Raw genomic sequence first — 57,671 nt, forward strand, 5'->3', positions numbered from 1 at the left:
TCTCGTTCTGCGTATCCAAGTGCGCGCAGAGCTTCCAGCGCCTCATCAAGCTCAGCTGATGAACCTTTCTTCTCATCAAAACGTTCTGTGTCTGAGAATAAATCAACAAATGCATCTGGCACGACATCAGCTAGTTTTCCTTTTAAATCTAAAATCATTTGGCGCGCTGTTTTCTTTCCGACGCCCGGGAACTTCACTAAAAACTTCTCGTCTTCATGTTCAATCGCTTGAACGACCTGTCCTGTTTGACCAGAAGCTAAAATTGCAAGAGCACCTTTTGGTCCAATACCAGACACACCTAACAACTTTGTAAATAATAAACGCTCTTCACGGGTTTTAAACCCGTAAAGTGCCATAATATCTTCTCTCACATAATGATATGTATAGACACGGATTTCTTGCTTACTTCTTTGAAATACATACGGATTTGGTGTGAAAATTTGATAACCAATTCCATTATGGTCAATTACGACATATTCCGGCCCTACATACTCCACGTAACCTGTAACATATTCAAACAAAATACGATCTCTCCCTCTTAAATCATGTATTCCATTTTAACATATTTAATGATAGAAAAGCGAGACTGCCCCAACAAATGTTCTCCGTTTAAAACTTCTGTTATTTTCCATTGACAGAAAGTATAAAGCACCTTAATATACAGAAGTCGATAATGATTATCAATACTAATTAAAGGGGTTACATCAGGATGAAACAGAAGCTATTTATCTTATTTACTATTATGCTAGTTGTTCTTTCTATCGTTGGCTGCTCTTCTCAAAAAGAAGAATCAAAAGCGAAAGAACAACCGAAAACAAAAGTTGTAAAACATGCTAAAGGGGAAGCTACAATTCCAGTAAATCCAAAGAGAATTGTTGACTTATCTGGATCAACAGAAGAGTTATTACTTCTTGGACACAAACCTGTTGGTACAGCAAACACATATAAAGATAAAATCCAAAATCACTTAACAGAAAAATTAGATGGTGTAAAAGCAGTAGGTTGGTACTGGGCACCTAAAGTTGATTTAGAAGCTGTTACTGCTTTAAAACCAGACTTAATTATTTTAAATAATCGTCAATTGAAGATTTATGATCAGTTAGAAAAGGTTGCACCGACAGTTGTTTTAGAAACAAACTTAGAAGACTGGCGCGGTAAGTTTAAAGAAGTAGGTAAACTATTTGACGAAGAGAAGAAAGCAGACAAATGGATTGCAGACTACGATAAAAAGGCAGACTCTTTATCTAAAAAGATAAAAGAGAAAACAAAAGATGAGAACTTTATGTTCGTCGCAGTTACACCACAAAACTTCCGTGTATACGGTAGCTTCGGATACGGTGACATCATCTTTAACGACTTAAAACTCCCTGCAACAAAAGGGACAGATTTAAAACAAACGATGGCGCAGGTATCACTAGAAGGTCTTGTTGCATTCCAGCCGGATCAAATGTTTATTGTAAACTTCGGCGGCGAAGCTGATAAAGTGTACGAAGACTACAAAAATAGTGCCGTTTGGAAAGACAATAAAGCGGTAAAAAATAATCACGTATATGAAGTGTCAAATGAAGTCTTCAATACGAAAGCATTCAATCCAATCGGAAAAGACATGCTAATTGATGAAATCGCAAAACAAATTTTGGAAAAGAATAAGTAATAAAAAAGCAGCTCACCATGAGCTGCTTTTTTTCTTATTTTGCACTGCGTATTGTTTCATTTTTTCAATTGTCTTCACGAATCCTTCTTTTGACTTAATACGGATACCACGCTTCAACTTCGCCCGTTCATAACTCTCTAGCTTTTTCATATCAATTTGAAAGAAGGAATGAATCGCATTATCACTTTTCGGTACACCTTTAAAAATTTGTAATATCCCTTCCTCTGACACGCCAAAATAACCGCTTGTCTTTAATAACGGAGAAATATCATCAACTTTCTTTTGTAATACGATTTGTACATCATCACGATCAACAAGCTGCCATTCTTTATATTGCTGTAAAAACTTTTCTAAGTCCGCCACTTTTTCTGTAAATATTTCCTCGCTTACTTCTCCATCAACATACATTCGCTCTAATAAAATTGTAACTTCCGGCTCTTTTTCTGTTACTTCTGGTACTGGTCCTTCCGCCTTCACATTCGTTTCATAAACGAAACAAAACATCATAACGAAAGCTTGCATCGCAATCAGTATCCATTTCATTTCCGTTCACCTCTTTTAGGCAAGATCAAACTTTCATTAGTAGCTTTTCCGGAAATGGGGGTTTTATCCATATAAATGACCATATTACATTTCTCTCGAAAATAAAAAAATGCAGATAAAGTTTTATACTTATCTGCATTAGCATTTGTTTTTATATAAAATGAAAGACGCCTGCAAAGCAGGCGTCTTGATGCGTTTACGGCGAGAGACCAGGCGACCACATTCGCGTGTTTAGCACTTAAGCATATCTCTCGTCTTACGTAAATTAGCTCATCGCTTTGCTAATATAACATTAATAAAGTATAAGTGCAACATGTTTATAAAAATAATTCATTTCCTCTTTCATCCAAATGAATCGTATGTAAATTATAAATTGATAAATGCAATATATATGTTACAATGAATATAACAGCGAAATCATAATAAACAGGAGATGGATATTGTGAAAAAAATAAAGGATGAACGCCTCATTCTGCAAACGTTAAAAAACGTACGTATTGCCTTTCTTTTTCAATCACTTGGTATAATTGGAATTTTAGGCTATATCGGATTCACTGAAGGAATGGATCAAATTACGAAATCTCCATTTTGGCTATTATTTATTCTTACGAGTATCGTACTTAGTTATTTACAGTTAAGTGTTTCAATTGATGTAGAAGAAAGTGAAAAGGAAATAAAATTAACTCCTTATTACAAAATTGTTTTACGTTCTCTTATTGTAGGAATCGTTATGGCTATTATTTATATTATTTTCAGTCCAGAAAGACCCCTGTTTGAAGCTATTTTAACAGGTGGTATTCTCTTCATATGCTTTTTAGGTTCTTATTCCGTTAGTTATTTCATTAAAAAACGTCGTTTACAAGATGACGATGAATAAAGAGGAAGGGCTCGCCCTTCCTCTTTTGTTTTGCTATCGCATAGTGCCAGTTAAACCGTAACGGATGTCTCGGAACATATTTGTTATGTCACGGTTGAAATCGTTTGTAACTGTACCGTTACGCAGTCGTGTGCTCATTGCATCGACACGAGTAAACATGTCATTTCTTACAGAGACATACACATTTCTGTTTCCTACTTCATTTACAACAGCTTGACGAACTTCATTTGCAAGTGCCGTTTCATTCGATACTGGATTACGCGGTTTTACCGCAATCGCCACATCGTTTCCATATACAACGGTAGACACACGGTCTACGTTATTCATACGTTTCACACGATTTGTAATTTTTTCTGCTGTTTTACCATCATTGTTAATGTATGAATTGTTCATTGTAATATTACGAGTTGGATGCGGATTCGCAATTTGCCCGTTGTAATTTACATCACGGTAATAATTGTTATATCCTGTACCGTTACGACCATTTCTATATGTTACATAATCTGTATAACGATCATTACGCGTTACATTATCACGATACTGGTGTGTATCATTATAAGATGTACGGTCGTAATTGTAGTTACGTCCATCCATTGCATTGTTATCTTTCGGTGTACCACATGCAGCTAATGCACTGGTAACTAACAAAGAAGCAGCAATCACTTTTACTTTCGTATTCAATACAAAAACCCCCTCTGTTAGAATGAGCTTCTCTTCTGAAAAGCTCCCTCTTATGATGAGTAACAGAGAAGGTTTTTACACTGTTAATATTTCACTGGGGATTTTCTAACATTTGATGTAAATCTTCCGTTTCCAGAACGACTCTACATACAAAAAAGGCGGGAATACTCCCACCTTTTTTAAACTTCCTCTTCGTCCTCTTCTTCTGAAACTGGATCTCCAAATACATTTGCTGGATCTGGTTGGTAATACATCGTTCCTGGCTGCGGTGCATATGCCGATTGAGTTGGTTGATAATATAAAGGATTCGCATATTGCGGACCGCCTGGTTGTGGACTATATAGTCTACTTTCTCCTCCGCATCCACAATCTTCCTCACCTTGTACGAGCGGCGGCATATTATTATCCATTGGCATCATATTTGGATTTGGCATAGATGTATATTGCGGTCCAAGCGGCGCTCCTTGCTGATACGGCATTTGATATGGATTTTGTTGTTGATAATACGGATTTGGCGGCATCATAGGTTGTTGGTATGGCATTTGATATGGCAGCATATTCGGTGGTTGATTATTATCCATGATTGGCATTATATTCGGTGGTTGATTGTTATCCATGATTGGCATTATATTCGGTGGTTGATTGTTATCCATGATTGGCATCATATTTGGCATTTGATTATTATCCATGATTGGCATTATATTCGGTGGTTGATTGTTATCCATGATTGGCATCATATTTGGCATTTGATTATTATCCATGATTGGCATCATATTTGGCATTTGATTATTATCCATGATTGGCATGATATTCGGTGGTTGATTGTTATCCATGATTGGCATCATATTTGGCATTTGATTATTATCCATGATTGGCATGATATTCGGTGGTTGATTGTTATCCATGATTGGCATCATATTTGGCATTTGGTTATTATCCATTATCGGCATGATGTTTGGTATTGGGTTATTATCCATGATTGGCATGATGTTTGGTGGTTGATTGTTATCCATGATTGGCATGATGTTCGGTGGTTGGTTGTTATCCATGATTGGCATGATGTTTGGTGGTTGATTGTTATCCATGATTGGCATGATGTTTGGTGGTTGATTGTTATCCATGATTGGCATGATATTTGGTACTTGAATATTTGGCGGTATAACTTGCGGAATCACTACATTTTCTTTCGATACATTTGGTGACACAATATTTCCTACATTTTCTTTCTTTACTTGTGGTGACACAATATTTCCTACGTTTTCTTTCTTCACTTGCGGTGACACGATATTTCCTACGTTTTGTTTCTTTACTTGTGGTGGTGATACTATATTTCCTACATTTTCTTTCTTCACTTGCGGTGACACGATATTCCCTACATTTTCTTTCTTCACTTGCGGTGACACTATGTTTCCTACATTTTCTTTCTTTACTTGCGGTGATACAATGTTATTTTTTTTCGTTTGCGGAGAAATGACGTTATTAGGTTTCATCTTATTAATTTGAGGAGCAATTAACTCGCTTCCTTTTTTAATTACATCTGAAATTTTATATTCTTTTTTCGCTTTTATTGGTGGTTGCGGCGGCTGTGGTAAAACATTTACTGAGAACTTCGTATTTTCTTTCTCTGCTGGTTTTTGTTTTTCTATAACAGGCGGTTTTTGAATAACAGACGGTTTTTCAACTGGTTTTTCTATTTGAATTGGCTTTTCTTTTTGCACTTCTTTTTGTGGCTTTACCTGTACTTCTTTTTGCGGCTTCACTTGCATTTCCTTCTGTGGTTTTACCTGTACTTCTTTTTGCGGTTTTACTTGCACTTCTTTTTGTGTTTGTTGCATAGCAGGCTGTTGTGTAATTGGTGCTGATTGATACGTAACTTCTTCTTCATCTTCTATTCCAAGCGGAGTTGGCGTTGCTGCAAATTCTTTTTGTTGCACTTCTTTTACATATTGTTTTGGAGGTGCTGAACCTGCTCCAGCCTGCTGTTTTACATGAACACTGTTTGATGGCACTTTAATTTTCATACCTGGCATAATTAAATCTGGATTACTAAGTTGTGTATTTGTTTTTTTCAACGTATCAAAATCCACTCCGTACTTTTTCGCAATTTTCCAAAGGGTATCCCCTTTTTGCACGATATGAATTTTCAAATTTTCCCCCTCCTGTATAACTTATCTATAAGTAACAAACCTCATGAAGTAACACCTTCTAAATAACGTGAACTTCTTTTCACTTTTAACACTTCTTCTATTTCCAATTTAGTTCGAAGTGGAATAAGCATCAAAAAAATCGCAATGATTTCTTCAAAACAATGTATGCCCATTTTGTTCTCGTTATGATTATATGTATGAAAAAAGCAACGGGAATCCCGCTGCTTTACACACGCTCTAACATACGATTTAATGCAAGAACCGCTTCTTCGGTCACTTGTTTATCAACGCTAATAACGTTAATTTCTTCTCCTCTTTCTACCGTTTCAAGCGCCCATAATAAGTGCGGCAGATCAATTCGGTTCATCGTTAAACACGGACACATAAATGGATTAAGTGAAACAATTTCTTTATCTGGATGTTGCTGAATAATTCGGTTCACTAAATTCATCTCTGTACCAATTGCCCATTTACTTCCAGGTAATGCCGCTTCAATCATATCAATAATATATTTCGTTGATCCTGCGTAATCCGAAGCAGCTACAACTTCATAGCAACATTCCGGATGTACGATAATATTCATATCTGGATGATTTTTCCGTACGTTCTCAACGTTTTTCACTGTAAAGTTTTGATGAACAGAACAATGTCCTTTCCATAAAATCACTTGAATTTCTTCTATATCTCCATCGTACTCTAATGAATCTGTATGCGGGTCCCATACTGCCATTTTATCTAACGGGATACCTAAATCGTACGCTGTATTTCTTCCTAAATGTTGGTCCGGTAAAAAGACAAGGCGCTCTTTTTGTGTAAATGCCCAAGATACCATTTGTTTTGCATTAGAGGAAGTTACTGTCGCTCCGCCATTACGACCGCAAAACGCTTTAATTGCAGCTGTAGAGTTAACATACGTTAACGGAATCATCGTATCTCCAAATAATTTTTTGAGCTCTTTCCACGCTCTTTCTGTTTGTTCGATATCTGCCATATCTGCCATCGAACACCCTGCACGCATATCTGGCAACATAACGATTTGATCATCTGTCGTTAACATATCTGCTGTTTCTGCCATAAAGTGTACACCGCAAAATACAATATATTTTGCTTCTTTATTACTCGCTGCAACTTGTGCAAGCTGAAGTGAATCTCCTGCCGCATCAGAAAATTGTACCACTTCATCTTTTTGGTAATGATGTCCTGGAATAAATAGTGTTTTCCCCATTTTTTCTTTAATTTCACGAACGCGCTTTTCCATATCTTCTATTGTCATCGTGTAATAATGCTCTGGTAACATCGTTTCAATCGGTTGAACTTTTTCTAAAATACTCATATCCCTTTCTCCCCCTCTAAGCCACTTTCCTTACACCTCTATGTTGAAACTAATATCAAGTGCTTTCACTGAATGTGTTAACGCTCCAAGTGAAATATAATCTACCCCTGTTTTTCCGTATTTCGATAAATCTTCAATTGTAATGCCTCCTGATGCTTCCGTAACGATGGCACTTGGTACAAGTTTTGAAAACTCTCGAATCTCATCTGGTGTACGGTTATCAAACATAATAATATCCGCACCAGCAGCTACAGCTTCTCTCACTTGCTCCTCTGTTTCTGTTTCCACTTCCACTTTCACCATATGCCCTAATTTTTCTTTCACCGATGTAACAGCTTTCGTAATAGAACCAGCAAAAGCAATATGATTGTCTTTAATCATGACACCGTCATATAAACCGAAACGGTGATTAAATCCGCCTCCGCACACGACTGCATACTTATCAAACATACGTAGACCCGGCATTGTTTTTCGCGTATCGCAAATACGTGTATGGCTGCTATTTAAAGCAAGAACGACTTTATGTGTCATCGTAGCTATCCCGCTCATACGCTGGATAACGTTTAATATAACGCGCTCTGCCGTTAATAACGAAGCAATTGGTCCTTGCGCAGTTGCTATTATTTCGCCCTTTTCTACAAGATCTCCATCTTTTTTATGGAGCTCTACTTCAATTCTTTCATCAATTAATTTAAATCCTTCTTCAATTACTAAACGCCCCACAAAGACACCTGTATCCTTCGCAAGAAACGTTCCTTTTGAAAGTAAATTGTCTGGAAAAATAAGCTGAGATGTTACATCTCTTTCTCCTATATCTTCTAGAAAAAATCGATTTAATGCTTCTTTCACTTTTATCGTGTTCATAAAGCCCCTCTTCCCTTCATCACACAAGTTGTAGTTTTCTTTTCATTCGAACGATCTCTTTTTTCACGCTATTTCTATCTGGATAATCACTTCGGTAATGACCACCAATACTCTCTTCTCTTTGCAAAGCTGATACGACTATAAGCTCACAGACTGTTACCATATTAATAAGCGTTATCTCTTCATTTGTAAGAGCATCATGTTGTAATATCATATTTCGAACACCGTACTTACTAAGCCATCTCTTTGCATAAGATAAACTTTGCTCTGTTCGCACAATCCCAACATATTTCATCATGCATTCTTGTATTTCTTCTTTCGCCGGCAAATGATTCAGAACGATAAATTTCTTTTCCTTCTCAGCGAAGTTGTTCAATCCGTCTTTTGCCGCTTTCGTTAAAATATGTTTTCCTATTCTTTTTCCAAACACAAGACCTTCTAATAATGAATTACTGGCTAACCTATTTGCTCCATGAACACCGTTACAAGCTACTTCACCGACCGCATATAAATTTGGAATGGACGTCTCCCCATCACAATTCGTTTTCACGCCGCCCATATGAAAATGAGCACCGGGTACGACCGGAATACGTTTTATATTTATATCGACACCATTCTTTTTACACAATGATGATACAGTCGGAAAACGTTCTTCAAAATTTTGGATAGACTCGATGTTCAAATACACTTTTTCACCCGCCAAAAACTGTTCATGAATCGCTCTTGCCACTACATCACGGGGAGCGAGATCGTGATCATGGTGTATATCCATCATAAAACGCTGCCCTTTTCCATTTATAAGGACAGCTCCTTCACCACGGACAGCTTCAGAGACGAGGCCGCAGCATCGCCCGTTCGCGTATAACATTGTTGGATGAAATTGTACAAACTCTAAATCTACGAGCTCCCCGCCTGCGCGGTATACCATCGCAAGTCCATCACCCGTAATTGTCTTATCGTTAGAAGTAAAAGCGTATAAACCGCCACTTCCACCTGTTGCTAACACTGTATAATCTGCAACGTAACGCTTCAGTTTCCCTTCACTATTTCGTGTCAAAACTCCAACACATTTATCATTTTCTATAATAAAATCGAGCACCATTTCCTGTTCCACTACCGTAACGTGCGGAGCTACTTCTTGAATGAAATGCTCTAATAAATTCTTTCCTGTTGCATCGCCACCTGCATGTAAAATGCGACGCTTTCGATGTGCACCTTCTTTTCCAAGATGAGGACCCGTTTCATCTCCATCAAATTTCATTCCATTTTCAATGAGATTATTTATTTCTTTCGGTCCTTCCTTGACTAAATAACGAACCACTTCTTCATTGTTATAATGACACCCTGCTACTAACGTATCTTCAAAATGATCATTTGGATTGTCATATGTAGCAACCGCTGCGGCAATTCCGCCTTGCGCTAAATATGTATTATTATTACGGTTCGTTTCCTTTGTGATAATAATCACATTCTTTTCGTGACAAATCTCTTTCGCAACACGAAGTGCCGCAACGCCACTTCCAATAATTAAGACATCTGCACTTGGCATAATTGTTGCCTCCTACTTTACACTTTTCAACTGTCTTGACACCTATATTTACATAGTTTTAAAATAATGACAAGAGTTTTTTTATAATTCTTATTTTCACTACCATTTAAAAAATAATAGAAATGTAACTCTTACTAGAGAGAGGACCTTACATGATGATATATCTTGACTATGCAGCTACTACACCTATGAGCGTGGAAGCATTACAAACATATATAAAAGCAGCATCGCAATACTTCGGAAATGAGCAAAGTTTACATGATATTGGAGGAACAGCTTCTTCTTTATTACAAGTTTGCAGAAAAACATTTGCTGATATGATTGGAGGAAAAGAACAAGGGGTATTCTTCACGAGCGGCGGCTCGGAATCTAACTATCTTGCGATTCAATCTCTTCTAAATGCCCGAAATAAGAAGCATATTATTACGACACCTATGGAACATGCATCCATTCGAAGTTATTTTCAATCCTTACAATTAGAAGGGTATACAATTACTGAAATTCCTGTTGATAAAGATGGGCGAATTCATTTAGATGATTTAGAAACAGCAATTACAGAGAATACTGTTCTAGCAAGTATACAGCATGGAAACTCTGAAATCGGAACCGTCCAAAACATCCTAGAAATCGGGGCACTTTTAAAAAAATATAACGTTTTATTTCATTCCGATTGTGTGCAAACATTTGGTAAGCTTCCTATCAATGTTTTTGAGATGGGGATTGATAGTCTTTCTGTTTCAGCACATAAAATTTACGGACCAAAAGGTGTTGGCGCTTGCTATATAAATCCGCAAGTTCGCTGGGCACAAATATTTCCAGGAACTTCTCACGAAAAGGGGTTTCGCCCAGGTACAGTGAACGTTCCTGGCATCGCATCTTTTTTAACAGCTGCTGAGAATATATTAAAAAGTCAGCAGGAAGAAAACTTACGTTTTAAAGAGTTACGATCCTACTTTTTAGAACGATTACAAGCACTTCCTCTAGAAATTCAAGTAGAAGGACATTCTACTTCTTGTTTACCACATATTATTGGGGTTACAATAAAAGGAATAGAAGGTCAATATACAATGCTAGAATGTAATCGCCACGGTATTGCCATTTCTACCGGAAGTGCTTGCCAAGTCGGTAAACAAGAACCTTCGAAAACAATGCTTGCAATTGGAAAAACGTATGAAGAGGCAAAACAATATGTCCGCTTCTCTTTCGGACAACAAACAACGAAAGATCAAATTGATACTACTATTCATGCACTACACACAATTGGAAATCAATTTTATAGAGGTGTTAAATCATAATGAAACAAAATGACCAAAAAAAGATTTTAGGTGAAGAAAGAAGACAACTTATCCTTCAGTGGCTTCTCGCTGCAAATGAACCGTTATCTGGGAATGAACTATCGAAAAAAACAAATGTAAGTCGACAAGTTATCGTGCAAGATATTTCCTTGCTTAAAGCACGAAACGAACCAATTATTGCAACTGCTCAAGGATATTTATATTTAAAACCACAAGAGAAACAACAAGCTTTTGAACGCGTAATTGTATGCCAACATAAACCAGCGGAAGTACGTCAAGAACTTACAATGCTTGTTGATCACGGCGTTACGATTAAAGATGTAAAAGTTGAGCACCCTGTATACGGTGACTTAACAGCATCCATCATGGTAAGTAATCGCTTTGATGTAGAGCAATATTTACAAAAAATCGAAAACACAAATGCTTCCTATCTTTCGCAACTAACAGATGGTATTCACTTACATACAATTGAGGCAGATTCAAAAGAAAAGTTAGACGCTGCTTGTGAGGCACTAGATAAAGCAGGATTTCTCGTTTACTAATTCATGTAAAGCACAGAGTTTTTTATCATTCTCTGTGCTTTTTTAATGCTATAATATTGTAATCAATTGTAAAGGGGATCAAAAATGGGAATTGAACTCGTTCACTTTAGCATTGGCAAACCGAAACAAATGAAATATAGCGAAGATAAAGAAATGATTACTGGTATATGTAAAGAACTTGCAGAAGAAGCTTTTCTCTCAAAAGATGGATTTCGTGGTGATGACGTAGCGGATTTAAAACACCACGGGGGACCTGACCGCGCAGTTTGTGTGTACCCACACGAGCATTACGCACTATGGGAAGAAGAATTTCAAACAACGCTTCCAGCTTCCACATTTGGCGAAAACATTACCGTAACAAATATGTTAGAGCGTGATGTTTGCATTGGAGATACATATCAACTAGGTGAAGCAATCATTCAGGTCACACAAGCAAGAGTACCTTGTAGCACGATTTCAAAACGCCTTGGTATTCCTGGCATACTGCCGCGCATTGTAGCAACTGGATTTACTGGTTACCTATGCCGCGTTCTTCAAGAAGATACTGTACGTAAAGATTCTAAAATTACATTACTAGAACGTCAACCGAGCAATGTATCTGTTTTGTTCTCTAACGAAATTTATTTTCATAATAGAAAAGATAAAGATGGCATTGAAAAGATTCTTGCTGTTCCAGCACTAGCTGATATTTGGCGTGGTCAGTTAGAAGATCGTCTTGCGAAGTTAAAATAAAGAATCCCACCATCTATAGGTGGGATTTTATTTATCTATCACACGGTATAACCTAGCTCCCCCTTACAACCAATAAGAAGAATAGCTCCCCAGCACAGTAACAGAAAAACCGAGTGCTTCAAGTTCCATCGTTACACCTGGCAATAATACATCATCGTATGCTTTATCGACATCGATTAAGAAAAAGTAATTTCCAAGACCTGTTTTCATCGGACGCGATTCGATTTTTGATAAATTTAATTTTCTCCATGCGAAAGCTGATAACACTTGATATAGTGCCCCTGCATAATCAGCAGGTAACGTTATCATAAGCGTCGTTTTCTCTCCGCGGTTTTCTCCGTTATTTGGGAGTATTGCTTTCTTTCTCTTATGGAGCACGAGGAAGCGTGTATGATTATTTTTATGTGTATGAATACTACGTCTTACAATCGTTAATCCGTATTTTTCTGCAGCTGCTTCATTTGCAATGGCAGCGATTTTTTCTTCAGGATGTTCTTTCACATATTGCGCAGCGGCACTGGTTGATGTCATATCTCGGACGGTTACCCCTTTTAATTCTTCATTTAAAAATTTATGACACTGCGCAATAGCATGCGGATGAGAATGCACCGCATATACTTCTTCCCACACTTCTGCATACTGCGGATGTACAAGTAGATGTTGCTGAATTGGTACTGTAATTTCTCCTACAATAGAAAGTGGTTGCTCATGTACAAGATAATCAACTGTTATATTCACTGAACCTTCTATGGCGTTTTCTAGTGGTACCACTGCATAATCTACATTTCCATTTGCAGCTGCATCAATGCAGTCTGGAATCGTTCGATACGGTACATGCTCTGCTTCCGGAAAAAAACGACTCACCGCCATATTTGTAAATGTTGCTTCTGGTCCTAAATATCCTACTCGAATCATCGTCTTTTCCCCTCTTTTTCGTTTTCTTACTGTTATACCATACTTTTTTATATTCTTCTATGTAAATTTGGAATATTAAAAAAAGACTAGCATTCGCTAGTCTAAATGTTTCCTATATTCTCTTTGAGCGAAAAAGAAATAAACGATGCATGCAGCGATATAATACAGAATAAACAAGCCTACTTTTCTTAATGAACCATCCATAAAGATCGTATTATGAAACGTATATAACGCAACTGCACTATGCATACTCCCAACTAGAATTGGCGCAAAAAATAGCATACACAATTGCCAGCGAGAAACCTTCCAAACTTCTTCCTTCGTCATTCCCAGTTTAGAGAGTGCACCGTACTGCTTTCTATCCGATGAAATATTATGAAACCATTTAAAATATACGATGCTACATGAAGTAAGAAAGAATAATATACTAATGAATGAGCCTACAAATAGAGTAATATCGCCGCCTTCTTTCATATTTACATATAACTCCATATTACTTCGAAACGCATTATTATTATCTTGTTTCATATGTTTCCGTAAATCTTCATTTAATTTCTTCGTCTTTTCGATATTTGGTAATGTGTAGCCTCTATATATCATCTTTTCAGAATCAGGAACCTGATTTGCTATACTGTCAAAGTTTTCATCATTCATGACGAAGAACAGACCATTAATGTGCGAAGGGTGATAGTTAAATTGTACCCCTTCCTTCTGACCATTAAATACGAATGAATATGTTTGATTCATTACTTGCAATTGAATCTCTTTTTGATTATATACATTCGAATTATTGTATTTATTATAATAAACAAGTGTCACTGTACCTTTTTTAGGACGATATGTTTTCTGTTTTTGTTTCCTCGCTTCTTGGTTATATTCACTTTCTTTTATAAGCGGTGCTATTGTTGTTTCTCCTTTATTAGACTGAAAGGATGCATAAACTCCAACAAAACTCATAGATTGAAAGTCATCATACCCATATTGATGCAATAATTGTTCAATCGTGCCTTCCGCAAAGACTTCATGAGAAGAAGTACCTTTTTCTATGTAAGAAAATGAGTGCACGCCCCCGCCCCGCCACATATCTTGCATACTAGAAAAATATAAAAACACCGTACCCGTTGCCGTAACTACAAACGTCGTTGCCATAGACATCAGAAAGAAAAAGCGACCATTTTCTTTCATTCGATGTGACAATTGATTCACTATAAATAAATACGGATATGTATACATAATCTTTTTATTTCGTTTTATCATTTCTAATATTTGAGCAGTGCCATGTGTAAAAGAAAAATACGTTCCGAAAAAGACAAGTATAGAAACAGGAAAAAAGTATAACGCTATCGTTGGTATCGTCGCTTGTAACGCTAACGCATATCCTATCCCTAAACAAATAAAGCCGAATATACAAAGCCACATTGATGTTTTCTTCTCTTTTTTATCTGTTCGAAATTCTTTCAATAACCGAATGATTTTTATATTCCATATTCGTAAAGCACTTATAAAAGATAAGACAACAAATACGACCATATACGCAATAAACGTTCCTCCAATTGCTCTCACGTCAAATATAACGGGGAGTTCTTTCGGAAGCCCCAGTAACATACTAAACACCATGAAAAAGAGCTTTAAAAAGATCATACCAAGCCCAATACCGAAAATATTAGCAAATACCCCGATCAATATTTGCTCGGTCATAATCACTCCTATTACGTTAGATTTCGTTGCTCCCATTAACATATATAATCCTAATTCTTTCTTACGTGCCTCTATGAAAATAGAAGTGGAGTACAAAATAAATATGACGAAAAAAGAGATGATTATAACATTACATACGATAAGTCCCCAGCGTACATTTTGATACCACATCGTCTCCTGCATATACGGATGTACAATGACAGACATGTATGCAAAAGACGCAAATATCGCAAAACAACTACTTAAGAAAAACACTTTATAATTACGCCAATTTCCTTTTATATTTTGCAGCGCTAGTTGCCGAATGTTCATCTATCGTCCCCCTATAACTTACTACATAGGCAAAAAGCTAGAGGTTTCTCTAGCTTTGCACGTGTTTCAAATATCCCCTTTGCGCGATCATAAAGTAAATCGCAGAAGCTACAATGTATGCCCCAATTACAATCGCACCTGATTTCCATAAATCGATATAAAGCATTTTTCCTAACGTATGAAGAGCAAATCCACTATGAATTGCACCGATTAAAATTGGGATAAAGAAGATAACACCCATTTGTCGAATTGCAATTTTACGAACTTCTTTATCTGTCATACCAATTCTCTTTAATGATTTAAATTGAATACGATCTTGTTCTTTATCGTTAAACCATTTAAAGTATGTCATACTACAAGCGAAGAAGAAGAACAGTACCGCTACAAAGAAACCGATAAACATCGTAATTGCTCCTGATTCCCTTATATTTTTATAAGTGAGCACCGAGTTATTTAATTCCGCTTGCTTATCTGGTGCAATTTCCTTTTTCAAATCTAACACAAGGTCTTCTGTACTTTTCCAGTCTTCTATATAATAACCGTAATATTTCGTCTTTTCTTCATCTGGTACGAGTTTTGCGTATTTCTCAAAATCTTGATCATTCACAATGAGATATTCACTATCATTAAAAACAGAAAATGAAGTTGGCTTATTCAGTTGAACAGACTGCGTTTGTCCGTTAATTTTAAATTCATACGGTTTCGCAAGATCTATCTTCATCATATCGTTCACCATATCCATGATGACCATCGTTGCACTACCTGGTGCATTATGAACTTCTCTAACTTGCTCTCTCTTTTGTTTACGTACTTCAGCGTTATATTCTTTTTCTGAAACAATCGCCATTGGCACTTCATGTTCACTGTTAAACATCGTGATTTTTTGAGTTCCAGGAAGTTTTACGTACGTTACTTCTCGCGCATTTTCAAACCCGTGTTTTTTTATTAATTCTTTTGTTTTTCCTTCTTTGATGACATTATGCGTATGAATGCCTTTTTCCTCATACGAAATAGCATGCGGAGTACTAGTTACTGCCTTATAACTCATATCCTCAAAAAATACGTACAGTGTACCAACTGCTGAAGATACAACGGCCGTAATGATAGAAATTACAAATAGAAAACGAGCATTATCTTTCATTTTATAAATAAGATTGCTAAGTACGAACATATTTGGATATGTATAAAAAGATTTTTTTCGTTTTTGTAACGCCTTTAATACGACTGTACTACCTTGTGTAAACAGCAAATAAGTTCCGCCTATCGTCAGCCCTACAATCGGTAAAAACAGAATGATAAAATTCATAAATGTCACTTGGAAGCTAAGTACATATGCAACAATAATACATCCTATCCCCGCTACACATAACCATGTAAATGCAAAAGGTTCTACTTTTTGTTTTCTTGCTTCTCTTAATAAATCAATAATTTGCAAGCGTCCTACTGTCCAAACGCTAAACAATGATAGGATTAAAAATAGAATAAAGTATACACCCGCTGTAATCAAAACTGCTTTACTATTCCATACGAGTGGAAGTGTTTTATCTATTTTCAATATAACGCTTAATGCTTGGAAAAATAATTTTGAACAAAGCATGCCAAGCCCAATACCTACTACAATGGCAATGCTACCTAACATAAGCTGTTCTAATATAATCATTCGGCCAAGTTGAGATTTCGTTCCGCCTATTAATGTTAGTAGACCAAATTCTTTTTTCCTTGCTCGTAAAAATGTTGAATTTGCATATAAAATAAAGAGTGCTGAGAAGATGACTACGATATAGTTCATCGATTCTAGCCCTTTTGAGATCATATCCCTCATACTAATATTACCGCTTACGACATCTGGATGATAAATGAAGGAAGCATACATGAAAAATACGACAATCGATAAACAGCTACTAATAAGGAAAGCTTTATAATTACGCCAATTTCCTTTTACGTTATTAAGCGCGAGCTGGCGAAAGTTCATGATATTCTCCTCCTAGCATCGCAAGTACGTCCAGAATTTCTTGGAAAAAGGCTTGTTTCGTTCTTCCTTTATGTATTTCTGAGAAAATTTCTCCGTCGCGAATGAAAAGAATACGTTCGCAATAACTCGCCGCTACCGGATCATGCGTTACCATTGCAATCGTCACTTTCTTTTGTTCATGCAAATCTTGCAACGCACTCATTAATGATTTTGCTGACTTCGAATCTAAGTTTCCAGTTGGCTCATCCGCTAAAATTAACGTCGGTTCATGAATAATTGCTCTCGCTGCTGCTGCACGTTGTTGCTGTCCGCCTGATACTTCATATACTTTTTTATTTAAGATTTCTTCGATATTTAAAAACTTTGCAATCTCAAGCACTTTTGCATCGATTTCATTTACAGATTTCTTCGCCATTACAAGTGGTAAAATGATATTTTCTTTAATCGATAACGTATCAAGTAAGTTAAAATCTTGGAAAATGAACCCTAAATGTGTACGGCGAAACTCCGCTAATTTTGCAGCACGCATTTGATTAATTTCTTCGCCATTTACAAGCACATGACCTGAAGTTTGCTTATCGATTGTTGCTAATAAATTTAAAAGCGTTGTTTTCCCGCTTCCTGAAGGACCCATAATCCCTACAAATTCGCCTTCTTCTATTTTAAAATTTATATCGTTTAAAGCAGTCGTCGCTACTGAACCTTTTGATTGGTACACCTTCGTTAATCCTTTTACTTCAAGAACACTCATTTCTAATCCCCCTCTGTGTTTTCTTCTTACATTTACTATAAGAAAAATAAGAAAAAGAAACGAGTGATTTCCCTTACAAAACGTTTTGTTATCTTACAGTTTTGTCATTTTTCTCATTAATGTATGATATTCTTCATCTTTTGCAAATTGGAACGTGAATGTTGTCCCTTCCCCTTCAGCCGATTGCACATACATTCCATGATGTAAGTTATCGCAAATTTCCTTCGCAATGTATAAACCCATTCCAGTCGCTTCTCTCGTTTTACGGCCATTTATTCCCGTAAAGAATGGATCAAATATACGCTTTACATCTTGCTCTGGAATACCGATTCCATTGTCCTTAATATGTAATAACACCTTTTGGTCTTTCTCTTCAATTTGAAATTGAATTTCCTTTTTCTCTGCTTCTGAAATTTTCGTATACTTAATTGCATTTACAACAATTTGACCTATAGCAATACTGAGCCATTTTCTGTCAGATGCAACCATACAAGTATCTTCCTCAAACATTACTTTCGGGAATACAGACGATTGAATAAAGGATTTTCGATTTTCATTAATAATACCTCGAACAATATCTATCACATTTACTACTTCTACTTTATAATCTTTCGCAAACTGCTCTAACCTTGCCATATGTAACGCTAAATCTAAACCATTTAATATATGATTATTTTCTTCACGAATACTTTCAACTGTTGCTCTTGCTTCACGATGTTCTTTACCAAACTTCTGTAATAGTAATTCAATAACAGATACTGGTGTTTTCATTTGATGAATCCATTGATTCATAAATATCATTTGCTGCTGTTCTTTCGCATGTTGTTTATGAACTTCATTCATATATTGCTGTCTTAATAACGTAAATGATTCAACGACCATCTCTTGCTCTGACGTATAAGAAGTATCAATAAGTAAAGAGTCGTGTAAGGTATTTCCGCTGGCAACATATTTTTCGATTCTTTTTAAAAATATACTTCGTTTTCGATAATCGTAAATGAGGTATACCGTAAATACAACTGTCCCTAATAAAAGTCCATATAACCACGTACTCCAATCAATGGATCGCTTTTCTAAAAGACTTTGCAGCTGCAAAACGAGCCCAAATAAACAAAGGCTAACGATATAGGAAAGAATTAAAGAAAAGCGGTCCATGAGGTAATTTTTAACCTTCATGCCCTTCTCCCCACTCTGTAAGAAGCGCATAACCATATCCACGTTTCGTTACAATCGCATTTTTAATGCCTAGCTCCTCTAGTTTCTTCCTTACACGTTTTACATTTACAGTTAATGTATTATCATCAACAAAGGCTACTTCATCCCACAGGGCTTCTAACAATTCTTCGCGCGTTACATATTGATTTGCTTGTTTCATTAAACACTCTAATAAGTAAAATTCATTTTTGGTCAGCTCCGTTTGTTGCCCCTGCCACTCAACGATGTGTTGTGATGGGAATAACAACAGTCCATTTACACCTAAACAATCACTCTCAGCAACAGAGGCATACTCACCATACCCACGGCGAAGTGCACTTTTCACCTTTGCCATTACAATATCTAAATGGAATGGCTTCGTAATGTAATCATCACCTCCATTTTCAATTGCCATTACTTGATCCATTTCCCCTGTTCTTGCAGAAACAAAAATAATTGGTGCATTCGATACACTGCGGATTTGACGACACCAATAAAAACCATCAAAATACGGTAAATTAATATCAAGTAACACGAGATGTGGATTTACCTTTACGAACTCATCTTTTATATGTCGTAAATCACTTGCTCTAAATGACTGATAGCCATACCTTTCTAAATGCTCTTCTAATATCCCCGCGATTTTTTCATCGTCTTCTACAATTAATATTTTATACATGTTCGTTTTCTCCCCATAAAAAATTCTTCCAAAACCACTCCTTGTTCTATTATAAATTGAAAATTTAATTAGTGGGTATTTTTTCCTATATGAATCAGACATTTGCAATAAAAAAAGACTGCCATATTTCGGCAGTCTTAATCGATAAATTCAAATTGATATTCAAGAATTTTTACAATATCTCCGTCTACTGCACCACGTGCACGAAGGGCTTCATCAATACCCATTCCACGCATTTGACGAGCAAATCGGCGTACAGATTCATCACGTGAGAAGTCTGTCATTTTGAATGTTTTCTCAATATCATAACCAGAAATAACAAATGTGCCATCACTTTCGCGTGTAATTTCAAAATTAGATTCAGATTCAAATTTGTACATTACACTTGCTTCAGATTCTTCCACATCATCATACATTGGGAATTCTGGTGTTGTTTCTAATAAGTTCGCTACTTCAAATAGTAAGTCACGAACACCTTGTTTCGTTACAGCTGAGACTGGGAAGATTTTTACTTCGTCTCCCAATTTTTCTTTAAATGCTTGTAAGTTTTCTTCTGCACCTGGCATATCCATTTTGTTTGCAACAACAACTTGCGGACGCTCAGTTAAACGCATATTGTATTCTTTTAGTTCACTATTGATTGTTACATAATCTTCATATGGCTCACGACCTTCTAAACCAGACATATCGATAACGTGCACGATTACACGTGTACGCTCAATATGACGTAAGAATTGGTGTCCAAGTCCGACGCCGGCATGTGCGCCTTCAATTAGTCCAGGAAGGTCAGCCATAACGAAGCTGCGGTTATCACCAGTTTCAACAACACCAAGATTTGGAACGATTGTTGTAAAGTGATACTCTGCAATTTTCGGACGCGCTGATGATACAACAGATAATAATGTAGATTTACCTACACTTGGGAATCCAACAAGTCCAACATCTGCTAGCACTTTAAGTTCTAGCGTGACATCACGTTCTTGACCTGGTTCCCCGTTCTCAGCGATTTCTGGCGCTGGGTTCGTCGGTGTTGCGAAACGTGAGTTACCACGGCCACCGCGGCCACCTTTTGCGATTACAGCTGTTTGTTCATGCGTTACTAAATCGGCAAGAATTTCACCTGTTTTTTCATCTTTTACTATTGTCCCCGGTGGAACCTTTACGATTAAATCTTCAGATTTACGACCGTGCTGTCCTTTACTCATTCCGTGCTGACCACGATCAGCTTTGAAATGACGTTGGTAGCGGAAATCCATTAATGTACGTAAGCCTTCCTCAACAACAAAAACAACATCTGCACCTTTACCACCGTCGCCACCTGCTGGGCCACCTTTAGGTACATACTTCTCACGACGATACGCAACCATTCCGTTACCACCGTCGCCGCCTTTTACATATATCTTGACCTGATCTACAAACATTATTTCACCACACTTTTTTCAATTGGTTGTAATATAACTGAGACTTCTTCGTCTCGTACTGTATAAGAAATGGAATACCATTTATTGTTTTGGTTCGCAAGCCAATTCTGTAGTTCTTCTACACTCGTTAGCTTACCACGAAAATCAAAAAAGAAACGAGCATTCTCCGCGTCACATTCAATTGTGATACAAACATAATTTTCAACATATACGTCTAAACTATGCTGAAGTATTGAGAAAAATTGATTCGTCCATATACATACAGTCTCATCTAAGTGAGATAAGTTATGTAACTTCCCTAATACTTCGTACTCCAATAAGCACGGCTGCTGTTTCCAATTATATGTTAAAATCCACTCTGAAAATAAAGGCATTGATAGCCCTATCAGATTGGATTCTTGTCTCGCTTCTTGGACAAAACGATCGATGAGACTATGAATCTCTTCCACTTTTCCAAGGGAAAGGTTTCCTTTCACCATCTGCATACGATTGAGCCAATCATGTCTTGAATGACGCAATGCATCTATAATTGTCCATTTTTCATTCATTTAGATACCCCTTAATATAGAAAAACTCTAACCTGCACTCAGGTTAGAGTTTTCCGTGAGTTCTTATGCTTCTTGAGCAACAGGATATACGCTCACTTGTTTGCGGTCACGGCCAAGACGCTCAAAGCGTACTACGCCGTCAACTTTCGCGTATAAAGTGTCATCGCCACCACGACCAACGTTAACACCTGGATAAATTTTTGTACCGCGTTGACGGTAAAGAATTGAACCACCTGAAACCGTTTGACCATCTGCGCGTTTAGCACCAAGACGTTTTGACTGAGAGTCACGACCGTTCTTTGTACTACCTACACCTTTCTTAGATGCGAAAAATTGAAGATCTAATCTTAACATACGTTACACCTCCTGCACTTTTTCTATTAAACGGATATACTTTCCGTAATCAAGTTCGATCGTCTTAAGCGAAACAACCAATCCTTCTAAAAGTATCTGTGCTTTTTCTGCTGTATGAACGTCTAAATCATTAGGCAATTCATACGTTAAGAATCCGCCATCACTTCCGAGTTCAATAGTTGCCTGCACATTACAAAGTTCTTCCACTGCATTTATAGAACCAAACACAACCGCTGTAGTTCCAGCACAGACAAGATCTTGTCCATGTGGCGCATAATTGGCATGTCCAGTCATTTTAAATGATTGGATACTTCCTAATTTCGTGCGACTTATCGTAATTTTAATCATGTTAACCTGAATTAAGCGTTGATAGCTTCAACAACTAGCTTAGTGTAAGGTTGACGATGACCTTGTTTCTTACGATTGTTCTTTTTCGCTTTGTATTTGAAAACGATGATTTTCTTAGCGCGACCTTGTTTTTCAACTTTCGCAGTAACTGTTGCACCTTCTACAACTGGGCTACCAACTTTAACGTTTTCGCCACCAACGAAAAGAACTTTGTCAAAAGTAACAGTTTCACCAGCTTCAACATCTAATTTTTCAATGTAGATTGCTTGACCAGCTTCAACTTTAATTTGTTTTCCACCTGTTTCGATAATTGCGTACATACTTGCACCTCCTCTTAATTACTAAGACTCGCCAAAAACGAGGTAGACATAAATGTCTTTAGGGAACCTGTCTTGTGCGGTTGTAGCATATAGCCGTTTAGGTGCTATAAACTATAACATAAAGATGTTATCATGAATCATAGACGGTTGTCAATAAATGTTCTAATAACTATTTTTTCCGTTCTACAATTTCTTTTTTACTTCCAAAACGGACAATTGCATACTTTTCGATCATATCATCTTTGAAATAAATTTCAAATGGAATATTTTTTTGTAATTCTTTTTGCAAAAATTGTTTTTGTAATTCTTTAGGTGCAGCGATTAATACTGCCTCATCCTCTATATCGCCATATGTAATTAGCTCTCTCTCTAACTCATACGCAATTGTCTCATATGACATCACATACCCCGTCGCTTTGCAAGGTACACATTCTTCTAGTAATACGTCGCGTAAAGAATGTTTTTTACGTTTACGTGTCATCTCTAAAATCCCTAACTCTGTGAATCCGAGTACCCTTGTATATGTGCGATCATTTTGTATAGCAGCCATGAGACATTCTCTTACCTTTTCTTTATCTTCTCTTCTTTTCATATTAATAAAATCAATTAATATCATACCGCCAATATCGCGCAGTCTTAATTGTCGTGCAATCTCTTCAGCTGCCGCCTCATTTGTACGAAGGACTGTGTCTTGTAAATTCTGTTTTCCAGTAAACTTGCCCGTATTCACGTCAATTACAGTCATCGTCTCCATTTGTTCCACAATTAAATACGCACCATTCGGGAGCCACACTATTTTTTGAAGTGCTTTCTCGATCTCACGCTCTATTCCAAAATGGTTAAACATTGAAGATTTTTCATTATAAAAAGATACTTTTTCTTTTCCGACTTTTTCTTCTAATTCTTTTACAATACTTCTTGTATCTACAACTACTTTTTCAATCGTTTCAATTGGATTCTCTTGAAATACACGATCTAAAAAGGTCGCCGGTCGATGAAGTAGTAACGGTGCCTTTCCTTGGCCCTCTTTTCTTTTTAACTCTTCATATAGCTGCTGTAATCTTTGCATTTCAGCCTGTATTTCTTCAATTTCTCCTTTTTCAGAAGCAGAACGGAAAATGTACCCACCTGTCCCTTCTACTTCAATTTGGAGTAATTGCTGCCTTCTTTTATTGTTTTTTATTTTCCGAGAAACGGCACGCATTTCATCATATGGCATATAAACGACATATTTCCCGGTAAATTCTATGTTCGCTGTCAATTTCGGTCCTTTCGTATCAATTGCCTCTTTCACAACTTGTACGAGTACTGCCTGCCCTTCATGTATACGATAAGAAGACGGCACATCATCGTATGAAAGATACGCATGTTTTTCTAAACCGATGTTTACAAAAGCTGCGTTCATTCCAGCAATCGTTCTTACGATACGTCCAACATAAATATGCCCAACAATCTCTTGTTCTTCATTTCGTTTCCATAAAAATTCAACAATTTTTTTCTTCTCTTCAATTGCAACGCGTTTTTCCGATCCTGCGTAGTTCATATATAACGTTTTCAAAATTCTTTCCTCGCTTTATAATCTTCTTTGCTTTTACAATAATAAAAGGTTAGTGCTATCGTCAACACTAACCGATTAATTCTTCGACAGATGAAGTTGTTCGTTTTTCAGTAAAATACGCATAAAGCAATTCATTTTCATCCAATGTATAATGTTCTTTATATTTTCCATGGACGATAATAGAGTGCTTATACCCTCTACGAAATTTTGTGAAGATCTTATATAAATGATCTTCTGATTGCACTTCAATGGGTGCAATCTTTTCAATTCCTCTTTTGTTCCCATAATATCGTTCTAATAAAAAACGCATAAAGGCATAACGTCTTTGTTTCCATTCTTGATATAACGACACCGCTAAAAATAGGAGTAGTACCCACATCATAATATTGTTACTATTCCAAAGTAACTGCCACACTAGTATTACACTAAAAAAAACACATGATAATTTCATCATCTTTTCATGTGCTTGTAAATAAGGAAAACGATATGATAATACGTTAAACAATACTTTCCCGCCATCAAGCGGCCAAATAGGCAGTAAATTAAATGCTAAAATAATTATATTATTCCACATAAAGAAATAATATAAATCCGCACCTAGCCAACCAGTTTCAAACAATATATAACCTACTGCCATCATCCAAATATGTTGAATAGGTCCTGCAATTACAACAACAAGCTCCTCTTTCAATGACTTATTCCCATGTTCCTCAAGCTCAGCCACACCACCAAACGGTAAAAGTTGAATCTTTTTAATACGCCAATTATAATGTGCCGCCGCAAACGCATGCCCAAGTTCATGAATGAGAACGATACAAAATAACAGTAGTAACTCCTTAAAACGTGCCGTAAAAATACCGATGACAATAATAACCCAAAACAACGGATGCACAGAAATCTTCGTTAAAACTTCTCTATATTTAATCAAATGAAATCACCTGAATCGGGTCAATAAATTTTTCATTCTTTTTTATCGCGAAATAAAACTTACCATTTTTATTATTTGCATCATTATTCACCGTTCCAATTTTTTGTTTCTTTGAAACGTAATCATATAATTTCACTGACATGTCATTTAAATTCGCATACCATGATTCTGTTCCATCTGCATGCTGAATTTGAACTGTATTACCAAGTTCCTCTTTCTTGCCTGCAAAAACAACTAGCCCTTCATTCACTGACTCAACAGTTGCATTTGTAGCTGTTTGAACAAATACACCTTGGCCATTTTTTTGAAACCCTTGCATCACCTTTCCAGAAGCAGGAATTGCATAATCTTTTTGCTGAACGGTTCCTTCTTTTTTCTCAGTAGGTGAATAAAATACGAGCGGTTTTCCAAACTGCTTTTCGTACCATTTCGCTACAGTAGCAAACTGAAATTCTTCTTTCATCACTTTTTCTGTAACAGCTTTAGCACCGTCAAACGAAGAGGGTGCATTCTTATATAAAATAGCGACAGAAAGAACTAATATTGCTGATAACAAAACTTTGAAGAAAAATACTTCTTTTCGAAATAAAGGATGAATTTCCTTTTCTCCATCTTCAATAAATACTGTTTCACTATCAAAATTCCCTCCAGCAAAATACTGCTCTTCCTCCATCCTTTCTTGCTCTGCCTTCCTTTTCGCAATCCGTTTTTTAATTTCTTCTACACGTCTATTCTTCATACTGTCTCCTTTCTTTCGTTAAGCTAATTTAAATAGAAACAGTTGTATACAGTTTGTACATATGTATGAGCTAAGAAAGGAAGATATTCGTGCGAAGAAAAAAGAAAGCACTTCGCATATGTGCGAAGTGCTTTTAACGGATTCCAAAGAAGTTTTTCACCTTTGTAAATACCGATAACTTTTCTTGTCCAAATGCTTGCAATGGTACATTCTCACCCAACAAGCGTCTTGCAATATTACGATAAGCTAACGCTGCTTTTCCGCTCGGTTGCAACGCTACAGGTTCACCTGTATTTGTAGCACGAATAACTTCATCATCATCCTCGACAACACCAAGAAGCTCGATTGACAATGTACGTACGATTTCATCAACATCTAACATATCCTGCTCATGAAGCATATGACTACGCACACGATTAATAACAAGTTTTGGTGGTTCAATATCCTCTTTTTCTAAAAGCCCGATAATACGATCCGCATCGCGCATTGAGGATACTTCTGGCGTCGTAACAACGATTGCTTTATCCGCACCAGCTACCGCGTTTTTAAATCCCTGCTCAATCCCCGCAGGACAATCAATTAATATGTAATCATAATCTTGACGTAATACTTGTATTAATTCATCCATTTGTTCAGGTGTTACCGCTGATTTATCACTCGTTTGTGCTGCAGGTAATAAATAAAGATCATCAAAACGCTTATCTTTAATAAGAGCCTGAGGTAAACGGCAACGCCCTTCAACGACATCAACAAGATCAAATACAATACGATTTTCCAGCCCCATTACTACGTCTAAGTTTCGAAGACCGATATCTGTGTCAATTAAGCACACTTTCTTTCCAGATAACGCTAGGGCTGTACCAATGTTCGCAGACGTTGTAGTTTTACCTACTCCGCCTTTTCCAGATGTAATTACTATTGCCTCTCCCACAGCTATACAATTCCCCTTTCTAACTTTGTTAAATTAGGTCTAAGATGAGTGAGAAGTTGCAGTCGATCGACAACAATGTGATTGTTCTCATTAATATACGCACATTCTGCCGCCTCCGCTCCGTCTTCTTTCTCTTCCGGAGCCCGCATTGCCACATCACTAATTCGAAGTTGCATCGGGTTCATAACAGATGCAGCGATTACAGCATCCGAATCCCCATAATACCCAGCGTGTGCAATTCCTCTTAATGATCCTATGACAAAAATATTCCCCCCAGCGATAACCGTTCCGCCTGGATTAACATCTCCAATTAACAATAAATTTCCTTTTACATGTAAAACTTGTCCAGAGCGAACAATTTTGGAAATAGGGACAATTTCTGTTTCTTCTTTCCAAGCTATTGCTTCCGCTTTCGTTATAACATCACTTTCAATTGAATCCACAACAAGATTCTTTTTATTACGAATTAACGTACGAATCTCTTCTTGTTGGACTTCTGTTAAATAACGATTTCCCACTTTCACATGCACTTCAATTAAAGAGCGCCCATCACCTTCATAGTAATGAGTAGAAAGCTTTTCATCCAATTCCTTTAACAGTTCAGAGAATGAACAACAATCATCTAAATGAAGCGTTATTCCGTCTTTTGTCCCTTTTATTGTTACATTTTGTTGCTTTTTTTCTTCCACTAAAGTTCACCCCACCGATTCAATTCGACATAAAATTAGAAAATCCTTTTTTCTTTTTCTTCCATCGCTTTTGAAAGACGCACTAAATATCGTCTCAGTGGGAAACAAACTATCAATAAGAAAATTGCATTTAGCAATAAAGTAGACAGGAGACGATCTGTGAAAAAGACATACGCTGACATATGAGTACGTCCTAACAAAGTTAAAAATCCATACACATAATACTCTAGTGCTACTATGCTAGCTAGTACGATAGAAGCAACAATAAATAAATTCAATTGTAGTACTTTCATCACACTATAAACTAAATAAGCTAAAATCGGATACGCAAAAATATATATACCGACAAGTTCTGTGTATACGGTATCAAATAAGAAACCAAATAATAGTCCGTAATAAATCCCTTGGACCGGACTATAGTACACAGTAATAAAACATAACACAATTATAAAGAAATGAGGTGCTGCTATACTGTCTTTCCAAAAAACCTCTGTTGGAACAATAGTAGCAAACATATTTTCAAATAGAAAAACAAAAAGGAGCAAAAGAGGAAGAGCTGCTCTTTTTAGAATCTTCATCATCTCTTCTCCCCCTCCTATTCTAATGGCGCTGAAGGCGTTGCACGTTTAGCAACCATAATATGCTCTACGTCATTCAAATCAGCGGCCGGTTTTACATAAGCTGTTTTTGTTAAGCCGTATGGATCCGGCTGAACATCAACGATCGTTCCAATTACAAGACCTTTCGGGAAAATATCACCAAGTCCAGATGTTACAACTAGTTGATCTTTATCTACCTTAGCTTCAGAGCCAATCTTTGTGAAAAGAAGTAAGTGCTTTTCTTTGTCGTAACCTTCAATTAATCCAAAGATTTTCTCATTCCCTTGTACGATAGCAGAAACACGATTTGTTCGGCTCATAGAGCTTAGCAATTCTACTGATGATGTAAACTGAGATACACTTTTCACTCGTCCAACTAAACCTTGTGAAGTCACTACAGCCATATCTTTTTTAATTCCTTGCTGTGCCCCTTTATCAATTCCAACTAAATCGTACCATTTATCTGGGTTACGAGAAACGACAGTAGATGGAATTTCAGTATAATCACTAGGCAACTCTTTTTTACCAGTTAACTCTTGTAACTTCTTTTTATCATCTTCTAATTGTTTTACTTTCCCTGATAGGTCTGCATAATTATCTAATTTTGCTTTTAATTCTTTATTCTCTTCATACGTGCGCTTTACATCCTCTACATTTTCGAAGAATCCAGCTACGTATTTCGCTGGCTTTTGGAATACACGTTCTACAACACCGACAGTGTCTTTAACAAACTGCTCTGGCCATGTTAAACTGTTCCGTTCTTTCAATGAGATTCCAATCAATGCCACGAGAAGAATAATACTAACTAACAAAACAATTAATCTTTTGTTTAAGAAAAACTGTGGCACGTTCACACCCTCTTAATTTCATTGATTTTTATTTTGCAATATTATCGAGCAGCAGTTTTGAAAAGATCGATATTGTCTAATGCTTTACCCGTTCCAATTGCTACGCAATCTAATGGGTCTTCTGCAACAAGAACTGGCATATTTGTTTCTTCACTAATCACTTTATCTAAATTACGTAGTAATGCTCCGCCACCTGTTAATACGATACCACGGTCCATAATATCTGCCGCTAATTCAGGTGGAGTTTTCTCTAACGTATTTTTAACAGATTCTACAATTGCATCTACTGTATCTTTTAATGCATCTGCAATTTCTTCTGGCTGAATTAGTACTGTTTTTGGTAAACCACTTACTAAATCACGACCGCGAATTTCCATAGGCTCAATACCTTCTGGCTCGCCTGCAGAACCGATTTCTAATTTTAATGCTTCAGCTGTTCTTTCACCGATCATTAAGTTGTAGCTTTTCTTAATGTACTGAATGATTGAATCGTCCATATCATCACCAGCAACACGAACTGATTGACTTGTTACAATACCACCTAAAGAAATAATTGCAACTTCTGTTGTACCACCACCGATATCAACAACCATGCTACCAGTTGGTTCCCAAACAGGTAAGTTTGCACCAATTGCTGCTGCAAATGGTTCTTCAATTGGATAAGCGTCACGAGCACCAGCTTGACGAGTCGCATCAATTACTGCACGTCTTTCTACAGCTGTAATACCAGATGGTACACATACCATTACGTAAGGCTTACGTGAGAAGAATCCATTTGATTTTTGAGCTTGTTGAATGTAATATTTCATCATTGTTGCTGTCGTTTCGTAATCAGCAATTACACCGTCTTTCATTGGGCGAAGTGCCACAACGTTTCCTGGTGTACGACCAATCATTTGTTTTGCATCGCTACCTACAGCAACAATTTGTTTCGTATCAGTTTGTAACGCTACTACTGAAGGTTCACGTAAAACTACACCTTTTCCTTTTACATATACAAGCGTGTTCGCAGTTCCTAAATCTATTCCAAGATCGCGAGTAAAGCCACCAAATCCAAACATATTATTTATCTTCCTTTCTTGTTTTCACGGACTCATTTTTTCTTACTTTATATTATAAAAACAGTACGTTTTTTATATCTTTATCCTTCTTGTAGATAAATTTCTACAAAAAACTCATAAATCACATTATAAAACAAAATAAGTAAAAAGCATAGTCTTAAATATGACCTTTTTCCTTTAAACTCACGAATTTATGGTCGCCTATTATAATATGGTCAAGCACTTCAATTCCGATAATCCGGCCGCATTCTACTAAGCGTTTTGTTACTTCAATATCTTCTCGGCTCGGCGTGGGGTCTCCTGAGGGATGGTTATGAAGACATATGATAGAGGCTGCTGCACGGCGGAACGCTTCTTTAAAAACTTCCCGTGGATGTACAATTGATGTGTTTAAGCTTCCAATGAAAATTGTTTGCCTATGTATAACTTGATTTTTTGTGTTTAAATATAAACATACAAAATGCTCCTGCTGCAGGAAACGCATTTCTTCCATCATATATCTCGCGCAATCCTCTGGACTTCGAATGCTATATCTATTTTGATATTCTAAACGCACCATTCTTCTACCGAGTTCAAAAGCAGCCATAAGTTGGGTTGCCTTCGCAATGCCAACCCCATGTATACTGACAAGCTCTTCTAACGTTGCATCTTTCAACATACGTAAACCGTCAAAGTGATGTAAAATTTTATCTGATAACTTTAAAACTGTTTCTTCTTTAGAACCTGTTCTGAGTAACACTGCAAGAAGCTCCCGATTCGATAAACTTCCAGCTCCTTCTAACAATAAACGCTCCCGTGGCTGTTCTTCTTTGGCAACATCACGAATACCGTTCATTTCTCCACCCCTTTATTTGTTCTCTCAAAGAAAATCCCATGCAATTTTACGCATGGGTTATATCATTATTAAATTGTTTTAATTCCCGAACAAGACGTGAAATTGGTAAACCGACTACACTATAGTAATCCCCTTGAATATGTTGAACAAAAATAGATCCTTTACCTTGAATTCCATAACTTCCTGCTTTATCAAGAGGCTCTTTTGATGCAACGTATGCGTCAATTTCCTCTTCTGTTAATTCCCAAAACGTAACTTCTGTACGCTCATAAAAAGTGACTGTTTTATCTTTTGCTATAATTGCAACACCAGTATACACTTCATGTGTTTTCCCTGATAATAATTGTAACATCTCTTTCGCCTCAGCCTCATTAGAAGGCTTTCCAAGAACACGCGAATCATACGTAACAATTGTGTCTGCACCTAACACAACGTGATCACTATTCGTTTCTGCTACCGCAGATGCTTTTTGCAAGGCAAGGGACATAACGATATCCGAAGGTGATGAGTACGCACCAATCGTCTCTTCTACTTCACTTACAACGATTTTAAATGGTACACCAGCTAACTCAAGCAATTCCTTCCTGCGAGGTGATCCTGAAGCTAAAATAATTTTTCTCATATTTTCTCCTTCCTTTCTCACATGAAGCAGAACAATTTATATCAATCGTATCAAAGGAATAGTTTGTCCACAAATGATAGAAATATTATTTTCTCTAAGCAAAATAATACTTCTTTACTAAAATACGATTATAGTCCTGCCATAGAGAAAGCACTTTGCTCTAAATTCATAAGAAAAGGAAGAAGTACCTATACTTCTTCCTTCGTCATTTCATTATCCTATTAATTCACCTTTTGGGAAACAATTTTTTCATATGAAAGTATACCATCAATAATAACTTGATTTAATTTCGCCAAAGATTCCTTATCACCTTTTCCATCCTTCACTGTTTGTACAGCTACTGACGTATACATATACAATTTCTTTGCTTCTTCCTGCTTCATACTTTTCCCTTCTTTTTCAATTGCTTTCCACTCTTTTTCAATCGCACCTATATCTTTTGCATTACTTTTTGCACTAGCTTGTACGCTAGAAGCATATTTTGCTAAATGAGTATATAATGGCTGTACTTTTGTTAAGAACGCACCAACTTCTTTATCCTCTTTAAGTAACACTTTATCTGTTATATCCCAGTTCTTTTTCAATACGGAGACATTATCATTTTTATACTGCGTCATTAATTGATTTATGCCCTGTTCATCGCCAGCAATACCAACAACTAATGCATACTTATCACCGCTCGGTTTTAAAGCTGCAACGCCTCCATTACCTTTCCACTCTTCAAGAGCGGCCTGTCCCTTTTCTTCGGAAGAATAAACCCCTCCTTGAACATAAAATAATTTCATTGGATCTAATGACGTTCCTGTTTGTGCTTTTTGTTTTCCCTCATTCGGTGCTGGTGTTTGTTCCGCCGTTCCACCCACCTTTGATTCTTCATTTTGTATCTGCTTCGAAGCTGTTACTCCGCTTCCTCCTGTCGCCCCCTGTCCTGTAAGTAACTGTAGCATTCCCATCCCAAACGCCGTACCAATAACAATTGCAGTTGCAACGATTGCAATTAACGTATTGCTCCACTTCTTTCGTTTTTTTTCCGCAGACACTAATTTCGCTTTTTGAAACGGAACAACATTTTTCGGTCTTTCACTTTCTACTACCATCCATTCAAATTCATCTTTCTTCTTCTCCTCATACTTCGCTTCTGTTCCATTCACTTTCACTGAGATCGTTCGTGATTGCTTGTCCATACACTCACACCTCACCTCTTATCGTTGTCCGCATCATATCATATTCACTTCGCAAAAAAACGAGATATTTGTCAGAGGAATTCGCCAAATAACCCTATATATTTATCTTATATGTATGCATTTGGCTTCATTTGTAGAACAAAAAAACTAGATAGCAAAGACTATCTAGTTTTTCTCGCGAATATATTTTCGAACTTCCGAAATGAAATAAAGAGAACCAGTTATGATAAAAACATCATTTTCTCCAATCATTTCAACCTTCGTATCAATTGCCTCTTTCCAATTTTCAAAAACTAATTTTGACTCTTTCTTTGAGTACGATGCAAGCTCACCTGCTGAAATAGCACGATCAAATGCGAATGTTGTAAAAATAATTTCATCGGCGACGGTTTCTAATTGACCTACCATATTATGCAATTGTTTATCACCAAGGGCAGTAAATAAAACTATTACATTTTTATCTTTGTAATGTGATTCTACCGTTTTCACAAGACTTTCGATACCTTCTGGGTTATGAGCACCATCTATAATAATATCTGGCTTACTTTGCAGTTTTTCAAAGCGCCCAACCCAGTACGCTTCCTGTAATCCCGTTCGGATTTCTTCTTCCTCAATTAAAAATGATAAATATGTTTTCACATACATGACTGCCATAAGCGCAAGTGCTGCGTTTCCTACTTGATGATTGCCTTTCATTGAAATTCGCACATCTTCAAAAAAGGCGAAAGGACAAGTGAAATCGAACTGTTCTCCATCTTCGCTAGACTGTTTATGTAACGCTGTAAAGTGGTTCCCTATCTCGTATAAGTTTGCATGATTTTCCTTTGCAACCTTTTGAATGACTTGCAATGCTTCCTCATCTTGTACACCAGTAATAACTGGAACACCAGACTTAATAATCCCCGCCTTTTCATATGCAATTTCTCCTAGTGTATTACCTAAAATATGCATATGATCGTGGCCGATATTTGTAATAATCGTGAGAACAGGATGAATAACATTCGTAGAATCAAAGCGCCCTCCAAGCCCTGTTTCAAATAAAACAACATCACAGAAATTAACTTTACCGAAATAACAAATTGCCATAACAGTAATAATTTCAAACTCAGTCGCTTCCCCTAAATCCGTCTCATCTAGTTTTTCAACGATTGGCTTTACCATCTTTACAAGTTCAGTAATCTCTTCATCTGCAATTGGTGTCCCGTTCACACTAATACGTTCGTTAAATGTTTCAATATACGGAGAGGTAAATGTCCCTACCTTATACTTTGCGTCTTCTAACATGTAGCGCATATATGTTAACGTTGAACCTTTTCCATTTGTACCAGCAAGATGAACACATTTTATGTGACGCTCTGGATTTCCGAGCTCTTCTAGCATCCATCTCATTCTTTCTAATCCTGGTTTAATACCAAACTTCAATCGGCTATGAATCCACCCTATCGCTTCTTCGTATGTATGTATCACGTATGCTTTCCCCTTTCAAAAGACAACCTTTATACTCCTATTATACGCAAAGAAAAGAGACTCACCAATATAGTGAGCCTCTAAAAAATATTTTACTTTTCAAGATCTGCTAGACGTTGGCGAACTGCTTCACGTTTTTCTAGGTAGTCTTGCTCTTTCGCACGCTCTCCATCAATAACTGCTGCAGGAGCTTTCGCTACGAAACCTTGGTTTGAAAGTTTCTTCTGTACACGTTCTACTTCTTTGTCGAACTTCTCAAATTCTTTCTCAAGACGTGCTCTCTCTTCATCAAGATTAATAAGATCAGCTAACGGTAAGAATAACTCTGCACCTGATACGATTGCAGTCATTGCTTTTTCTGGCGCTTGTAAATCCGTTTGAATTATTAATTCGCTTGGGTTACAGAAACGCTCAATGTAAGAGCTGTTTTTTGTAAGTTGAGCAAGTACATCCTCATCTTTTGCTTTAATTTGCATTTGAACTTTTTTGCTCATTGGCGTATTAACTTCTGCACGGATGTTACGAACAGAACGAATGATATCAACTAGAAGGTGCATTTCTGCCGCAGCTTCTGTATCTTGTAAATCTTCGCGAACTGTTGGCCATGCTGCTACTGTAATAGATTCGCCTTCATGCGGTAAATGTTGCCAAATCTTCTCTGTTACGAATGGCATGAATGGGTGTAATAGACGCATTGTTTGGTCTAATACGTAAGCTAAAATTGAACGAGTTGTTTTCTTAGCAGCTTCATCTTCACCGTATAGTGGAAGTTTCGCCATTTCAATGTACCAGTCACAGAAATCGTCCCAAATGAAGTTGTATAATGAACGACCAGCTTCACCGAACTCATATTTATCCATGTTACGCGTTACGCTTTCGATTGTTTCGTTTAAGCGAGTTAAAATCCACTTATCCGCAACTGATTTTTCACCAGTTAAATCGATTTCTTCATACTTCATATCATCCATGTTCATTAATACGAAACGTGATGCGTTCCAAATTTTATTAATGAAGTTCCAAGTAGATTCTACTTTTTCCATGCTGAAACGTAGATCTTGACCTGGTGCACTTCCTGTTGATAAGAAATAGCGCATTGCATCTGCACCGTACTTCTCGATAACATCCATTGGATCAATGCCGTTACCAAGAGATTTACTCATTTTACGTCCTTGCTCATCACGAACTAAACCGTGAATTAATACATCTTTAAATGGACGCTCGCCTGTAAACTCTAAACCTTGGAAAATCATACGAGATACCCAGAAGAAGATGATGTCATAACCCGTTACTAGTGCATCTGTTGAATAGTAACGTTTGAAGTCTACTGCATCTTCATTTGGCCAGCCAAGTGTTGAGAATGGCCATAACGCTGAACTGAACCATGTATCAAGTACGTCGTTATCTTGATTCCAGTTTTCAATATCTGCTGGCTCTTCTGTACCTACGTATACTTCACCAGTTTCTTTATGATACCAAGCTGGAATGCGGTGTCCCCACCATAATTGACGAGAAATACACCAGTCGTGAATATTTTCCATCCAGCGTAAATATGTGTTTTCGAAACGCTCTGGTACGAACGTTACTTTCTCTTCTTCTTTTTGTTGAAGCGCTACTGCCTTCTCAGCAAGTGGAGCCATTTTTACGAACCATTGTGTTGATAAGTAAGGCTCAACAACTGCACCGCTACGCTCACTATGACCTACTGAATGCATATGAGGCTCGATTTCTACTAATACGCCCGCTTCTTGTAAATCTTTCACTAACGCTTTACGGCATTCAAAACGATCCATACCGTTATACTTACCAGCTTTTTCGTTCATCGATCCATCTTCGTTCATTACTAAGATACGTGGTAAGTCATGACGGTTACCTACTTCAAAGTCATTCGGATCATGAGCTGGTGTAATTTTTACAACGCCTGTTCCGAAATCTTTTTCTACGTACTCATCAGCAATAATCGGGATCTCACGGCCTACGATTGGAAGTGTAACTGTTTTTCCGATTAAATGCTTGTAACGATCGTCTTCTGGATGAACCGCTACTGCTGTATCACCAAGCATCGTTTCTGGACGAGTTGTTGCAAGACGAATATGGCCAGAACCATCTGTTAATGGATAGTTCATATGGTAGAATGCACCTTGAACTTCTTTATGAATTACTTCAATATCAGAAAGGGCTGTGCGTGTTGCTGGGTCCCAGTTGATAATATATTCACCACGGTAAATTAAGCCTTTTTCGTATAATTGAACGAATACTTTATTAACCGCATCAGATAAACCTTCGTCTAATGTGAAACGTTCGCGAGAATAGTCTAGTCCTAAACCAACTTTCCCCCATTGTTGACGAATGTGAGAAGCGTATTCTTCTTTCCACTCCCAAGCTTTTTCAAGGAATTTCTCACGGCCAAGATCGTAACGTGAAATACCTTCTTCACGAAGTTTCCCTTCTACTTTCGCTTGTGTTGCGATACCCGCATGGTCCATTCCTGGAAGCCATAATACATCGTAACCTTGCATACGCTTCGTACGAGTTAAAATATCTTGAAGAGTTGTATCCCAAGCGTGACCTAAGTGTAACTTACCAGTTACGTTCGGAGGTGGAATTACAATTGTATACGGTTGTTTCTTCTCGTCTCCTGTTGCTTCGAAATATTTGCCTTCTAGCCACCACTGATAAAGGCCTTCTTCAACGGACATATGATCATATTTAGTTGGTAAATTCTTTTCCGTGTTTGACATTATTTTCCCTCCTTAAAATAAAAAATGTCCCTCATCCAAAAAAGGACGAGGGACATCGCGGTACCACCTTTATTTACAAACAAATTCAGAATTTGCTTATACTCTTAATTTGATAACGGACAAATCCGTCTTTTCCTAATGAGAACTATTCCGTTCAGAAAAGATGCTCCAGGGCTACCTTCTAACATAACTATCTAGAGAATCTCCCAGCTAATGATTCTCCTCTCTGAAGACGTTTCTTGTTATACTCTTCCCCTTCAAGGCATTTATATGATTGTTAATTATTATATACAATAGTGTAAAAAACGAAACCCTATTCGTCAAGATAAATTTCATACTACGTCTTTTCGAGCAAACGAAAAAAAAAAGATAAGTAGAGACACTACTTATCTTTTTATCCGTTCCCTTGCTGGGCAGCTTGTAATTGCGAAAGGAAATATTCTATATTACTAACGAGCCAATGCGATTGTTGCAAGCTCTTTACTCCGAGAAGTTCATTTTCCCCATTACGACTCTCTCTTCTTTTCTTATAAGACTGGATTTGCCGAATAAATTGCGATGGATACGTCATATACGCAAACATGAGTAGTTGCTCTTCTTTCGTAAAAGGGAAATTTTTTTGGTACATTTGATACCATTCAAACCGATCACTTCGCGCAATTGGATACGTGTTTAAAGACCGAGAATAAAACCCTACTATATCTTGCACCGGTGTTGCAAACTTCGATTTTTCTAAACTAATAAAATAGCCGTTCCGTTCATAATCAAATAAGAAATGATTAAGTGATACGTTACCATGCACAAAAGTAATACGTGTTTTTTCTTTTTCTTTCATCGCATCGTTCCACTCAGTTAATTGCTTCGTTGCAAACTCACGCGCCCTCATTACATGATGATAGTACGTACAATATTGCAATTCAAACGGAGACATATACCACTTCGCTTCAGATTCTACGAGGAACTCTTCTAACATCTCACCATCATTCTCCCAGCGATCGGATATATTTGTATAATGTTTTTCTAAATCTTCTTCTGTATACGTTTCTTCTTTCACCGTTTTTTGATGTAATGTTCCGAGAGTTTGGAACATTTTATGGTATTGATCATTATCCTCGCCGTTGCCTTCCGCACGTTCTAACCAAGGCATTAAATAATAATTATACGTCCCGTCACTTAAAATATAATTTCCATCCGTCGCATGGTATATAGGTACATAATTTGAAAAACCTTTCTCCTTCAAATATTGAATATGATGAAGAAAGTTATTCCGCTCTAACTTCCTGCCTTCTATTTTCTTGAGCGCATACGGACCTTGATTCGTGTAAATTTTCGTTACACTTCCGTGCTCTTCCATATGCTGTGTATCCAATCTATATTGCCTTACAATGGGTTCATAGCGATTTCGTAATTCCATATCCATACGAATAACCCTTTCTATTCAAAACATAGCCTTTAGAAAAATAAGTGAGTGAAAACACTCACTTATTTCGTTTTTGCTCTTGAAACAGGAATATAAATAATTTGTCCTGTAGTTAAATATATATCTTCCGTTTGATTGACACGGTATAAGTTTTGTACAGACGTTTCATAACGTTCTGCAACAGATTCGATCGTATCTCCTTCTTGCACGAAATACATTCTTAACTTTGTAAATTCTTCTTCCGGTTCCTTCGTAAATAATTTCGTTAAATACAGCGCATTTTCATCTCGCTGTGAATACGTTTCTTCTTCTTGCTCTTCTTGTTTTTTCGCTTTTTCTTTCTTGAAATCTTTTCTTCCGAACAATTCAAATTGCGGCGTTGTTTCTTTCTCTTCTTCACGCTCTACAAATTCATGTTCTTCTATTTCCTCTTCTTCTACTCTCTGCTCTTTTCTTTCTTCTAGTTGGAACGGTTCAAATGCGTAATCTTCCCACTCATCTGATTCCTTATAGACTGGTTCTTCTACGTGCGGCGCAGGTCTATTTTCATCCTCTTGTACTGAATCATCTTCTAACTCAGCATACGCCGTTTCTTCCTCTTCATCCTCGATTCTTTCTTCATCACATAAACCAGTGATAGATATATCCGCTAATAATTGTAAGCAACCATTTTCCTTTAATTCATAATCAAATTCCTCAATAGATACATATAGTTCTTCAATTACTTTCACACGGTTTCTCGGAATTGATATTTCAAGCGGGAAGGAATGAACAAGTTCATTAACCCCATCTTCCCTTGTTTCTACATAATCAATTGACTTCGCTGGCGATAGATCTCTTAATGAATAAGCCGAATCATCTTGCCGCGCAACATACTCTCCCGTTAAATCTAATTGCCCTCTCACGATAACTTCATGATCAAGCTCTTCTATCTCAACGTCTGGATCTAACGAAATTGACAAAAGTTCTTCGACTTCCTGTCCTTTTTGGAACCAAACAGATTCTTTTAATGAAAAACGTAATGAATGATCTGTTGCCACTTCTTTTCCCCCTCCCAAACTATATGTCATTACAGATTTATGTATGGAAAGCTGACTTTATGAATAAAAAAAATCGCTCCCCTTATGGAGAGCGATTTTCTTTCAACAATTAAGCTTTTAATTTTGACATTGCAATTTCAGCCGCTGCAATCGTCGCTTCAATATCTGCATCACTATGTGCTGTCGATAAGAATAGACCTTCGAATTGAGATGGTGGCAAGAATACACCTTGTTCTACCATTTCACGATAGTAAGCCGCAAAGAATTCTAAGTTTGAAGATTTTGCTGCATCGTAATTAATAACTTGTTCATCTGTAAAGAAGATACCAATCATAGAACCCGCACGGTTAATATGATGCGGAATGCCATGTTTTTCAGCCGCTTTACGTAAGCCAGCTTCTAACATTTCAGCTTTACGCTCAAATTCTACATATGATTCTGGCGTTAACTGTACTAACGTTTCATAACCTGCTGCCATTGCAAGTGGGTTACCTGATAAAGTACCTGCTTGGTAAATCGGTCCGCTCGGTGCAACTTGGCGCATAATTTCTGCTTTACCGCCGTATGCTCCTACTGGTAATCCACCACCGATTACTTTACCTAAACAAGTTAAATCAGGTGTTACACCGTAATAACCTTGTCCGCAATTATAAGCAACTCGGAATCCTGTCATGACTTCATCAAAAATAAGCAACGCACCATTTTGCTCTGTTACTTCACGAAGACCTTCTAAAAATCCTGGTTGTGGAGGAACAACACCCATATTCCCTGCTACTGGTTCTACAATTATACAAGCAATATCATCACCGAATTGTTTGAAAGCGTATTTCACACTTTCTAAATCGTTATACGCTACTGTAATCGTATTTTTCGCTACACCTTCTGGTACACCAGGGCTATCTGGTAAACCTAGCGTCGCCACACCAGAACCCGCTTTAATTAATAATGAATCACCATGACCGTGGTAACAACCGATGAATTTCAAAATTTTGTTACGACCTGTATAACCACGAGCTAAACGTAGCGCACTCATTGTTGCTTCTGTTCCAGAGTTAACCATACGTACAATCTCAATTGATGGTACGCGCTCAATAACAAGTTTCGCTAATTTATTCTCAATTTCCGTTGGGGCACCGAAGCTTGTTCCTCTTTCAGCAACAGATTTTAAAGCTTCAACAACACGATCATTCGCATGACCATGAATTAAAGGACCCCATGATAATACGTAATCGATGTATTCATTCCCATCGATATCATATACTTTAGAGCCTTTTCCGCGCTCCATAAACAACGGATTCATACCAACAGACTTAAAGGCACGAACGGGGCTATTTACACCACCAGGCATTAAATCTTGTGCCTCTTCAAACGCCGCAATCGATTTATCAAACTTTTTCATTATTTAGCGCCTCCTTCTTGTAACCATCTTGCTGCATCTTTTGCATGATACGTAATAATTAAATCTGCTCCTGCACGTTTCATGCTAATTAATTTTTCAAGTACAACTTCTTTTTCATTAATCCAACCATTTTGTGCTGCCGCTTTAATCATCGAATACTCACCACTTACGTTATAAGCAACGACTGGTAAATTAAAGTTATTTTTCACATCACGAACGATATCTAAGTAAGAAAGAGCCGGCTTTACAATTAAGAAATCTGCCCCTTCCATTACATCTGATTCTGCTTCACGGAATGCTTCCATACGGTTCGCTGGATCCATTTGATATGTTTTACGATCACCAAATTGCGGAGCACCGTGCGCCGCATCGCGGAATGGTCCGTAAAATGCTGATGAATATTTCACAGCGTACGACATTACTGGTACGTGTCCAAAACCATTTTCATCCAATGCGTGGCGAATTGCTGTTACGAATCCGTCCATCATGTTTGATGGCGCAATAATGTCTGCTCCTGCTTTTGCTTGGCTTACAGCTGTTTTTGCAAGAACTGCAAGAGACTCGTCATTTAAAATAATACCATCTTCAATTACACCGCAATGACCATGGCTTGTGAATTGACATAAACATGTATCTGCAACTACTACTAGCTCAGGGAATTCACCTTTAATTTGCTTAATTGCACGTTGCACAATTCCATGATCACAATAAGCTGATGATCCAACTTCATCTTTTTCAGCAGGTAAACCAAATACAATAACAGAACGAATACCTAAATCAACAACCTCTTGCATTTCAGCTTGCAATAAATCTAAAGACATTTGGTATACGCCTGGCATAGAAGGCACTTCATTACGAACATTTTCTCCTTCTAATACAAAAATAGGGTAAATAAAATCTTCCGTATGTAAAAACGTTTCACGCACAAGCGCACGCATATTACCGCTTTGTCTTAAGCGACGATGACGATTAAATTGTAAAGAGTTCATAGATTTCTATCCCCATTCTTTTATTTTATAGATTCACAAATGCATTGTAGTAATGCTTCTACAGTGTACTCTTTCGGCATAATAACATGCGGAAAATAAAGGATCGCCTCTTTTTCCGTAATGGGCCCTATACAAGCAATTGTACATTTTTTTGTCCATTCTCTCCAGTTTGTATCCTCAAGTAAACGAATAAAACTAGTAACAGTTGAAGGGCTCGTAAATGTAATAATGTCTACTTTCCCTACTTCTAACGCTTCTATCAGCTCTTGCCTTTTCTCTACATTCTCTTTCGTACTATATACGATTAGCTCATCTAGAGAAACACCAATTTCGCGAAGTGCAACTGGAATTACATCTCTTGCTAAATTCCCTTTCGGAAATAAAATACATTCGTTTCCACTTAGTCTTTTTACAAACTCTTCTGCAAATATTTCTGCAACAAATGAAGTTGGAACGAAGTCCACTTCATAGCCCCGCTTTTCTAACTCTAACTTTGTTTTCACACCTACTGCAGCAACTTTAGTCTTTGCGGGTAGCTTCTTTCTCAAACTATCTAGAAAAAAAGCTACCCCATTTTTACTCGTAAAAATAACCCAGTCATACGAATGTAGCTGCCCTTCTATATGTTGAATTTGCCTATGAGATATACCTTCCATACGCAAAAGCGGAATTTCCAATGGAATTCCGCTCTTTTCTTTCACCGCTACACTCATTTGTTTCGCTTGATGCTGGGCACGTGTAATTAATACCGTTTTGCCAGCGAGAGCGTTCATATTTATTGTTGCCCCTTATTTGCAGCAAGAATGAGTTCTTTTGCGCCTTGTTTAATTAAACGGTCCGCAGCCTCTAATCCTACTTCCTCTGGATTAGTTCCTACTACTGTCTCTTTCAATAAAACAGAACCGTCCATAGAACCGACAAGAGCTGTTAATTCGATTGCATCATTTTCTGTAAGAGTTGCATATCCAGCGATCGGAACTTGGCATCCACCTTCAAGTTTATGAAGAAATACTCGTTCTGCCGCCACTGTTCTTTCTGTTACTGCATCATTCATATGCGCTAACAACTGTAGTAAATCCTTATCATCCTCACGGCACTCAATCGCTAATGCACCTTGTCCTACAGCAGGTACACATAACGTCTCGTCTAAATGTTCTGTAATAACTTCATTATCCCAGCCCATTCTTTGTAATCCAGCTGTCGCTAAAATGATTGCGTCGTAATCTTCTTCTTGTAATTTACGTAAACGTGTATCGATATTTCCTCGAATCCACTTCACTTGTAAATCTGGTCTCGCAGCTAATAATTGTGCACTGCGTCTTAAACTACTCGTACCTAAAATAGCGCCTTCTGCTAACTCTTTAAACGATACTCCGCTTTTTGAGATAAAAGCATCACGAGGGTCAACACGCTTCGGTGTACAACCAATCATTAATCCTTCTGGAAGTATGGCCGGCATATCTTTCATACTATGTACAGCCATATCAATTTCTTTCGTAAGTAACGCATGTTCAATCTCTTTAACAAACAAGCCTTTTCCGCCTACTTTTGAAAGAGTAACATCTAAAATAACATCACCTTTTGTGACGATTTCTTTCACTTCAAATTCATATGGTAAACCTAGCGCTTTTAACTGATCAATAAACCAGTTTGTTTGCGTTAATGCTAATTTACTCTTTCGTGATCCTACAATAATTTTGCGCATAATTCTCTCTCCTCATTATAAATACCAAAAGTGGAAGTTGGATAAACTACTTAATAGAAAAATATTGATTAGCATTACGAGAAATGCTCCAATATTCCACTGCACGATTTTCTTCCCTTGCAACACATCTGCAACTCGTAAATATAGGCCAGCACAATATACAAATAGAACAACAAAAGACCCGATCACTTTCGTATCATACCAATGGAAATTGTCCAATTTCGTATATCCCCATATGCATCCTAATAAAATAGCTAGTAAGAAAAATGGAACAGAAAATAAATTTAATCCGTAAGACATCGATTCTAGCTTCGGTAAATTCCCTAACCTTCTTAATCTCGCATTCCATTTTTTCTTTTTTAATAGGCGATATTGCAATAAATACATAATAGAAAAAATGAACGATACAGTGAAAGTTGCATAAGAAATAATAGCCATACCGACATGTACATATACAAGTTCTGAAACTAATTGCTCTGCCAGTACCGGCGACATCTTTCCGAGCGGTGTAAAAATAGAAAAAGCGCTTACGCCAAATGCGACAACATTTGTAAAAAAGACTAGAAAGTCAATTCTCATAAATCGATTAATGACTAACGACATCGTAATCAATAGCCAAACATAAAAATAAATCCCTGATAATAAAGTTAATATAGGGTTCGTTTCTGAATCTGTAGCCCTAAGTAACATAAAGATAGACTGCAGAACCCATACAATCGAAAGTAACCAAAAAGCAAATCGGTTCGCCTTTCGGTTACTTTGGAAATAATCTATAAAATATAAACTAATGCTACAAGCATATAAAATAATTGCAATATGATAAATAATACTGTTATTTAAAAAACTCATCCGATCATCCTTCCAAATTATAAAGATGGAACGGATGGTGTCCATGCTCTTTTATGTTCTACTTCTTCCGCACAACTCTCTACATCTTCCATTTCTAAGTCAAAAATCTTTGCAAATAACGCTAATTTTTCGTCTGCTCCCTCTTCAGCAGCTATTTCTTTCGCTACTAAAATTGGGTCTTTTAATAATTGATTAATAATACTTTTCGTATGCTTACTAATTACTTTTCTCTCACGATCACTAAGATTCGGTATTTTTCGTTCCAAACTATCCATCGTTTCACTTTGGATAGCAAGTGCCTTATCACGAAGAGCTGCTATTAACGGAACAACACCAAGTGTACTTAACCACGTTTTAAATAAAACAATTTCCTCTTCAATCATAAATTGAATTTTCTCTGCTTCTTTCAAACGCTCAGCACGATTTGCTTCCACTACTCCTTGCAAATCATCAATGTCATATAAGAAAGAACCTTCTAGTTCATCAATCGCTGGATCAATATCACGTGGCACTGCAATATCCACCATAAATAACGGACGACCAGAGCGCATTTTCTCTACCTTTGTCATCATCTCTTTTGTAATGACATATTCAGATGCACCAGTTGAACTAATTAAAATATCTGCTTCTAATAATGCACATTGTAATTCACTTAAAGGCTTTGCATGTCCCATATATTTCTCAGCCATTACTTCCGCTTTCTTAAACGTCCTATTCATGACTGTTACTTTTCGAGCACCGCTTCCATATAAGTTTTGTAGTGCCAGTTCACCCATCTTACCAGCACCAAGAATAAGCACATGACAATCTGTTAACTCACCAAATATTTTCTTTCCGAGCTCAACAGCAGCATAGCTAACAGATATCGCACTTTCACCAATCGTCGTTTCTGAGTGCGCACGTTTCGCTAACGTAACCACTTGCTTAAACAACTCATTAAAAATTGTGCCTGTCGCTTTTACTTGTTGCGCTTCTAAAAAGCTATCTTTTATTTGGCCTAAAATCTGTGTTTCTCCAACTACCATAGAATCTAAACCGCACGTCACGCGGAATAAATGATCTATTGCACCATCTTGTTCAAAAATAGTTAAATATGGTGCGACTTCTTCTATTTCAAGCTGAAACCAATCAGCTAAAAACTTCTTAATATAATACCGTCCCGTGTGTAATTGATCGACAACAGCGTAAATCTCAGTGCGATTACAAGTTGATACAATGACATTCTCTAACACGCTCTTTTGATTTTGTAATATAGTCATTGCTTGCTCTAGCTCTGCTGCCTGAAATGTGAGTTTCTCACGAAATTCTACAGGGGCTGTTCGATAATTTACACTAACAACAAGAATATGCACGCAGCATGTCCCCCTTCACCCGTTTTATCACTTTATCTACTATCATAATACAACTTTCCTCTTATGAATCTGACAATCGTGTGAACAACCGATTATTTTTTATTTATTCTCCGTATGTAATAAAGGAGATTCAGTAAAAATAATAAAGGCTTTCTACTTTATAATGATTATAAATTAATAACTCTATTTGTACGTTACCAAAAAAAGCCCTCATAATCAAGTGATGGAAACCATTCCATATGAATTATAACATCATCTTTCCTATCTTCTTTCATCATGAAGGAAAATATGTATGATTGTTCCAAATTGTAGCACAAACTTTCTCAATACAATGTATTTGACATTGTATTTCTTTTTCGTTATATTGATTTTACAAAATTAAATTGTGCACAACTTAATTAGAAGGGAGTTATGTATGACAGAGAATTCTTTACATCTAGATAACCAACTTTGTTTTTCTATTTACGCCTGTTCTAAAGAGGTTACCCGCTTTTATCGACCATATTTAGAAGAGATGGGTATTACGTATCCCCAGTACATTACTTTACTCGTACTATGGGAACAAGACGGACTAACAGTAAAAGAAATTGGAGAACGTCTATTTTTAGATTCCGGTACGTTAACACCTATGTTAAAACGAATGGAATCATTAAAACTTGTAAAACGCGTTCGTTCCAAAGAAGATGAACGCAAAGTTTGTATTGAATTAACAGAACAAGGTAAAGATTTAAAAGAAAAGGCTTGTTCATTGCCGACAACAATGGCAACAAATTTAGGAATTACAGAACAAGAATATCGTTCTTTATTAATTCAATTAAATAAACTAATTGAAACAATGAAAACAATAAATGATAGAAAAGGGGAATAAACATGGATAAATTATATACTGCTTCAGTAACTGCTACAGGTGGAAGAAATGGAAAAGTAATTTCAGATGATGGCATATTAAATCTTGATGTAAAAATGCCGAAAGCACTAGGTGGTGCAGGCGGAGAGGCAACAAATCCAGAACAACTATTTGCTGCTGGTTATGCCGCTTGTTTTGATAGTGCATTACAACTTGTCATTCGTACAAAACGTATGAAAGTAGAAAGCACAGAAGTAACTGCTCACGTTTCTATCGGAAAAGATACAGATGGTGGTTTCGGCCTATCTGCTGTACTCGATGTACACGTTGCTGGCGTCTCTCATGCCGAAGCACAAGAACTTGTAGAAGCCGCTCACGGTGTATGTCCTTATTCAAAAGCAACACGAGGTAATATTGAGGTTACATTAAACGTAAGATAAAAAAATTTAGTAAATAAAAAAACGCGCGACATTCGTCACGCGTTTTTTGTTTTTGTCATTCTATGAATTGCCTTCCACGCTTCTTCTTTTCCAAGTCCTGTTTCAGAAGAGAATAGAACAATTTCATCGCCAATTTCAACAGCAAGCGTTTCTTTTACAACTTTTAAATGCTTTTGCCATTTCCCTTTCGGAATTTTATCGGCTTTCGTCGCAATAATAATTGTTGGGATTTCATAATGCTTTAAGAAATCATACATCATCACGTCATCGTTTGTTGGTTGGTGACGTAAATCAACTACTAATACAGCTGCGTCTAATTGCTCACGTGTTGTAAAGTAAGTCTCAATCATCTTGCCCCATGCTGCGCGCTCTGTTTTAGATACTTTCGCATATCCATAACCTGGAACGTCAACAAAATGCATCATCTCATTGATTAAGAAAAAGTTCAACGTTTGCGTTTTTCCTGGTTTAGAAGAAATACGTACTAACTTTTTACGATTTAAAATTTTATTAATAAAGGAAGACTTCCCGACATTTGAACGACCTGCTAATGCAATTTCTGGTAAATCACTGTCTGGATATTGTTCTGGTTTAACAGCACTAATTACAATATCTGCTTTTGTTACTTTCATTGTTTCACTCCTACTAATGCGTGCTCCAATACTTCATCTAAATGAGATGCAAGCACAAACGTAAGGTTTTCTTTTACGCTTTCTGGAATATCATCTAAATCTTTCTCGTTTTCTGCTGGCAAAATAATTTTTGTTAAGCCTGCGCGGTGAGCACTTAATGTTTTTTCTTTTAAACCACCAATTGGTAATACACGACCACGAAGTGTAATTTCACCTGTCATCCCTACTTCTTTACTTACAGGAATACCTGTTAGTGCAGAAATAAGTGCCGTTGCCATCGTAATACCTGCTGACGGTCCATCTTTTGGAACTGCTCCTTCTGGAACATGAATATGAATATCATTTTTCTCATGGAAATTCGGATCAATCTGAAGCTCTTCTGCACGAGAACGAATATAGCTAAACGCTGCTTGTGCGGATTCTTTCATAACATCCCCAAGTTTCCCTGTTAAAATTAATTTCCCTTTACCTGGCGCTACAGACACTTCAATCGCAAGTGTATCACCGCCTGCTGCAGTATACGCTAATCCTGTTGCCATACCAACTTGGTCTGTTTTTTCGGCTTGCCCATAACGGAATATGTGCTTACCAAGTAAATCAACAATGTTTTTCTCTGTTACTACAATACGCTTGCGTTCTGCTGTAACGATAATTTTTGCTGCTTTACGACAAACTTTTGCAATTTGACGCTCTAGTGTACGAACACCAGCCTCACGTGTATAATAACGAATAATTTCAAGAAGTGCTTCATCACGTACTTGTAAGTTACCTTTTCGTAAGCCATGTTCTTTTAATTGTTTCGGCAATAAATGTTCACGGGCAATATGAACTTTTTCAAGTTCTGTATAGCCAGCAATCGAAATAATTTCCATACGGTCAAGCAACGGACCTGGAACACTTGAAAGTGTATTCGCAGTTGCTACAAACATAACTTTCGATAAATCATACGGTTCTTCAATGTAATGATCACTGAAGTTATGGTTTTGTTCTGGGTCTAACACTTCAAGTAATGCTGCTGATGGATCTCCACGGAAATCGTTAGACATTTTATCAATCTCATCTAATAAAAAGACTGGATTAACTGTTTTCGCCTTTTTCATACCTTGAATAATACGTCCTGGCATCGCTCCAACGTACGTACGACGGTGACCACGGATTTCAGATTCATCACGTACACCACCAAGGGATACACGGACAAAATTACGATTTAATGATGTTGCAATCGAACGCGCTAACGAAGTTTTCCCGACCCCAGGAGGTCCTACTAAGCAAAGGATAGGTCCTTTTAATGAATTCGTTAACTTCTGTACAGCTAAATATTCAAGTACGCGCTCTTTTACTTTCTCAAGTCCGTAATGATCTTTGTTCAAAATCTCTTCAGAATGAGCAAGATCAATCATATCTTCTGTTGCTTCTGTCCACGGAAGTGCTAATAACCAATCGATATAATTGCGAATGACACCGCTCTCCGCAGAACTTGCTGGTAATTTTTCATAACGGTCTAATTCTTTCAGTGCAGCCTTCATTGTTTCTTCAGGCATTCCCGACTGTTCAATTTTCTCACGAAGTTCTTCAACTTCCCCGCCCTTACCTTCTTTATCGCCAAGTTCAGTTTGAATCGCCTTCATTTGCTCACGTAAGAAATATTCTTTTTGCGTGCGCTCCATTGAACGTTTCACTTTTTGTCCAATTTTCTTTTCTAAACTAAGTAACTCTTGTTCATCTTGAATAATTGAAATAAGTGTATGTAATCGTTCCTTCACAGATACAATCTCTAAGATTTCTTGTTTCTGCTTCGTTTTAATCGGCAAGTGAGAAGCAATTAAATCAGCTAATCTTCCTGGCTCTTCTACATCAGCTACCGTTGCAAATGTTTCATTTGAAACTTTTTTCGAAACTTTAATATATTGTTCGAAATGCTCTAGTAATGTACGCATAAGAGCTTTCTCTTCTAGATCATCTTCCACGTCTTCAGTTACCGTTTTGATAGAAACCTGCACTACATTTTCTTCTTCGATAAACTCTACTACTTCAGCTCTATGTAAACCTTCTACAAGGACACGAAGCGTACCGTTCGGCAATTTTAACATTTGCTTCACTTTCGCTACTGTACCTACACTATATATGTCATCTTCTTTCGGATCATCGATATTCATTTCTTTTTGCATCGCTAAAAAGATGATATTTTCATCCATTGCCGCCTGCTCTAGTGCTTGTATCGATTTATCACGTCCTACATCAAGATGCAGAACCATCGTTGGATATACGAGAACGCCTCTTAATGGTAGGAGGGGTACGATTCTTTCATTCGTATTCATACTAGACATAGCACCTCCATAATAAATTAAACTCCTGTTCAACTATTTTATATTACAATACATCTAGATGCAATTGCAGAGATTTTCCGCAATTGTAAATCTCTCGTTTTTTCTCCCTTATAAAAAGGAAAAAAGACTCCGCTTAAGCATACAAACTTAAACGAAGTCTGGCAAATTTTATTATCGTTCATTCTCACATTGATTGTGCATCTGTTTCGTCCACAGCAGTATGTATATCAAGGTCTCGATGCATGTTTTCCTGCATAAATGTTAGCTCAAATACTTCTTTTAACTTACGAACGGGAATGATTTCAATTCCTTTTATTGTGTACAAAAACGGTTGCATGTTTTCAGCAGGAATGATGACTTTCTTAGCACCTGCTTTTTTAGCGGCTTTTATTTTTGCGTACACACCACCAATAGGTTTCACTTCTCCGTGTATACTTATCTCACCGGTCATCGCTACTTCATTACTCACATACGTACGATGCACTGCTGAATATACACCTGTTGCCATAGCAATACCTGCCGAAGGCCCATCAATTGGGATACCACCTGGAAAATTAATATGTATATCGTATCCTTCTGGCAACACATCTAGAGAACGAAGTACCGTTAATACATTATCTACAGAACCTTTCGCCATACTTTTACGACGAATGGATTTCGTTTGACTACCAATACTTTCCTCCTCCACAATTCCGGTAACATTTACCGATCCTTTATCTTTCGCCTTGATTGCAGTTACTTCAATTTCTAATAACGCGCCCGTATTTGGTCCATATACAGCAAGTCCATTTACAAGACCTATTCTCGGAATAGGATAAATACGTTTTTCGTATTTCGGTGTAAGTTGACTAGAGTGAACAACCCACTCTATATCTTCATCTTTAATAAAAGAACGTTCTTCATTTATTGCCATACCAGCAGAAATTTGTACAAGGTTAATCGCTTCTCGTCCATTTCTTGCATACATCCCGATCATTTCAATACCATTTTCACCTATTTGCATTTCCACTTTATCAGCTGCATTCTTCGCTACTTTTTGAATCTCTTCTGTATCTAACTCACGAAAAAACACTTCTAAACAGCGTGAGCGAATAGCAGGAGGAATCTCCTCTGGCGAACGTGTCGTCGCCCCAACTAAGCGAAAATCGGCTGGCAAACCTTTTTGAAAAATATCATGTATATACGTTGGAATCATTGAATTTTCTTCACTATAGTACGCACTTTCCAAAAATACTTTCCGGTCTTCTAACACCTTTAACATTTTGTTCATTTGAATTGGATGTAATTCACCAATCTCATCAATGAACAAAATACCACCATGCGCATCTGTTACAGCCCCTTTTTTCGGCTGTGGGATACCCGCTTGCCCCATTGCACCTGCCCCTTGATAAATCGGATCATGGACTGAACCAATTAATGGGTCTGCAATACCACGTTCATCAAACCTTGCTGTTGTCGCATCAAGTTCGATAAATGTTGCATTCGTACGAAATGGAGATTTCGGATTTCGTTTCGCTTCTTCCAATACGAGACGTGCTGCCGCTGTCTTCCCGACACCTGGCGGACCATATATAATTACATGTTGCGGATTCGGACCACAAAGAGCCGCTTTTAACGACCTAATTCCGTCCTCTTGCCCTACAATATCTAAAAAGGATGTAGGACGTACCTTTTCCGCAAGTGGCTCTGTTAAAGAAATCTCACGCATTTTACGAAGCTGTTCTAATTCTTTTTTCGATTCTCGATCAATTGAAACTTTTTGTGTTCGCTGATTTCGAAGTAAATGCCAAAAATATAATCCGACAATTACACCAAAAACAAGTTGAACAAGTAAAAATATATTTGTCCAGCTCATAATTTATTTCCTCCCGCAATGTTTTATCACTTAGTATTTCCGCGGAGGAACATAGCTAAACATAAAGAAAAACAGCAATTATAAAAATTGCTGTTTCTTCATCGCACTATGCAGATGTTTTTGTATCAAGTACAGTACCGTCTTGTAACACCAATTTCGGCGGTTCATTATCAGCTACTGTTTCTTTCGTCAGAATACACTTCTCGATATCTTTGCGAGATGGAAGTTCGAACATTACATCAAGCATTAAGCCTTCAATAATAGAACGAAGTCCACGAGCACCTGTTTTACGTTCAATTGCTTTTTTCGCAATTTCAATTAGTGCACCTTCTTCAAACTCTAACTCAACATCGTCAAGCTCCAATAGTTTTTGGAATTGCTTAACAAGTGCATTTTTTGGTTTCGTTAAAATATCTACAAGAGCATCTTCATCAAGCGGCTCTAGGTTCGCAATAACTGGAAGACGACCGATAAACTCCGGAATTAAACCGAATCTTAAAAGATCCTCTGGTAAAACGTGAGATAAAACATGCTTCTCATTTACATCAGCATTTTTCTTCTCAGCACCAAATCCAATTACTTTCTCACCAAGGCGACGTTTAATAATTGGCTCAATGCCATCAAACGCTCCACCACAAATGAATAGGATATTCGTTGTATCAATTTGAATGAACTCTTGATGCGGATGCTTACGACCACCTTGAGGTGGAACGCTCGCTACAGTACCTTCTAAAATTTTCAGAAGTGCCTGCTGTACGCCTTCACCAGATACATCACGTGTAATTGATGGATTTTCGGACTTACGTGCCACTTTATCAATCTCATCAATATAAATGATTCCTTTTTCCGCTTTCTCTACATCATAATCAGCTGCTTGGATTAATTTTAGTAAGATGTTTTCTACATCTTCCCCTACATATCCAGCTTCTGTTAAAGATGTTGCGTCCGCGATCGCAAATGGAACATTTAAAATACGCGCTAATGTTTGTGCCAATAATGTTTTACCACTACCAGTTGGCCCAATAAGTGAAATATTACTCTTCGCTAATTCTACATCATCAATTTTACTGTTAGAATTAATGCGTTTGTAATGGTTATATACCGCTACCGCTAGTGCTTTTTTCGCGTTATCTTGTCCGATGACATACTCATCTAAGATTTCACGAATTTCTACCGGTTTCGGTACATCTTTGAATTCTACTTCTTCGTCCTTCGCAAGCTCCTCTTGTACAATTTCAGTACAAAGTTCGATACACTCGTCACAAATGTAAACACCTGGACCTGCAACTAACTTTCGAACTTGCGTTTGTGTTTTACCACAGAAAGAACATTTTAATTGACCTTTTTCATCATTAAATTTAAACATATTTTCACACCCCTTACAAAGTGCTAACCTCTTGCCTTCGTATGTACACGATAAATGTATCGTATGTAAATACATATTATGTCACTACGTGGCGAGAAATACAAATAATATGACTAGTTATGTACAAATAAAAAAATTTTAAAACTTTTGAAATATGTATATTCGACTTGTAAAGGAAGTTTTCCTTCTTCATCGAAAAGTTTTATAAATATATTTCTATATTTATAAAACAAGGCACGATTAAAATCGCGCCTTGTTATTTTATTATGCAGCGTTGTCTACTAAGAAGTCTACAGCTTTACGCACTTTAAGGTCTTCAGATAAAGCGTCTACGCTTCCAAGAGCTTGCTTGATAGCGTCTACTGGCATACCGTACATTTCAGCCATTTTTTCAACTTCTGCAGTTACTTCTTCTTCAGTAACTTCGATGTTTTCAGCTTCAATGATAGCTTCAAGAACAAGGTTGATTCTTACGCGTTTTTGAGCGTCTTCTTTCATTTGCTCTTTTAACTTGTCAGCGTCAGTACCTGTGAATTGGTAGTAAAGCTCAAGGTTCATACCTTGTTGGCTTAAACGTTGCTCGAATTCACGAACCATACGATCTAACTCAGTGTCGATCATAGCTTCTGGAATCTCGATTTCAGCGTTAGCAGCAGCTAATTCTACTACTTCGTCACGTACTTTGTGCTCAGCTTCGTGCTTTTTGCCTTCTTCTAAGTTTGTACGAAGTTTTGTTTTTAATTCATCAAGAGTTGCAACTTCTTCGTCAGCTTCTTTAGCGAACTCGTCGTTTAACTCAGGAAGTTCTTTTGTTTTGATTTCGTGAATTGTTACTTTGAATGTAGCTGGTTTACCAGCTAATTCAGCAGCGTGGTACTCTTCTGGGAATGAAACTTCAACTTCTTTAGAATCACCAGATTTAAGACCAATTACTTGCTCTTCGAAACCAGGGATGAAAGTACCAGAACCGATTGCAAGAGAATAGTTTTCGCCTTTTCCGCCTTCAAATGCTTCGCCATCAACGAAACCTTCGAAGTCGATTACAGCTGTATCACCGTTTTCAACAGTTCCTTCTTCTTTAACAACTAGTTCAGCTTGACGCTCTTGTAAAGATTTTAATTCGTTCTCTACATCTTCGTCAGTTACAGTTGTTTCAACTTTTTCTACTGCTAAACCTTTGTACTCCCCTAATTTAACTTCAGGTTTCACTGTAACTTTTGCAGTGAAGATAAGGTTAGCATTTTTTTCGAACTTCTCGATGTTGATTTCAGGATGATCAACTGGGAAGATACCAGCTTCATCAATCGCTTCACCATATGCTTTTGGTAAGATGATATCTATAGCATCTTGATATAAAGATTCGATACCAAAGCGTTGTTCGAATAACGGACGAGGCATTTTTCCTTTACGGAAACCTGGTACGTTGATTGTTTGTACTACTTTTTTGAACGCAGCGTCGATAGAGTTGTTTACTTCTTTAGCATCAACTTCGATTGTTAAAACGCCTACGTTACCTTCTAATTTTTCCCATTTTGTAGCCATTTATTCTTTCCCTCCAACTATAATAATGTATGCACATACCTCTATAGATTAAAATCTTCATTATCTCTTTTTTGAAATAACAAAAGTACAAATAATCCTCTAGCAAAAGCTTTCAGATATAATGTTCCAATCTACTAATTGCCTAAAAGACAACTACGGTATATTTTGTTCGAGAATAATATGAAACATATTAAGTAAGAGAATTACACTTCTCTTCTCTTACAAACAGGCAGATTTCTGCCTTTTGCAACCCTTACATTATAACATAGAATATGCTCGTTTCAAGAACCGAACGATTCTTTTTCATAATTATACGGGCAAATATCCTTCTCTTTCAACACGTAATAACCATTGATAGGCAATATGAAACTCTTCTAATTCAATATTATACGCTGTCATAAGTTCTTCTTCATCAATAGTCAATCCGAAACGCTTTCTTCCAATTCTCTCTAAAACAGCAGCCCAAATCTCCACTTTATCCATTAATAGAGCGAATGGGAAAACGCTAATTCGCAATTCTTTCCAATATGTAACCATCGCATCAAATATATCGGGATATTTTTGCTCTAATCGGCTTGATAATGTATGTATAATGTTATCGGATTGCTCCTCATTATGACCTGTAAATGCTGGAATCACCTTAATCGTATTCCCAAACTTTTCTACCTCTATCTCTTCTTCTATTTGATTTTCTATCATTTTATATAAAATAGAAGTTTTCAAATAAGGGTGCTGTTTTTCGTCTATTAAAAATTTCTTTAAAACAGGTAATGCAAGATCCAAGTCTCTTAACGAAAGTTGCTGAATCGCTCTTAGCTTTTGCCCAAAGTTTTCTCCAAACATTTCATTAGTAAACTCATCCAATTCAAAATTCGAATCGACTAGTGACGTATCTACTTCATTTAACATACCTTCTGCAAATAAAGCGAGCTGTGCTAATTTTTCCTTTTGCTCAGGCATTACATCTTTCGTTTGCAAAACCTTTTCAACGATTTCAATGACACCTTCATAATCATTTGTTTGAACTAAAATCGTCACATATGTTTCAAGAATATCACCAAATAATACAGCCCCTGTTTCAAGTAACTGTTCACATTTGTCTTTCGCTTCTTCCATATGTTTTAATTCTAACAAACAAATAACAGAAGCGAGTTCCGTTTGTTCCGTTTCTGCATTATACTGACGTAATATTTCAAAGCAGCGCAATGCATCTTCGAATTTCCGCTCTTTCAGTGCTAAAAAACCTTCATCAATATATCGCTCTGATAGTTGCGGAAACAATACGACCGTATTTTCTTTTTTATCCATACGTCCGCCTCTTTTTCTAGATTTTAATTATCTTTAAAGTAAATATATCAAATGAGTAATAAGAACACAACATCCCAAAACCCTTTATTTGAAATATAGAAATATTTAATTTTTATATTTCAATATAAACAAATCCTTACTAAAAATTAAAAATGCGCAAATAAAAATCCTCAGCAATTAAAGCAGAGGATTCATCATTAATGGAAAGCTTTTATAATAGTGGGGTATATAACAAGGGTAATAATTTGGAGAACAATAATTGCCATAACAATCATGCTACAATAGAAGATTGGTTTACTTCGCTTCATTAAAAACATAATAATAAGCATCGTACAAGCAAACAAACTTAAGAAGAACAAACTCGTTGTCGAACTAAGTATACCACTCGGGACAAAGAACAATAACACTACACTACAAGTACCTATAATTCCAAATAACCATTCCATTCATTCACTCATTCCCTTTCCCTCTCATGGCAGTTTTTTTACTAAGCGATTAAATGTTTTACAACATCAACTACATACGTTAATTTCTCATACGCTACAAATCCAAAAGCAACTGTTAAACCCGTTACGATTAACCCTTTCATCATTTCTTCCTCCTCGTTTTATCGTTGTTACCTTCATTATAGAGGATTAGCAATTTGTTACCATCGAACTTCCTTACAGTTACCTTACAGAATTGTAAGATTTCAAAAAAGGCATAAAAAACAACTTATATCACTTGAGGGGACTTCATGGAATTTCTCTATAATCACTTGCAAAATCAACTTTTTTCTCAGCACCTTTTTACATATTTTTAAATAACATTCGTTACTTTTCTCAACTTACCTTCAAATGTTTTTAATTATAAGAAAACACTTTATTAAAATCGTGTTAATATATTTTTGTACAATCAAAAATTTAAAAGGGGGATTATATATGTTTAAAAAAATGGCTGCAGATGTATTAGGACTAAGTGATGTAGGATCTGTCATCACACCGAAAGATTACGATAAAGTTGATGCTGATGATTATGTGATGCATGAAGACGGGGAGAAAATTTATTTTCTAATTAAATCAAAATCAGATGAATATTGTTTCACAAACAAAGGATTAATCCACCTAGATGGCACAAGCGCAACAAGTAAAAAACGTACACTACGCCGCTTTAGCTATAGTAAATATCAAATTAAAAACGTAGCACTTGAAACTGCTGGAACGATTGATTTAGATGTAGAAATCAAGTTCCAAATGGGTGATGAGCATTATTCAATTGATGTTCATAAAAAACATATTGAAGAATTAAAAGATTTATATAAAGCTTTACTTAAAATAGAAGAAATCTCATACGACAACGATATTACATTGCAGTATGCACATAAAAGTCTAGATATGGCATCTAACGCTTTCAGCCGTATTTCAAACCCACAAGTAAATTTAGCAGAGCAGTTTAAAGAAATGAACGAAATCGCCTTTAACTGGCTCGTTGATACGAAGAAACAATATAATGTGAAAGATTATGGTTTTGTCTTTGAGAAGTTTATTAATAACTGAACAAGAAACCCTTGTTATCAAAAGATAACAAGGGTTTCTTGTTCCAGGAGAGATTTGAACTCCCGCCCCGCCCATTTCCGCACTATTTTATATATTTTGATCGCAGTCTTAATATATCTTCCTCTTCTCGAATGCCT

General features: G+C 36.9%; 54 protein-coding genes, 1 pseudogene and 2 other annotated features (2 of these 57 cut by a window edge). Of the genes and pseudogenes, 8 read left to right on the forward strand and 47 right to left on the reverse strand.

What is annotated here, in order from left to right:
- A protein-coding gene (gene ruvA / locus ACTFOB_RS05005) for a Holliday junction DNA helicase RuvA (protein WP_000464511.1) crosses the window boundary here: on the reverse strand, window positions 1-521 show its 5' portion. It extends 97 nt beyond the left edge of the window; 521 of the gene's 618 nt are visible here — the first part of the coding sequence; it begins with the start codon at window positions 519-521; its stop codon lies off the left edge, out of view.
- A gap of 188 nt (window positions 522-709) precedes the next feature.
- Between ruvA and ACTFOB_RS05010 the strand changes: the two genes are divergently transcribed.
- Window positions 710-1,654: an iron-hydroxamate ABC transporter substrate-binding protein gene (locus tag ACTFOB_RS05010; RefSeq protein ID WP_151633558.1), complete on the forward strand. Its 945-nt coding sequence runs from the start codon at window positions 710-712 to the stop codon at window positions 1,652-1,654.
- Between the two features lie 12 nt (window positions 1,655-1,666).
- On the opposite strand, the gene ACTFOB_RS05015 is transcribed toward ACTFOB_RS05010, so the two are convergent.
- Window positions 1,667-2,197 (reverse strand): BofC C-terminal domain-containing protein, encoded by a 531-nt coding sequence (locus ACTFOB_RS05015; protein ID WP_000871171.1) that lies wholly within the window; start codon window positions 2,195-2,197, stop codon window positions 1,667-1,669.
- A gap of 442 nt (window positions 2,198-2,639) precedes the next feature.
- Between ACTFOB_RS05015 and ACTFOB_RS05020 the strand changes: the two genes are divergently transcribed.
- Entirely contained in the window at window positions 2,640-3,074 is a 435-nt protein-coding gene (locus tag ACTFOB_RS05020) for a branched-chain amino acid ABC transporter substrate-binding protein (protein WP_440024849.1), read from the forward strand.
- A 33-nt stretch (window positions 3,075-3,107) separates the two neighbouring features.
- On the opposite strand, the gene ACTFOB_RS05025 is transcribed toward ACTFOB_RS05020, so the two are convergent.
- The 5 genes and pseudogenes from ACTFOB_RS05025 to nadB all read right to left on the reverse strand — a co-directional run bounded on the left by ACTFOB_RS05025 (window position 3,108) and on the right by nadB (window position 9,648).
- Window positions 3,108-3,755, reverse strand: coding sequence for a YhcN/YlaJ family sporulation lipoprotein (locus ACTFOB_RS05025; RefSeq protein ID WP_440024851.1), 648 nt, complete (start codon window positions 3,753-3,755; stop codon window positions 3,108-3,110).
- 1,990 nt (window positions 3,756-5,745) lie between these two features.
- A pseudogene (safA, locus tag ACTFOB_RS05030) lies at window positions 5,746-5,902 on the reverse strand (SafA/ExsA family spore coat assembly protein); the annotation flags it as partial.
- A gap of 226 nt (window positions 5,903-6,128) precedes the next feature.
- Complete coding sequence (gene nadA, locus ACTFOB_RS05035) at window positions 6,129-7,235, reverse strand: quinolinate synthase NadA (protein WP_440024852.1); 1,107 nt, start codon at window positions 7,233-7,235, stop codon at window positions 6,129-6,131.
- Between the two features lie 30 nt (window positions 7,236-7,265).
- Window positions 7,266-8,099 (reverse strand): carboxylating nicotinate-nucleotide diphosphorylase, encoded by an 834-nt coding sequence (nadC, locus tag ACTFOB_RS05040; RefSeq protein WP_151633548.1) that lies wholly within the window; start codon window positions 8,097-8,099, stop codon window positions 7,266-7,268.
- Between the two features lie 19 nt (window positions 8,100-8,118).
- Window positions 8,119-9,648: an L-aspartate oxidase gene (nadB, locus tag ACTFOB_RS05045; protein ID WP_440024855.1), complete on the reverse strand. Its 1,530-nt coding sequence runs from the start codon at window positions 9,646-9,648 to the stop codon at window positions 8,119-8,121.
- Window positions 9,649-9,800: 152 nt separating this feature from the next.
- Here nadB and ACTFOB_RS05050 point away from each other — a divergent pair, with 152 nt between their 5' ends.
- The 3 genes from ACTFOB_RS05050 to ACTFOB_RS05060 all read left to right on the forward strand — a co-directional run bounded on the left by ACTFOB_RS05050 (window position 9,801) and on the right by ACTFOB_RS05060 (window position 12,217).
- The gene (locus ACTFOB_RS05050; protein WP_440024856.1) at window positions 9,801-10,943 is read left to right on the forward strand and encodes an IscS subfamily cysteine desulfurase; all 1,143 of its coding nucleotides are present in this window, start codon (window positions 9,801-9,803) and stop codon (window positions 10,941-10,943) included.
- Window positions 10,943-11,485: a transcription repressor NadR gene (locus ACTFOB_RS05055; protein WP_000812240.1), complete on the forward strand. Its 543-nt coding sequence runs from the start codon at window positions 10,943-10,945 to the stop codon at window positions 11,483-11,485. The genes ACTFOB_RS05050 and ACTFOB_RS05055 overlap by 1 nt, the downstream gene beginning before the upstream one ends.
- 84 nt (window positions 11,486-11,569) lie before the next feature.
- Complete coding sequence (locus tag ACTFOB_RS05060; protein WP_440024857.1) at window positions 11,570-12,217, forward strand: MOSC domain-containing protein; 648 nt, start codon at window positions 11,570-11,572, stop codon at window positions 12,215-12,217.
- Window positions 12,218-12,280: 63 nt separating this feature from the next.
- Here the strand turns inward: ACTFOB_RS05060 and pheA are convergent, their stop codons facing one another.
- The 32 genes from pheA to hemA all read right to left on the reverse strand — a co-directional run bounded on the left by pheA (window position 12,281) and on the right by hemA (window position 45,682).
- Entirely contained in the window at window positions 12,281-13,132 is an 852-nt protein-coding gene (gene pheA, locus ACTFOB_RS05065) for a prephenate dehydratase (protein WP_060632392.1), read from the reverse strand.
- A 96-nt stretch (window positions 13,133-13,228) separates the two neighbouring features.
- Window positions 13,229-15,142 carry an ABC transporter permease gene (locus tag ACTFOB_RS05070; RefSeq protein ID WP_440024858.1) on the reverse strand — a complete coding sequence of 638 codons (1,914 nt, stop codon included), beginning with the start codon at window positions 15,140-15,142 and terminating at the stop codon, window positions 13,229-13,231.
- 49 nt (window positions 15,143-15,191) lie between these two features.
- A complete protein-coding gene (locus ACTFOB_RS05075) occupies window positions 15,192-17,114 on the reverse strand; it encodes an ABC transporter permease (protein WP_440024860.1) in 1,923 nt (640 codons plus the stop codon).
- Window positions 17,089-17,865, reverse strand: a complete 777-nt coding sequence (locus tag ACTFOB_RS05080) for an ABC transporter ATP-binding protein (protein WP_000114530.1) — start codon at window positions 17,863-17,865, stop codon at window positions 17,089-17,091. The genes ACTFOB_RS05075 and ACTFOB_RS05080 overlap by 26 nt, the downstream gene beginning before the upstream one ends.
- Before the next feature lie 93 nt (window positions 17,866-17,958).
- Complete coding sequence (locus ACTFOB_RS05085) at window positions 17,959-19,041, reverse strand: HAMP domain-containing histidine kinase (RefSeq protein ID WP_440024862.1); 1,083 nt, start codon at window positions 19,039-19,041, stop codon at window positions 17,959-17,961.
- Window positions 19,031-19,738 carry a response regulator transcription factor gene (locus tag ACTFOB_RS05090; protein WP_000276713.1) on the reverse strand — a complete coding sequence of 236 codons (708 nt, stop codon included), beginning with the start codon at window positions 19,736-19,738 and terminating at the stop codon, window positions 19,031-19,033. The genes ACTFOB_RS05085 and ACTFOB_RS05090 overlap by 11 nt, the downstream gene beginning before the upstream one ends.
- A 137-nt stretch (window positions 19,739-19,875) precedes the next feature.
- The gene (obgE, locus tag ACTFOB_RS05095; protein ID WP_000497118.1) at window positions 19,876-21,159 is read right to left on the reverse strand and encodes a GTPase ObgE; all 1,284 of its coding nucleotides are present in this window, start codon (window positions 21,157-21,159) and stop codon (window positions 19,876-19,878) included.
- The gene (locus tag ACTFOB_RS05100) at window positions 21,159-21,707 is read right to left on the reverse strand and encodes a sporulation initiation phosphotransferase B (protein WP_001003578.1); all 549 of its coding nucleotides are present in this window, start codon (window positions 21,705-21,707) and stop codon (window positions 21,159-21,161) included. The genes obgE and ACTFOB_RS05100 overlap by 1 nt, the downstream gene beginning before the upstream one ends.
- A gap of 63 nt (window positions 21,708-21,770) precedes the next feature.
- Window positions 21,771-22,061: a 50S ribosomal protein L27 gene (gene rpmA, locus ACTFOB_RS05105; RefSeq protein ID WP_000944957.1), complete on the reverse strand. Its 291-nt coding sequence runs from the start codon at window positions 22,059-22,061 to the stop codon at window positions 21,771-21,773.
- Window positions 22,062-22,064: 3 nt separating this feature from the next.
- Window positions 22,065-22,409 (reverse strand): ribosomal-processing cysteine protease Prp, encoded by a 345-nt coding sequence (locus ACTFOB_RS05110; protein ID WP_002008596.1) that lies wholly within the window; start codon window positions 22,407-22,409, stop codon window positions 22,065-22,067.
- Window positions 22,410-22,420: 11 nt separating this feature from the next.
- Window positions 22,421-22,729: a 50S ribosomal protein L21 gene (gene rplU / locus ACTFOB_RS05115; protein WP_000270907.1), complete on the reverse strand. Its 309-nt coding sequence runs from the start codon at window positions 22,727-22,729 to the stop codon at window positions 22,421-22,423.
- A gap of 14 nt (window positions 22,730-22,743) precedes the next feature.
- Window positions 22,744-22,821 (reverse strand) — a sequence feature (ribosomal protein L21 leader region).
- Between the two features lie 77 nt (window positions 22,822-22,898).
- Entirely contained in the window at window positions 22,899-24,287 is a 1,389-nt protein-coding gene (locus ACTFOB_RS05120; protein WP_440024864.1) for an Rne/Rng family ribonuclease, read from the reverse strand.
- 67 nt (window positions 24,288-24,354) lie between these two features.
- Window positions 24,355-25,215: a stage IV sporulation intramembrane metalloprotease SpoIVFB gene (spoIVFB, locus tag ACTFOB_RS05125; RefSeq protein ID WP_440024865.1), complete on the reverse strand. Its 861-nt coding sequence runs from the start codon at window positions 25,213-25,215 to the stop codon at window positions 24,355-24,357.
- Entirely contained in the window at window positions 25,208-25,954 is a 747-nt protein-coding gene (spoIVFA, locus tag ACTFOB_RS05130; RefSeq protein ID WP_440024868.1) for a stage IV sporulation protein SpoIVFA, read from the reverse strand. The genes spoIVFB and spoIVFA overlap by 8 nt, the downstream gene beginning before the upstream one ends.
- A 133-nt stretch (window positions 25,955-26,087) precedes the next feature.
- Window positions 26,088-26,885 (reverse strand): septum site-determining protein MinD, encoded by a 798-nt coding sequence (gene minD / locus ACTFOB_RS05135; RefSeq protein WP_440024870.1) that lies wholly within the window; start codon window positions 26,883-26,885, stop codon window positions 26,088-26,090.
- A 2-nt stretch (window positions 26,886-26,887) separates the two neighbouring features.
- Window positions 26,888-27,574, reverse strand: coding sequence for a septum site-determining protein MinC (gene minC / locus ACTFOB_RS05140; protein WP_440024871.1), 687 nt, complete (start codon window positions 27,572-27,574; stop codon window positions 26,888-26,890).
- A 35-nt stretch (window positions 27,575-27,609) separates the two neighbouring features.
- A complete protein-coding gene (gene mreD / locus ACTFOB_RS05145; protein WP_440024873.1) occupies window positions 27,610-28,155 on the reverse strand; it encodes a rod shape-determining protein MreD in 546 nt (181 codons plus the stop codon).
- Between the two features lie 14 nt (window positions 28,156-28,169).
- Complete coding sequence (gene mreC, locus ACTFOB_RS05150; RefSeq protein ID WP_440024874.1) at window positions 28,170-29,021, reverse strand: rod shape-determining protein MreC; 852 nt, start codon at window positions 29,019-29,021, stop codon at window positions 28,170-28,172.
- 41 nt (window positions 29,022-29,062) lie between these two features.
- Window positions 29,063-30,082, reverse strand: a complete 1,020-nt coding sequence (gene mreB, locus ACTFOB_RS05155; protein WP_000466737.1) for a cell shape-determining protein MreB — start codon at window positions 30,080-30,082, stop codon at window positions 29,063-29,065.
- 157 nt (window positions 30,083-30,239) lie between these two features.
- Entirely contained in the window at window positions 30,240-30,917 is a 678-nt protein-coding gene (gene radC, locus ACTFOB_RS05160) for a DNA repair protein RadC (protein ID WP_440024875.1), read from the reverse strand.
- Window positions 30,918-30,963: 46 nt separating this feature from the next.
- Complete coding sequence (locus ACTFOB_RS05165) at window positions 30,964-31,539, reverse strand: Maf family protein (protein WP_151633478.1); 576 nt, start codon at window positions 31,537-31,539, stop codon at window positions 30,964-30,966.
- Window positions 31,540-31,760: 221 nt separating this feature from the next.
- Window positions 31,761-32,723 carry a stage II sporulation protein B gene (locus ACTFOB_RS05170; protein WP_440024877.1) on the reverse strand — a complete coding sequence of 321 codons (963 nt, stop codon included), beginning with the start codon at window positions 32,721-32,723 and terminating at the stop codon, window positions 31,761-31,763.
- A 165-nt stretch (window positions 32,724-32,888) separates the two neighbouring features.
- Complete coding sequence (locus ACTFOB_RS05175) at window positions 32,889-34,190, reverse strand: bifunctional folylpolyglutamate synthase/dihydrofolate synthase (protein ID WP_440024878.1); 1,302 nt, start codon at window positions 34,188-34,190, stop codon at window positions 32,889-32,891.
- A 92-nt stretch (window positions 34,191-34,282) separates the two neighbouring features.
- Window positions 34,283-36,928: a valine--tRNA ligase gene (locus ACTFOB_RS05180; RefSeq protein ID WP_151633472.1), complete on the reverse strand. Its 2,646-nt coding sequence runs from the start codon at window positions 36,926-36,928 to the stop codon at window positions 34,283-34,285.
- Between the two features lie 38 nt (window positions 36,929-36,966).
- Window positions 36,967-37,198: a binding site (T-box leader), on the reverse strand.
- A 124-nt stretch (window positions 37,199-37,322) separates the two neighbouring features.
- Entirely contained in the window at window positions 37,323-38,348 is a 1,026-nt protein-coding gene (ysxE, locus tag ACTFOB_RS05185) for a spore coat protein YsxE (protein ID WP_440024879.1), read from the reverse strand.
- 62 nt (window positions 38,349-38,410) lie between these two features.
- The gene (spoVID, locus tag ACTFOB_RS05190; RefSeq protein ID WP_440024880.1) at window positions 38,411-39,388 is read right to left on the reverse strand and encodes a stage VI sporulation protein D; all 978 of its coding nucleotides are present in this window, start codon (window positions 39,386-39,388) and stop codon (window positions 38,411-38,413) included.
- Between the two features lie 109 nt (window positions 39,389-39,497).
- Window positions 39,498-40,787, reverse strand: coding sequence for a glutamate-1-semialdehyde 2,1-aminomutase (gene hemL, locus ACTFOB_RS05195; RefSeq protein ID WP_440024881.1), 1,290 nt, complete (start codon window positions 40,785-40,787; stop codon window positions 39,498-39,500).
- Window positions 40,787-41,776: a porphobilinogen synthase gene (gene hemB / locus ACTFOB_RS05200; RefSeq protein ID WP_001087076.1), complete on the reverse strand. Its 990-nt coding sequence runs from the start codon at window positions 41,774-41,776 to the stop codon at window positions 40,787-40,789. Before hemB ends, hemL begins: the two co-directional genes overlap by 1 nt.
- 20 nt (window positions 41,777-41,796) lie before the next feature.
- Window positions 41,797-42,549, reverse strand: coding sequence for a uroporphyrinogen-III synthase (hemD, locus tag ACTFOB_RS05205; protein WP_440024882.1), 753 nt, complete (start codon window positions 42,547-42,549; stop codon window positions 41,797-41,799).
- A 2-nt stretch (window positions 42,550-42,551) separates the two neighbouring features.
- On the reverse strand, window positions 42,552-43,481 hold the full coding sequence (gene hemC / locus ACTFOB_RS05210) for a hydroxymethylbilane synthase (protein WP_440024883.1): 930 nt from the start codon (window positions 43,479-43,481) through the stop codon (window positions 42,552-42,554).
- A 15-nt stretch (window positions 43,482-43,496) separates the two neighbouring features.
- The gene (locus ACTFOB_RS05215) at window positions 43,497-44,330 is read right to left on the reverse strand and encodes a cytochrome c biogenesis protein (protein WP_000008998.1); all 834 of its coding nucleotides are present in this window, start codon (window positions 44,328-44,330) and stop codon (window positions 43,497-43,499) included.
- Window positions 44,331-44,347: 17 nt separating this feature from the next.
- Window positions 44,348-45,682, reverse strand: coding sequence for a glutamyl-tRNA reductase (gene hemA, locus ACTFOB_RS05220; protein ID WP_151633463.1), 1,335 nt, complete (start codon window positions 45,680-45,682; stop codon window positions 44,348-44,350).
- A 415-nt stretch (window positions 45,683-46,097) separates the two neighbouring features.
- Here hemA and ACTFOB_RS05225 point away from each other — a divergent pair, with 415 nt between their 5' ends.
- The gene (locus ACTFOB_RS05225; RefSeq protein WP_044737640.1) at window positions 46,098-46,550 is read left to right on the forward strand and encodes a MarR family winged helix-turn-helix transcriptional regulator; all 453 of its coding nucleotides are present in this window, start codon (window positions 46,098-46,100) and stop codon (window positions 46,548-46,550) included.
- Between the two features lie 2 nt (window positions 46,551-46,552).
- Window positions 46,553-46,969, forward strand: a complete 417-nt coding sequence (locus tag ACTFOB_RS05230; protein ID WP_440024884.1) for an organic hydroperoxide resistance protein — start codon at window positions 46,553-46,555, stop codon at window positions 46,967-46,969.
- Between the two features lie 35 nt (window positions 46,970-47,004).
- Here the strand turns inward: ACTFOB_RS05230 and ysxC are convergent, their stop codons facing one another.
- From ysxC to ACTFOB_RS05265, 7 genes are all read right to left on the reverse strand, one after another.
- Complete coding sequence (gene ysxC, locus ACTFOB_RS05235; protein ID WP_000869124.1) at window positions 47,005-47,601, reverse strand: ribosome biogenesis GTP-binding protein YsxC; 597 nt, start codon at window positions 47,599-47,601, stop codon at window positions 47,005-47,007.
- Window positions 47,598-49,928: an endopeptidase La gene (gene lon, locus ACTFOB_RS05240; protein WP_440024886.1), complete on the reverse strand. Its 2,331-nt coding sequence runs from the start codon at window positions 49,926-49,928 to the stop codon at window positions 47,598-47,600. Before lon ends, ysxC begins: the two co-directional genes overlap by 4 nt.
- A gap of 184 nt (window positions 49,929-50,112) precedes the next feature.
- A complete protein-coding gene (gene lonB / locus ACTFOB_RS05245; RefSeq protein WP_151633454.1) occupies window positions 50,113-51,783 on the reverse strand; it encodes an ATP-dependent protease LonB in 1,671 nt (556 codons plus the stop codon).
- A gap of 106 nt (window positions 51,784-51,889) precedes the next feature.
- Window positions 51,890-53,149 carry an ATP-dependent protease ATP-binding subunit ClpX gene (gene clpX / locus ACTFOB_RS05250; RefSeq protein ID WP_000472283.1) on the reverse strand — a complete coding sequence of 420 codons (1,260 nt, stop codon included), beginning with the start codon at window positions 53,147-53,149 and terminating at the stop codon, window positions 51,890-51,892.
- Between the two features lie 264 nt (window positions 53,150-53,413).
- A complete protein-coding gene (gene tig / locus ACTFOB_RS05255; protein ID WP_064474678.1) occupies window positions 53,414-54,691 on the reverse strand; it encodes a trigger factor in 1,278 nt (425 codons plus the stop codon).
- A 309-nt stretch (window positions 54,692-55,000) separates the two neighbouring features.
- Window positions 55,001-55,999, reverse strand: coding sequence for a hypothetical protein (locus ACTFOB_RS05260; protein WP_151633450.1), 999 nt, complete (start codon window positions 55,997-55,999; stop codon window positions 55,001-55,003).
- A gap of 197 nt (window positions 56,000-56,196) precedes the next feature.
- The gene (locus ACTFOB_RS05265; RefSeq protein ID WP_001973787.1) at window positions 56,197-56,445 is read right to left on the reverse strand and encodes a hypothetical protein; all 249 of its coding nucleotides are present in this window, start codon (window positions 56,443-56,445) and stop codon (window positions 56,197-56,199) included.
- A gap of 474 nt (window positions 56,446-56,919) precedes the next feature.
- On the opposite strand from ACTFOB_RS05265, the gene ACTFOB_RS05270 reads away from it, so the two are divergent.
- Window positions 56,920-57,534, forward strand: a complete 615-nt coding sequence (locus ACTFOB_RS05270) for a PH domain-containing protein (protein ID WP_440024887.1) — start codon at window positions 56,920-56,922, stop codon at window positions 57,532-57,534.
- 82 nt (window positions 57,535-57,616) lie between these two features.
- Here the strand turns inward: ACTFOB_RS05270 and ACTFOB_RS05275 are convergent, their stop codons facing one another.
- Window positions 57,617-57,671: the end of a cytoplasmic protein gene (locus ACTFOB_RS05275; protein WP_151633448.1), read on the reverse strand. Its footprint extends 146 nt past the window's final position; only the last 55 of its 201 coding nucleotides appear in the window; its start codon lies off the right edge, out of view; the stop codon is at window positions 57,617-57,619.

Source organism: Bacillus cereus group sp. MYBK79-1 (assembly GCF_051915365.1).
GTDB lineage: Bacteria > Bacillota > Bacilli > Bacillales > Bacillaceae_G > Bacillus_A.

Excerpts from the sequence above, each read along its gene's own strand:
- ACTFOB_RS05010 (WP_151633558.1), top strand. The coding sequence starts at position 710 with ATGAAACAGAAGCTATTTATCTTATTTACTATTATGCTAGTTGTTCTT.
- ACTFOB_RS05015 (WP_000871171.1), bottom strand. The coding sequence starts at position 2,197 with ATGAAATGGATACTGATTGCGATGCAAGCTTTCGTTATGATGTTTTGT.
- nadA (WP_440024852.1), bottom strand. The coding sequence starts at position 7,235 with ATGAGTATTTTAGAAAAAGTTCAACCGATTGAAACGATGTTACCAGAG.
- nadC (WP_151633548.1), bottom strand. The coding sequence starts at position 8,099 with ATGAACACGATAAAAGTGAAAGAAGCATTAAATCGATTTTTTCTAGAA.
- nadB (WP_440024855.1), bottom strand. The coding sequence starts at position 9,648 with ATGCCAAGTGCAGATGTCTTAATTATTGGAAGTGGCGTTGCGGCACTT.
- ACTFOB_RS05050 (WP_440024856.1), top strand. The coding sequence starts at position 9,801 with ATGATGATATATCTTGACTATGCAGCTACTACACCTATGAGCGTGGAA.
- ACTFOB_RS05055 (WP_000812240.1), top strand. The coding sequence starts at position 10,943 with ATGAAACAAAATGACCAAAAAAAGATTTTAGGTGAAGAAAGAAGACAA.
- ACTFOB_RS05060 (WP_440024857.1), top strand. The coding sequence starts at position 11,570 with ATGGGAATTGAACTCGTTCACTTTAGCATTGGCAAACCGAAACAAATG.
- pheA (WP_060632392.1), bottom strand. The coding sequence starts at position 13,132 with ATGATTCGAGTAGGATATTTAGGACCAGAAGCAACATTTACAAATATG.
- ACTFOB_RS05070 (WP_440024858.1), bottom strand. The coding sequence starts at position 15,142 with ATGAACATTCGGCAACTAGCGCTGCAAAATATAAAAGGAAATTGGCGT.
- ACTFOB_RS05075 (WP_440024860.1), bottom strand. The coding sequence starts at position 17,114 with ATGAACTTTCGCCAGCTCGCGCTTAATAACGTAAAAGGAAATTGGCGT.
- ACTFOB_RS05080 (WP_000114530.1), bottom strand. The coding sequence starts at position 17,865 with ATGAGTGTTCTTGAAGTAAAAGGATTAACGAAGGTGTACCAATCAAAA.
- ACTFOB_RS05085 (WP_440024862.1), bottom strand. The coding sequence starts at position 19,041 with ATGAAGGTTAAAAATTACCTCATGGACCGCTTTTCTTTAATTCTTTCC.
- ACTFOB_RS05090 (WP_000276713.1), bottom strand. The coding sequence starts at position 19,738 with ATGTATAAAATATTAATTGTAGAAGACGATGAAAAAATCGCGGGGATA.
- obgE (WP_000497118.1), bottom strand. The coding sequence starts at position 21,159 with ATGTTTGTAGATCAGGTCAAGATATATGTAAAAGGCGGCGACGGTGGT.
- ACTFOB_RS05100 (WP_001003578.1), bottom strand. The coding sequence starts at position 21,707 with ATGAATGAAAAATGGACAATTATAGATGCATTGCGTCATTCAAGACAT.
- rpmA (WP_000944957.1), bottom strand. The coding sequence starts at position 22,061 with ATGTTAAGATTAGATCTTCAATTTTTCGCATCTAAGAAAGGTGTAGGT.
- ACTFOB_RS05110 (WP_002008596.1), bottom strand. The coding sequence starts at position 22,409 with ATGATTAAAATTACGATAAGTCGCACGAAATTAGGAAGTATCCAATCA.
- rplU (WP_000270907.1), bottom strand. The coding sequence starts at position 22,729 with ATGTACGCAATTATCGAAACAGGTGGAAAACAAATTAAAGTTGAAGCT.
- spoIVFA (WP_440024868.1), bottom strand. The coding sequence starts at position 25,954 with ATGAAGAATAGACGTGTAGAAGAAATTAAAAAACGGATTGCGAAAAGG.
- mreD (WP_440024873.1), bottom strand. The coding sequence starts at position 28,155 with ATGATGAAGATTCTAAAAAGAGCAGCTCTTCCTCTTTTGCTCCTTTTT.
- mreB (WP_000466737.1), bottom strand. The coding sequence starts at position 30,082 with ATGTTTGGATTTGGTGGCTTTACTCGCGATCTTGGAATAGATTTAGGA.
- radC (WP_440024875.1), bottom strand. The coding sequence starts at position 30,917 with ATGAACGGTATTCGTGATGTTGCCAAAGAAGAACAGCCACGGGAGCGT.
- ACTFOB_RS05165 (WP_151633478.1), bottom strand. The coding sequence starts at position 31,539 with ATGAGAAAAATTATTTTAGCTTCAGGATCACCTCGCAGGAAGGAATTG.
- ACTFOB_RS05170 (WP_440024877.1), bottom strand. The coding sequence starts at position 32,723 with ATGGACAAGCAATCACGAACGATCTCAGTGAAAGTGAATGGAACAGAA.
- ACTFOB_RS05180 (WP_151633472.1), bottom strand. The coding sequence starts at position 36,928 with ATGTCAAACACGGAAAAGAATTTACCAACTAAATATGATCATATGTCC.
- ysxE (WP_440024879.1), bottom strand. The coding sequence starts at position 38,348 with ATGGATATGGAATTACGAAATCGCTATGAACCCATTGTAAGGCAATAT.
- hemL (WP_440024881.1), bottom strand. The coding sequence starts at position 40,787 with ATGAAAAAGTTTGATAAATCGATTGCGGCGTTTGAAGAGGCACAAGAT.
- hemB (WP_001087076.1), bottom strand. The coding sequence starts at position 41,776 with ATGAACTCTTTACAATTTAATCGTCATCGTCGCTTAAGACAAAGCGGT.
- hemD (WP_440024882.1), bottom strand. The coding sequence starts at position 42,549 with ATGAACGCTCTCGCTGGCAAAACGGTATTAATTACACGTGCCCAGCAT.
- hemC (WP_440024883.1), bottom strand. The coding sequence starts at position 43,481 with ATGCGCAAAATTATTGTAGGATCACGAAAGAGTAAATTAGCATTAACG.
- ACTFOB_RS05215 (WP_000008998.1), bottom strand. The coding sequence starts at position 44,330 with ATGAGTTTTTTAAATAACAGTATTATTTATCATATTGCAATTATTTTA.
- ACTFOB_RS05225 (WP_044737640.1), top strand. The coding sequence starts at position 46,098 with ATGACAGAGAATTCTTTACATCTAGATAACCAACTTTGTTTTTCTATT.
- ACTFOB_RS05230 (WP_440024884.1), top strand. The coding sequence starts at position 46,553 with ATGGATAAATTATATACTGCTTCAGTAACTGCTACAGGTGGAAGAAAT.
- ysxC (WP_000869124.1), bottom strand. The coding sequence starts at position 47,601 with ATGAAAGTAACAAAAGCAGATATTGTAATTAGTGCTGTTAAACCAGAA.
- lon (WP_440024886.1), bottom strand. The coding sequence starts at position 49,928 with ATGTCTAGTATGAATACGAATGAAAGAATCGTACCCCTCCTACCATTA.
- lonB (WP_151633454.1), bottom strand. The coding sequence starts at position 51,783 with ATGAGCTGGACAAATATATTTTTACTTGTTCAACTTGTTTTTGGTGTA.
- clpX (WP_000472283.1), bottom strand. The coding sequence starts at position 53,149 with ATGTTTAAATTTAATGATGAAAAAGGTCAATTAAAATGTTCTTTCTGT.
- tig (WP_064474678.1), bottom strand. The coding sequence starts at position 54,691 with ATGGCTACAAAATGGGAAAAATTAGAAGGTAACGTAGGCGTTTTAACA.
- ACTFOB_RS05260 (WP_151633450.1), bottom strand. The coding sequence starts at position 55,999 with ATGGATAAAAAAGAAAATACGGTCGTATTGTTTCCGCAACTATCAGAG.
- ACTFOB_RS05265 (WP_001973787.1), bottom strand. The coding sequence starts at position 56,445 with ATGGAATGGTTATTTGGAATTATAGGTACTTGTAGTGTAGTGTTATTG.
- ACTFOB_RS05270 (WP_440024887.1), top strand. The coding sequence starts at position 56,920 with ATGTTTAAAAAAATGGCTGCAGATGTATTAGGACTAAGTGATGTAGGA.